Here is a 56022-nt window from a genome sequence, read left to right on the forward strand (position 1 = left end):
CGACGGACCCGCGCTGCTCGTCGGCGGGCGGCGGCGGGCCGATCTGGCCCATCCGGTGCTGAGCCTGGTGGAGGACGGCGACGACGGGCCGCTGCGCGCCTGGCTCGGCGAGGTGGGGGTCCGTCCGGAGAAGCCTGTCCGGCTGGTGTAGGCGCGTTCGGCGCGCGCATCGTGCGCACAGCGCCCCTACACCAACCGGATACCGATCCTATGTCCAGTCTTGTCGCGCGTTCGGTGTCTGTTCCGGCAAATTCGCGACTATCGGTGACGGAGTGGGTGCGTAATGTGATGTGCTTGGACCGGTCGCTGTTACCCGGCCCAGGAGTTCCGGCCCACCGGCCCGGACCGCCAGACCGACCCCGCAGCCCGGCCCACAAGGCCGGATCTCGGCGGTGCGGTGTGCGAGGCAGCGAGGCGAGGCGCCGCCGGGTACGCAGGGAGGGGAGCAGTTGTGGGGACGGACCAGATCCGGCGCTGGGAGTCGGGCGCGCTCGCACACGGGGTGACGGATCCTTTCGGCCAGGGTCCGCTGCCCTGGCTGCGCGACAGTGAGAACTACTTCGACGACACCGGCCGGGTGGTCCCGTGGTACGTGGACGACGTCCATCTCTCCGGGGCCGTCGAACGGGCGGCCGGGCGGTCCGGCGCGAAGGGCCAGACCAGGATCCCCGGCCCCCGCACCGCCGACGATGTCCACCGGCAGATCAAGGGCTTCACCTCCACCTCGGCGGCGGCTCCCGGCGAGGCCATCGACTTCCGGATCACGGTGGACCCGCCCCAGCAGTTCAGTGTGGACATCTACCGCATCGGCTATTACGACGGCGCAGGCGCGCTGAAGACCACCACCAGCCCCCGGCTGTCCGGGATCGTCCAGCCGCCCCCGCTCACCGCCGACCGCACCGTCTCCTGCCACCACTGGTGGCTGTCCTGGCGGCTCCAGATCCCCTCGTACTGGAAGCTGGGCGCGTATGTCGCGGTGCTGACCACCGTGGACGGCTACCGCAGCCACATCCCGTTCACCGTCCGCGACTCCCGCCCCGCCGACCTCCTCCTCGTCCTCCCGGACTTCACCTGGCAGGCGTACAACCTCTACCCCGAGGACGGCCGGACCGGCGCCAGCCTCTACCACGCCTGGGACGAGGGGGGAAAGCTGCTGGGCGAGTCGGAGGCGGCCACCACGGTCTCCTTCGACCGGCCGTACGCGGGCGCGGGGCTGCCCCTCCACGTGGGGCACGCCTATGACTTCATCCGCTGGGCCGAGCGCTACGGCTACGACCTGGCCTACGCCGAGACACGCGATCTGCACGCGGGCAGCGTCGACCCCACCCGCTACCGGGGCCTGGTCTTCCCCGGCCATGACGAGTACTGGTCGGCGCCCATGCGCCGCACCGTGGAGTCCGCCCGTGACAGCGGCACCTCACTGGTCTTCCTCTCCGCCAACACCATGTACTGGCAGGTCGAGCTCGCCCCCGCGCCCTCCGGCCCGGACCGGCTGCTGACCTGCCACAAGCGCCGCGGCCCCGGCCGCTCGGCGCTCTGGCGGGAGACCGCGCCCGAACAGCAGCTGATCGGCATCCAGTACGCGGGCCGGGTGCCCGAGCCCAGCCCGCTGATCGTGCGCAACGCCGGCCACTGGCTGTGGGAGGCCACCGGCGCGGAGGAGGGCGATGAGCTGCCCGGCCTGGTCGCGGGCGAGGCCGACCGCTACTTCCCGCGCACCGCCCTCCCCGAGCACATCCGCCGCATCCTGCTGGCCCACTCCCCGTACCAGGACACGGAGGGGGCCATCCGCCACCAGGAGACGTCGATCTACCGGGCCCCGAGCGGCGCTCTGGTCTTCGCGTCGGGGACGTTCGCATGGTCGCCCGGACTGGATCGTCCGGGCCATACGGATGAGCGGATTCAGCGGGCCACGGCGAATCTGCTGGATCGGATCTGCAAGCGGGGGTGAGCCGGTGCCCGGCGGGTGGGCCTTTCCCCTCCCCGCCCCTTCCCGAACCATGGGCTCCGCCCCTGGACCCCGGGGATCGACGAGTCGGCTGTCGCCGCCATGAACGCCCGTTCCGGCGGGCTGATCGCGGTCGGCACACCGACGCGGCGGATGGCCGGGCGGACACCCGCACGCATCCGGGTCGCCCGGCCGGGGTCTGGGGCGGAGCCTCAGTTTCGGGAAGGGGCGGGGAGGGGAACAGCCCGCCGCAGGCGGCACGGTCGGGCACCACCTACGCCACCGGGGCCAGAGACGGCGGCTTCCGGATGCCGAAGCTATGGCGTAGCGCCGACAAGGCCGCCAGGTAGCCGCACATCCCATGGACCCCCGGCCCCGGCGGCGTCGCCGACGAGCACAGGAAGAGTCCGGGCAGCGGGGTGCGGTACGGATCGAGCCGGGGCACCGGCCGGGCCAGGCTCTGCCAGATCGTCATCGCGCCCGAGCCGATGTCCCCGCCCACATCGTTGGGGTCGTACGCCTCCAGATCCCGCCCGGACATGCCGCGCGCCGCGAGCACCGTGTCGCCGAAGCCGGGGGCGTAGGTCTCGATCCGGGAGCGGATCAGCTCCACCGGGTCGGTGTCGTCGCCGTTCGGCATATGGGCGTAGGCCCACACCGGGCGTCTGCCCGGCCGGGCCCGCCCGGGGTCGGTGACGGCCGGGTCGACCAGCAGGACGAACGGCTCCCGGCTGCGGATCCCGCGCGCCGTCAGGGTCTCCTCCCGGGCCAGCTCGGCGTGGCCACCGCCCAGGTGCACGGTTCCGGCGCGGCCCACGGCGGGGTCGGCCCAGGGGATCGGCTCGCCGACCAGGAAGTCGGCCTTGGCGGCGGCCGGGCCGTAGCGGAACCGCCGCAGCGCCCGGACATAGCGGGCGGGCAGCGCGCTTCCGGCGATGTTCAGCAGCCCCGGGACACCGGTGTCGAGCAGCACCGCACGGGCGCCGCCGGCCAGCTCGCCGAGGTCGTCGATCCGGCGCCCGGTGTGAAAGGTGCCGCCGTGCGCGGTGATGTCGTCCGCCATGGCCTCGGCGATCCGGGCGCTTCCGCCGCGCGGCAGCGGCCAGCCGGGGCCGTGCGCGAGGTGGCCGAGGAGTGCCGCCACCGCGCCCCCCGACAGGCTGGGCAGTGCGCCCACGGAATGCGCGGCGACCCCGGTGAGCAGGGCGGGCGCCGCCTCGCCGGTGAAGCGGGCGGCGCCGAGCCGGGTGCCGTGGACGAGCGTCCGGGTGGCCAGCAGCAGCGGTGCCACCGGATCGCGGGGGAGCGCACGCTGCCCGGAGAGGACGAAGTCGACCACGCCCTCGCTGTGCCGCAGCAGCGGCGCCATCAGCCGCCGCCAGCGCTCCCCGTCCGGGCCGAGCCGGGCGCAGGTGGCCGCCAGATCGCGGTGGGCGAGCGCGGCACGGCCGCCGTCCAGCGGATGGGCGTAGGAGACCTCGGGCGTCAGCAGTTCCACTCCGCGCGCGGCCAGGCCGAACTCGCGGAAGAATCGGGAGACGGGTGCCATGGGGTGGACCGCGGAGCAGATGTCGTGGGCGATGTCCCCGTCGAAGAGCGGCTGGGTGCGCAGCCCGCCGCCGATCGCGTCGGCGGCCTCGTACACCTCCACCCGCAGCCCGGCGCGGGCCAGGGTGACGGCGGCCGCGAGCCCGTTGGGGCCGCTGCCCACGATCGCCGCGTCGGCCATACAGAACACCTCCCCTCCGGGACCCCGGCACCTGTGGTGCGTTGTGCCCCGCCGCACGAGTTCCTCGTACGACGTGTTCGAACCGCGCGGGCCGCGGAACCCGGAGTGCCGAACCCCGCGGCCCACGCCCCGCCGCAGGTCGGCGCCCCTTCGTGCGGCAGAATCGAGGAGGGCTGGGACACATGGACAAAAACACCAGGAGGAAGCGTGTCCGGATTCGTCGAGAAGCCCGAACCGGTCGAGGTTCCGGGCCTTCAGCACCTGCACACCGGCAAGGTGCGCGACCTCTACCAGAACGAGCGCGGTGAGCTCGTCATGGTCGCCAGCGACCGGATCTCCGCCTACGACTGGGTCCTGCCGACCGAGATCCCCGAGAAGGGCAAGATCCTCACCCAGCTCTCCCTCTGGTGGTTCGATCTGCTCGCCGACCTCGTCCCCAACCACGTCCTGTCCACCGACCTGCCCCCCGGCGCCCCCGCCGACTGGGAGGGCCGGACCCTGGTGTGCCGGTCGCTGCGGATGGTCCCGGTCGAATGTGTGGCCCGCGGCTATCTGACCGGCTCCGGCCTGGCCGAGTACCGCGAGACCAGCACGGTGTGCGGAATCGCCCTCCCCGACGGGCTGACGGACGGCTCCGAGCTGCCCACGCCGATCTTCACCCCGGCCACCAAGGCCGAGGTCGGCGAGCACGACGAGAACGTGGCGTACGAGAAGGTGGCCCACCGCATCGGCGCCGAGCCCGCCGCCCAGCTGCGCCAGGCCACCCTCGCCATCTACAACCGCGCCCGGGAGATCGCCCGCGCCCGGGGCATCATCCTCGCCGACACCAAGTTCGAGTTCGGCTACGCGGAGGCGACCCTGGGCGCGGAGGGCGCCGAGCCGGTGCTCGCCGACGAGGTGCTGACCCCGGACTCCTCCCGCTTCTGGCCCGTCGACCAGTGGCGGCCCGGCCGCGCGCAGCCGTCCTTCGACAAGCAGTACGTGCGCGACTGGCTGACCTCCCCGGCCTCCGGCTGGGACCGCACCGGCGAGCAGCCGCCGCCCCCGCTCCCGGCGGAGGTCGTGGAGCGGACGCGGGCGAAGTACGCGGAGGCGTACGAGCTGCTGACCGGCACCAGCTGGCAGTAGCAGGCCGGGAACGACCAAGGGCCCCGGCCGAATGGCCGGGGCCCTTGGGTCCACCGAGCGGACGACGAGGCTCGAACTCGCGACCTCAACCTTGGCAAGGTTGCGCTCTACCAACTGAGCTACGTCCGCATGCGCCGGACTATTCCGGTTCGACGCGCCTCTACTATAACCAAACCCTCGACCGGCGAACTACCACCCCGGTGTCGAGGCAGCTCAGGGCGGCGGTGGAGCCGCTCAGAACCAGCCGTGCTCCCGGGCGATCCGCGCCGCCGCGTGCCGGTTCTCCGCCCCCAGCTTCGCCGCCGCGGCCGACAGATAGTTCCGGACCGTCCCCTGGGAGAGCCGGGCGCGCCGGGCGATCTCCGCGATGGAGGCGCCGTCCGCCGCCAGCTCCAGCAGCTCCGCCTCCCGCGCGGTCAGCGGGGACTCCCCGGCGCTGATCGCGTCGGCGGCCAGACCGGGGTCGACATAGCGGGACCCGCCGTGCACGGTACGGATGATCTCCGCCAGCCGCCGCGCCGATGTGGTCTTCGGCACAAAGCCGCGCACCCCCGCCTCCAGGGCCCGCTTGAGGTGCCCCGGCCGGCCGTGGCTGGTCACGATCATCGACCGGCAGCCGGGCAGCTCCGACCGGAGCGCGGCGGCCACCGACACCCCGTCCGCCTCCGGCATCTGGAGGTCCAGCACCGCCACATCGGGCCGGTGCGCCCGCGCCATCGCCAGCGCCTCGGGTCCGGACGCCGCCTCCGCGACCACCAGCAGATCGTCCTCTAGCGCCAGCAGGGCGGCCACGGCGCCGCGGATCAGATGCTCGTCGTCGGCCAGCAGCACCCGGATCACCGCGGTGTCATTCACACGCCCCTCCCAGCGGGACCTCTCCCGGCGCGCCCCTCCGGGCGAACGCCCTTCCAGCGGGCCCCTCCCGGCAAGAGCCCTCCCGGAGAAGGCCCAGCGGACCACTTTTCCCGGGACCACGGAATCCGGCGCACTGTCACTTTCCCTCGACGGCAGTGCGGTTCGCCCCTGCCCACGGCCGGGCCGCGGATTCCGGAGCCGAAAACGCCTGAGGCGCCGGTCGATTCGACCGGCGCCTCAGAACTGGAGCGGACGACGAGATTCGAACTCGCGACCCTCACCTTGGCAAGGTGATGCTCTACCAACTGAGCCACGTCCGCATGCCTCCGACCGGCTTTCACCGATCGGCGCGTGCATCACTCTACCTGATCCTCTTCGAGAAGATCCCGATAGGCGATGAGAGCGGGTGACAGGGATCGCACACTGCGCCTCCCCCTTGGAAAGGGGGCGCTCTACTACTGAGCTACACCCGCATGGTGTCTTCCTCGGGGTTTCGGCCTTTCGGCCTCGCCCCTCGGCGTGACCCAGACTTTAGCGGAACACCCGGGGTGGTGTGCAACTCGGCTGAACAGGCCACTCAGGCCGACTCGTTGAAGGCTTCGTAGACCTTCTTGGGGATCCGGCCGCGCGGAGGCACCTCCATGCCGTGCGACCGGGCCCAGGCGCGCACCGCGGCCGGGTCCGGGGCGACGGCGGTGTGGCGGTACGTCTTGCCCGAGCGGGCCCGCTTGCGGCCGGCGTCCACGTACGGTGCGAGAGCGTCGCGCAGTTTCGACGCATTGGCAGAGTTGAGGTCGATCTCGTACAACTTGCCGTCGAGTCCGAACGTGACCGTCTCTTCCGCTTCGCCTCCCTCGAGGTCGTCGGAGATCGTGACTACTACGCGCTGCGCCACGGATATCGGTCCTTTCGGGCTGCATCGTTGCGTTGACGTGCAAAGATGTCAGCTGTCCAGTTGTGCGAACAATGCTTTTTCATTTGTACAGCGACTGGCATTGCATTGTGAACCCCAGTAATTCCATCCGCGTGTCACGCCGCGATCGGGACCATGCGTTTTTCCATGACCATTCCCCGTCGGTTGCCGCCGACGATGCTTAAACGTGACCGAACCCTTGCATATCTACTCGCGTAGATTTTGGGCCGGGGTAGGCTTGGGCACCGCCTTACGCACCAGCACCACACCACCGGGAGTGCCAGTGGCACGCGTCGTAGTCGACGTCATGCTCAAGCCGGAGATCCTCGACCCCCAGGGCCAGGCGGTGCAGCGAGCACTGCCGCGCCTCGGTTTCGAGGGCATCACCGACGTCCGTCAGGGCAAGCGCTTTGAACTCGAGGTGGAGGGCCCGGTCGACGACGCCGCCCTCGCCCGTATCCACCAGATCGCCGAGACCTTTCTGGCGAACACCGTGATCGAGGACTTCTCCGTGAAGGTCGAGGCCGGCGAGGGTGCCGGCGCCACCGCCGTGAAGGCGGAGTCGTGACCGCACGCATCGGAGTCATCACCTTCCCCGGCACGCTCGACGACCGCGACACCCAGCGCGCGGTCCGCACCGCCGGGCTCGAGGCCGTACCGCTGTGGCACCGCGACAAGGACCTCAAGCAGGTCGACGCGGTGATCCTGCCGGGCGGCTTCTCCTATGGCGACTATCTGCGGGCCGGCGCGATCTCCCGGTTCTCCCCGGTAATGGAGTCGGTGATCGACCAGGCGAAGGCCGGTATGCCGGTGCTTGGCATCTGCAATGGCTTCCAGGTGCTCACCGAGACCCATCTCCTCCCCGGTGCGATGCTGCGCAACAACCACCTGCACTTCATCTGCCGCGATCAGAAGTTGCGAGTGGAAAATGTGGAGACCGCCTGGACCCGCTCATACGAGCAGGGCCAGGAGATCAACATCCCGCTGAAGAACATCGACGGCCGCTATGTCGCCGACGAGCGCGTCCTGGATGAACTCGAAGCCGAGGGCCGCGTCGTCTTCCGCTATCGGGAGCTCAACCCCAACGGCTCGCTCCGCGACATCGCCGGTATCCGCAATGCGGAAGGCAATGTCGTCGGCCTCATGCCCCACCCCGAGCACGCCGTCGAACCGCTGATCGGCACCGGTCGCACCGACGGCCTCGGATTCTTCACCTCGATCCTCAAGAGGCTGGTCAGCGCATGACCCTGGACACCACCAAGCACGCGGCGCAGACCCCGGACACCGAGCAGCCCTGGGCCGAGCTCGGTCTCAAGCAGGACGAGTACGAGCGCGTCCGCGCCATCCTGGGCCGCCGCCCCACCGGCGCCGAGCTCGCGATGTACTCCGTCATGTGGTCCGAGCACTGCTCGTACAAGTCGAGCAAGGTCCATCTGCGGCAGTTCGGCGAGAAGGCCCCCGAGAACGACGCCCTGCTCGTCGGCATCGGCGAGAACGCGGGCGTGGTCGACGTCGGCCAGGGCTACGCGGTCACCTTCAAGGTCGAGTCGCACAACCACCCCTCGTACGTCGAGCCCTACCAGGGCGCGGCCACCGGCGTCGGCGGCATCGTCCGCGACATCCTCGCCATGGGCGCCCGCCCGGTGGCCGTGATGGACCCGCTGCGCTTCGGCGCCGCCGACCACCCCGACACCAAGCGGGTGCTGCCCGGTGTGGTCGCGGGCATCGGCGGCTACGGCAACTGCCTGGGCCTGCCCAACATCGGCGGCGAGGTCGTCTTCGACCCCTGCTACCAGGGAAACCCACTGGTCAACGCCCTGTGCGTGGGTGTGATGAAGCATGAGGACATTCACCTCGCCAAGGCGTCGGGCGCCGGCAACAAGGTGATCCTCTACGGCGCCCGCACCGGTGGCGACGGCATCGGCGGCGTCTCCGTGCTGGCCTCGGAGACCTTCGACGATTCGAAGCCCACCAAGCGCCCCGCCGTCCAGGTCGGCGACCCCTTCCAGGAGAAGCTGCTCATCGAGTGCACCCTGGAGGTCTTCAAGGAGGACCTGGTCGAGGGCATTCAGGACCTCGGCGGCGCGGGCCTGTCCTGCGCCACCAGCGAGCTCGCCAGCGCCGGCTCCGGCGGTATGCGGGTCGAGCTCGACACCGTGCCGCTGCGCGACTCCTCGCTCTCCCCCGAGGAGATCCTGATGAGCGAGTCGCAGGAGCGCATGTGCGCGATCGTGAAGCCCGAGAAGGTCGACCGCTTCCTGGAGATCTGCGAGAAGTGGGACGTCATCGCCACCGTCATCGGTGAGGTCACCGACGGCGAGCGGCTGGAGATCTACTGGCACGGCGAGCAGATCGTGGACGTCCCGCCGCGCACCGTCGCCCACGAGGGCCCGGTCTACGAGCGCCCCTACGCCCGCCCCGAGTGGCAGGACGCGCTCCAGGCCGACGACGCGGGCAAGCTGCCGCGCCCGGCCACGGCCGAGGAGCTGCGCGAGCAGATCCTGAAGGTGATCGCCTCCCCGAACCAGGCGTCCAAGTCCTGGATCACCGACCAGTACGACCGCTTCGTCCAGGGCAATACGGTCCTCGCCCAGCCCGAGGACTCCGGCATGGTCCGCGTGGACGAGGAGACCGGCCTGGGCGTGGCCGTCGCCACGGACGGCAACGGCCGCTACGCCAAGCTGGACCCGTACGCGGGGGCGCAGCTCGCGCTCGCCGAGTCGTACCGCAATGTGGCCGCGTCCGGCGCCAAGCCGCTGGCCATCTCCAACTGCCTCAACTTCGGCTCGCCGGAGGACCCCGCGGTCATGTGGCAGTTCGCGGAGGCCACCCGCGGGCTCGCGGACGGCTGTCTGACCCTGGGCACCCCGGTCACCGGCGGCAATGTGTCGCTGTACAACCAGACCGGCGAGGTGGCCATCCACCCGACGCCGGTCGTCGCCGTCCTCGGTGTGATCGACGATGTGGCCCGCCGCACTCCGATCGCCTTCGCGGAGGAGGGTCAGCTGCTCTATCTGCTGGGCGACACCGCGGCGGAGCTGGGCGGCTCGGCCTGGTCCCAGGTGATCCACGGCCACCTGGGCGGACTGCCGCCGAAGGTGGACCTGGAGCGGGAGCGGCTGCTCGCCGAGATCCTGATCTCGGCCTCGCGCGACGGCATGGTGGACGCGGCCCACGACCTGTCCGACGGCGGTCTGATCCAGGCGCTCGCCGAGTCGTGTCTGCGCGGTGGCAAGGGCGCCCGGATCGTCGTCCCCGACGGTCTGGACCCGTTCGTCCTGCTGTTCTCCGAGTCCGCGGGCCGGGCGGTCGTCGCCGTACCGCGCAGCGAGGAGGTCCGCTTCAACGACATGTGCGGGGCGCGGGGGCTTCCGGCGGCCCGGATCGGCGTGGTCGACGGTGACGCGATCGAGGTCCAGGGGCAGTTCTCCATCCCGCTGGCCGAGCTGAGCGAGTCGTACGAGGCGACGATCCCGGGCCTGCTGGCCTGAGGACTTCCGGCCATGACGTACGGCCCGCTCCCTGACGGCAGGGAGCGGGCCGTACGGTCCGTTCGGGCCTGGTGCGCGGGGCTCAGGTGCCCCAGAAGGCGTCGAAGGCGTCGATGTCCTCGACACATTCGTCGATGTCGGTGATCTTTCCGCCGACGATGGTGAAGAAATTCCCGGTCTTCATGTCGATGCCGCGGTTGCCGCGCTCCGCGCGCAGGCGGTGGACGGCCATCGCATGCCCGCGCCCGTCGCACATCACCCTCTCCAGATCGACCCGCATCGTGCCGGCCGTCTCCTCGAACATCGTGCGGTACAGGTCCAGACAGGCGTCCCGGCCCTTGTGGTGGCCGGACATCGCGTTGTCACCCGGCACATGGTGGACGGCGTCCGCCGTCATCATTGTCGACACCGTCTCGAGATCGCCCTGTGAGAAGGCCGTGCAGCCGCGGCGCACCAGGGCGCTGTCGGGGTGCTCGCCCATGGCATTTCACACCTTCCATGCCGATTTCCATGCCGATGGAAAACCCTTCCTCCTTCCATCCTGCCCCTGTCCTCGGCCTTCTCTAAGGGGTCCTAAGCTCTTCGCCATGCCGCCCCGTGCCCGTGCCCGCAGCTATGACCCCGCCAAGACCAGGACCGCCGTGATCGCGCAGCTGAGGCAGGTGCGGAAGGCGACCGAGGGGCTGGACGAGACCGCACTGGACGCCCCCAGCCGGCTCGGCGAGTGGACGGTCCGGGAGCTGATCGCGCATCTGGCGATGGCCGTGACGTCCGTGGTCCGCCTGCTGGAGCGGCCGGCGCCGCCCGCGCGGGAGGTCACCACCACCGGCTGGGTCACCGCGGTGGCCGCGCACTCCGGGGCGATCGAGGGGGATACCCGCGCCCTCGCGGCGGGCGCGGACCCGGCTGAACTGCTGGAACGCGCCGAGGCCCGGTTCGTGGAGACGGCCTCCGCTGCGCCCGCCGACCGGCTGCTGGCCACCCGCGTGGGGGCGATGCGGCTCGACGACTACCTCGTCACCCGCTGCGTGGAGCTCGTGGTGCACGCCGACGATCTGACGGCCGCCACCCGCGTCCCGGTCCGGCACGACCGCCAGGCGCTGGCCACCGCGACCCGGGTGCTGGCCGACGCCCTCGCGGCCAAGGCGCCCGGCGGCTCGGTCGAGGTCCGCGTCCCGCCGTTCGCCGTGGTCCAGTGTGTCGAGGGCCCCCGGCACACCCGCGGCACCCCGCCGAATGTGGTCGAAACCGACCCGCTGACCTGGATCCGCCTCGCCACGGGCCGTCTGGTCTGGGCCGAGGCCCTGGAGTCGGCGCGGCTGACCGCGAGCGGCGACCGCGCCGATCTCTCCGCCCATCTGCCGGTGCTCGGCTGACCGCCACGAGATGTGATCCTTGCCTCGGCCATGGATCCGTGCCCCCGGCCGTGGGCAGGTCGGACAAGGGTCCAGGGGGTTCCTCGGCCGCGCGGGGAATGTGACTTACGCCCTCCTGGCGGGTCCCTCGTTCGGCGGCACCGCTGAACTGGCCTAGACTCGATGACGTGCCACGTGGTGACGGACGACTCAGCCACGACCTGCTCCCCGGTGAGAAGGGCCCCCAGGACGCTTGCGGCGTCTTCGGAGTCTGGGCACCGGGGGAAGAGGTCGCCAAACTCACCTATTTCGGGCTGTACGCACTGCAACACCGCGGACAGGAGTCCGCGGGTATCGCGGTGAGCAACGGCTCCCAGATTCTCGTCTTCAAGGACATGGGCCTGGTTTCCCAGGTCTTCGACGAGACCTCCCTCGGCTCCCTCACGGGCCATATCGCGGTCGGTCATGCCCGCTACTCCACCACCGGAGCCTCGGTGTGGGAGAACGCGCAGCCGACCTTCCGGGCCACCGCCCATGGCTCGATCGCGCTCGGCCACAACGGGAACCTGGTCAACACCGCCGAAATGGCGGAGCTGGTCGCGGCCCTGCCCCGCGACGGCGGCCGGGCCACCCAGGTCGCGGCGACCAATGACACCGACCTCGTCACCGCCCTGCTCGCGGGCCAGGTGGACGAGGACGGCAAGCCGCTGACCGTCGAGCAGGCGGCCCCCCTGGTGCTGCCCAAGGTCAAGGGTGCTTTCAGCCTCGTCTTCATGGATGAGCACACGCTCTACGCGGCGCGCGACCCCCAGGGCATCCGCCCGCTGGTCCTCGGCCGCCTCGAGCGCGGCTGGGTGGTGGCCTCCGAGACCGCCGCCCTGGACATCGTGGGCGCGTCCTTCATCCGTGAGATCGAGCCCGGCGAGATGGTCGCCATCGATGAGAACGGGCTGCGCGCCACCACCTTCGCCGAGGCCCGGCCCAAGGGCTGTGTCTTCGAGTACGTGTACCTCGCCCGCCCCGACACCGATATCGCGGGCCGGAACGTGTACCTCTCGCGGGTGGAGATGGGCCGCCGGCTGGCCAAGGAGGCCCCGGCCGATGCCGACCTGGTCATAGCGACACCGGAGTCCGGCACCCCCGCCGCCGTCGGCTACGCCGAGGCCAGCGGCATTCCGTACGGCTCCGGGCTGGTCAAGAACAGCTATGTGGGCCGGACCTTCATCCAGCCCTCGCAGACCATCCGCCAGCTCGGCATCCGGCTCAAGCTGAACCCCCTCAAGGAGGTCATCCGGGGCAAGCGCCTGGTGGTCGTCGACGACTCGATCGTCCGCGGCAACACCCAGCGCGCCCTGGTGCGGATGCTCCGCGAGGCAGGGGCCGCCGAGGTCCACATCCGGATCTCCTCCCCGCCGATCAAGTGGCCGTGCTTCTTCGGTATAGATTTCGCCACCCGCGCCGAGCTGATCGCCAACGGTCTCTCGGTCGAGGAGATCGGCAAGTCGCTGGGCGCCGACTCGCTGGCGTACATCTCCACCGACGGCATGATCGAGGCGACCACGATCGCCAAGCCGAATCTGTGCCGTGCCTGCTTCGACGGTGAGTACCCGATGGAGCTGCCGGATCCGGAGCTGCTGGGCAAGCACCTCCTGGAGACCGAAACACAGGCCCCGAGCAGCGCTGACGCCGACGGTGTGACGACGCTGACCGCTGGTGTCGGCGGCGCCGACGCCCTGCGCCGCCCCTGAGCGCCCGCCTGTCATCCCCCGATACGAAAGATCTCAACGTCATGTCCATGTCCGAGTCCGGGCCCGGGGCCACGTCCACCTACGCCGCCGCGGGCGTCGACATCGAGGCGGGCGACCGCGCGGTCGAGCTGATGAAGGAGTGGGTCAAGAAGGCGAGCAGGCCCGAGGTCGTGGGTGGCCTCGGCGGTTTCGCCGGGCTCTTCGACGCCTCCGCGCTGGCCCGCTACCGGCGTCCGCTGCTCGCCTCCGCCACCGACGGGGTCGGCACCAAGGTGGACATCGCCCGGCGGATGGGCGTGTACGACACCATCGGCCGCGACCTGGTCGGCATGGTCGTGGACGACCTGGTGGTGTGTGGCGCCGAGCCGCTGTTCATGACCGACTACATCTGCGTCGGCAAGGTCTACCCCGAGCGCGTCGCCGCCATCGTCAAGGGCATCGCCGAGGGCTGCACGCTGGCGGGCTGTGCCCTGGTGGGCGGCGAGACCGCCGAGCACCCGGGGCTGCTGGGCGCCGATGACTTCGATGTCGCCGGGGCCGGTACGGGCGTGGTCGAGGCCGATCAGGTGCTGGGCGCGGATCGTATCCGAACGGGTGATGCGGTGATCGCCATGGCATCGTCCGGACTTCACTCGAACGGGTACTCACTCGTCCGCCATGTGCTCTTCGACCGGGCCGGCTGGGCGCTGGACCGCGAGGTGCCGGAGCTCGGCCGGACGCTGGGGGAGGAGCTGCTCGAGCCCACCCGGATCTACTCGCTGGACTGTCTGGCCCTCACCCGCACCACCGAGGTGCACGCCTTCTCGCACATCACCGGCGGCGGGCTCGCCAACAACCTCGCACGGGTCATCCCGGAGGGGCTGCGCGCGGTGGTGGACCGCTCGACCTGGACCCCCGGCGCGATCTTCCAGCTGGTCGGCGAGGCCGGCTCGGTCGAGCGCCTGGAGCTGGAGAAGACCCTCAACATGGGCGTCGGCATGATGGCGGTGGTCCCGGCCGACTCCGTGGATGTGGCGCTCACCACGCTCGCCGACCGGGGCGTCGAAGCCTGGGTCGGCGGTGAGATCACCGAGCGCACGGCCGGGGACACGGAGGCGGTGACGCTGACCGGTGACCATGCGGGCTGAGCCGACCGCACAGCGTGTGCGAGCAGCACAGAAGCCGGTCCGAGGCGGCTGCCCCGGACCGGTGAAGGTGTGCGGCGATGAGCCGAGCGGCTGGAACGGGTGGTTCAGGCCCGGCGACGCTGCGGGGACGGATCGGACTGGTCGTCGTCCTCGTCCTCATCGTCGTTGTACAGATCCGCGTACTGTGCGTACGGGTCGTCGTCCAGCTCATCGTCCTCGAACCGCTCACCATTCGGCGGCTGGTTCGTTGGCGATGCGCCCAGCTCCTCGGCCAGGCGTGAGAGATCCGTCCCACCGCTGTTGTACTTCAGCTGGCGGGCGACCTTCGTCTGCTTGGCCTTGGCCCGGCCGCGCCCCATGGCTCGACCCCCTCAACGACGGGGCTCGACGGCCCCAGAGTCTTGACACGCGTTCACGTTCATAAATCGGAGCGGGCTCTCAGGAGAGAGACCGCGGTCCGTAGGGCTTCAACGGTACCTGCTTCTGTGGCCATACGGTACGTCGCCCACACGACGTGCCACGAGGCAGAACCCGCGAGGAGCCCGTTCCTCGCTGGTCAGCTGCGATTTTAACGTGTCTTGTGCGCCGACCCGCCGACAGGCCGTGAGGGATCTCTCGCCGATGGCCTCCAAGGGGCTCTCACGTCCCCCGTTCGGCGGCCTCGGACAAGGACCCGCACAGCCTGTCCGCGTGGTCTCACAGCGCCTCTCAGACGCTTCCGGCGGCCCTGTGGCGCCGGCGGGCCATGACGGTGGCATCTGCCACGGTCATGGCTCAGGCGTCGTGGCCCTCTGCCATCCGGTGCTCGGCCAGCCGGTCGGCGGCCGCGGCGGGCGGAATGCCATCGGTCCGTGCCCGATCGAATATGGCCAAAGTCGTATCGAAGATCTTGGCCGCCTTCGCCTTGGCCCGATCGAAATCGAAACCGTGCAGTTCATCCGCCACCTGGATGACGCCACCGGCGTTCACCACGTAGTCCGGCGCGTAGAGGATCCCGCGCCCGGCCAGGTCCTTCTCGACGCCCGGGTGGGCCAGCTGGTTGTTGGCCGCGCCGCACACGATCTTCGCGGTCAGGACGGGCACCGTGGCGTCGTCCAGGGCGCCGCCGAGCGCGCAGGGGGCGTAGACGTCCAGGTCGGCGCGGACCAGCGCGTCGGTGTCCCGGACCGCCTGGACGCGGGGGTGGCGGGCCAGCACACGGTCCACCGACTCGCTCCGCACATCCGTGACCACGACCTCGGCGCCGTCCTCCAGCAGATGGTCGACCAGATGGTGGCCGACCTTGCCGACACCGGCGATGCCGACCCGGCGGCCGCGCAGCGTGGGCGCGCCCCAGGACGCCTGGGCGCTCGCCCGCATCCCCTGGAAGACGCCGAACGCGGTCAGCACCGAGGAGTCCCCGGCGCCGCCGTTCTCGGGCGAGCGGCCGGTGGTCCAGGGGCACTCACGGGCGACGACGTCCATGTCGGACACATAGGTGCCCACATCGCAGGCGGTGACGTAGCGGCCGCCCAGAGAGGCCACGAAGCGGCCGTAGGCGAGCAGCAGCTTTTCGGTCTTGATCTCCTCGGGGTCGCCGAGGATCACGGCCTTGCCGCCACCGTGGTCGAGCCCGGCGAGCGCGTTCTTGTACGACATGCCGCGGGCGAGGTTGAGGGCGTCGAGGAGCGCCGCTTCTTCGGGGTGCTCCTCGGAGGCGTAGGGATGGAAGCGGGTGCCGCCGAGGGCCGGGCCCAGGGCGGTCGAGTGGATCGCGATGATCGCCTTCAGGCCGCTCTCCCGGTCCTGGCAGAGCAGCACCTGCTCATGTCCGCCGAGGTCGGACCGGAAGAGCGTCGAAAGCGGTGAGAGAGGGTTCGGCACGCGACTCTCCGTCGGACCGTCGGCACTGACGGTGTGACGTACGTCGGTCACGGTGGTGACTCCCATAGGTCGGAGTAGACGCCCTCCTTGCTGGTGGGGAGGGCCGTGGGCAAGAGGGTAAGCCCTGGGGCCCTGGGGGATCGGCCATGTCCCCGACGAGTCCGGATGCCGGGCATGGGACGATGCCGTCAGGTGGGGGTAAGGGAGCCCCTGGCGGTGGTCTCAGCCTTGAGGGAGCGCGTGTGACCTTGGCGTCTTCGGTGATTGTCCCGTACGCGGCGTATCTCCGGGTCTATGAGCCACTGGCAGCGTTTCCGGAGCCGGAGCGATCGCACTGGGCGCGGTATGCCAAGCGCGACGACCTGCCGGGTGCGCAGGACGAGCTGCGCCGCTCGCTCGCGGACCTCCTGCCCGTCCCTCCGGTGGCGGTTCCGGTGCACGAGAGCGCGGACGCCTTCGTGGCGCTCGTGGACGGCGTCACATGCGTCTGCCCGTGGCGGACCCGGCTGAGGGGCTGGCTGGCCCTGGAGGAGCTGCCGGAGCGCCTTCCCGGGCCGCTTCTGGATGCGGCCCTGCCCCCGGTGGTGCGCCGGCAGGCGGTGGCGGACTTCGAGCGGTGGCTGGAGCGCAACCCCGACGCCCGGCCGTGGATCCGCTCGGCCACCTGGCATGTGCCGGTCCGCTGGTTCGTGCTCTTCGGCGACGAGGAGCGCGAATTCACCAAGGGTGACGAGAGTCTCATCCTCCGCTACCGCACTCCGATGGTCCAGGCCAGGCGCCGGGTGGCGCGTGGCCTTAAGGTGCTCAAGGAGGCTCTCGGCGAGGGGCCGCTGATCGACGGGCTCGTGGACGTCGGCCGGTGGCTCGAGGAGTTCCACCCCCGGTCGCTGGTCGAGCTGGACTACGGCGGTCTGGTGCACACGTTGCCGGCCGGACAGCTGGAGGACGACCACTCGGCCGCGGATGTGGCGGAGGGCCTCGCGGCCCTGCGCGACGGCGACGGGGAGCGGGCGGGGGGCGCGTACGAGCGGCTGACCGACCGCTGGAGCGTGGTCCGCGGGCGGCAGAACGCGAGCTGAGCCCGGCCGGACCGGGCGCCCGGGAGGGCGGTCGAGCGGTTGTCCGGTACAGAGGGGACGTAGGTCCCGATCCGGGCCATTGCCTCAATCGTGACCTAAAGCACTGACTTCGGGCCTTGCGGTAATCGCCCACCCTCGTGTCAAAATAGGACAAGGAGTCCGGGAGGGGCTCCTTCCGCCCAACTATGGGCGGATTCATCGGTATTGCACTCCTTGATGGATCTGGTTACCCCTGATCCTGTTGTGACTGATCGTCACGGCCGTGTGACTGTCCGCTATGGCATGGTCCATCGGCTTCCGTCGAGGTTGGACACCTGAGAGGGCAATTCCATCGGTTTGGCCGACGGGGCTGGACAGATGGTGTAGTTGTAGTGCCGAGGACAAGCCGTTCGTCCTATAACCGACTCGGCCCGCGTCCGCCATTTCGGGCAACGTGGGTCAAGGTGCAGAATTTAGAGGAAAGAACCGTGATGGTTCGGTTCTCCCGAGGAGGCCGCTCATGACCGCTCGCACCCCTGATGCCGAGCCGCTGCTGACCCCGGCTGAGGTTGCCACGATGTTCCGCGTGGACCCGAAGACGGTCACTCGCTGGGCGAAGGCAGGCAAGCTCACGTCGATCCGCACGCTGGGAGGGCATCGGCGCTACCGCGAAGCGGAGGTCCGTGCACTTCTTGCGGGCATCCCCCAGCAGCGCAGCGAGGGCTGAACAACCGCATAACCGGGCGTTTTCGGGCCCCCCAGCCCGGCTTTCGCCCGTATAGCTCCACCACGACGGGTGCCTGCCCCAACAGGCCCGCCACCGCTCGACATGGGTGCGTCGTTGATCGCGCTGGACTCCGCCGGGTCCGGCGCGATCTTTTTATGCCCTGGCAGCGGCCCTTCGGGGCGTGTCGCCAGGGCTCTCAAGTGCCCCTGGAAGGGCAATCGTTCGGGCTCTCCGGCATGGTCCGAGGGGGTTTCGGGGAGGCTCCCGGGGGTCTCTCAGGGGCCTCGCGGGAGGCCCGGACAGAGGGTGCAATTGCATATATTAAATTGACCCATGGTGAGTGGCGTGTAAGTTCCCTCACCCCGGAAACCCATTCGGTGACTCCCGTCACACTCCTCAACTCTTGCCTTATGTCCAGTTGTTGCGATAAGGGGCAACTGCGGTAAGGGGTTACCGAGTTGGCGGTGGCGCGGCCGCCGTCGCTCCCTCATGACCTGCCCTGTCGCCGGCCCCGTCACTCGTCTCGTCGGCCACCGAGGGCTCCATCGCCAGCCGCAGCAGACGATGGCAGACCGGACAGTGCCGGGTGAAGTGGCGGTAGCCGGTGGCGGCCGCCAGATGGGCGCGCAGCAGCGCCCTGGTCTCATGCTTCGCGGACGTCGTCATACGCCGCACCTCCCGCGCACCCCCACGCACACCTTTTAGTTTGGGTACCTCCGGGTGTGGTGCGCCGTCAAGACGCCAAAGGCCCGGATCCATGAACGGATCCGGGCCTTCCGGTTAAGCGGTCCTGACGGGATTTGAACCCGCGGCCTCCACCTTGACAGGGTGGCGAGCACTCCAAACTGCTCCACAGGACCAACACTGACGCCAGTGGCTTCGCCGCCCGGCGCCGCGCGGTGTTGCGCTGCGATGCAGACTCTACAGCAGGTCAGGGGGTGCGGTCGAACTCGCGCCCGGCGGGGCTCCGGCGGCCCGCCGGAGCCCCTGGGACACCCTTACGGCGCCGCCGCGTCGATGGCCTTGACGATGCGCTTGTCGGACACCGGATAGGCCGTGCCGAGGGCGTGCGCGAAGTAGCTGACCCGCAGCTCCTCGATCATCCAGCGGATCTCCAGCGCCTCCTGGGGCACCGGGCGCCCGGGCCGGAACTGCTCCAGCAGCCAGGCGTACTCGTCCCGCATCTCCCGCACCTTCGCCATCCGGGCGCGGTCCCGGTCGGCGTTGCCCGGAAGCTGCTGGAGCCGCCGGTCCACGGCCACCAGATAACGCATGAGGTCCGGCAGCCGCCGTACGCCGTGGGCGGTCACGAAACCCGGTGTGATGAGCTCCGAGAGCTGCTCCCGGATGTCCGTGAGGGACGGCAGCAGCACCGGGCTGCTGGTGGCCTTGAGCCGCCGCTCGCACGACTGCCAGGCGGCCAGCACCTCCTGGACCTTGCGGACCGTGTCCAGCGTGGCGTCCATGATGTCGGTGCGCACGGCGTCGAAGAGCTTGCGGAACGACTCCTCGTCCCAGGCCGGGCCGCCACGGGTCGCGATCAGCCGGTCGGCCGCCGCGGACACGCAGTCGTCGAAGAGCGCCTGCACACTGCCGTGCGGGCTGCTGGAGAGCGCCAGTTTGGCCTGGTTGGAGAGCTTGCCCTGGACGAACTTGGCAGGGTTGGAGGGCAGCTGGAGCAGGATCAGCCGGCGCGTCCCGCGCCACATGGCCTCCCGCTGCTCGGCCTCGGTGTCGAAGAGCCGTACGGCCACCGAAGCGCCCTCGTCGACCAGCGCCGGATACGCCTTGACCGGCTGGCCGCCGCGGCGCGTCTCGAAGGTGCGCGGCAGCGTGCCGACCGTCCACCGGGTCAGCCCGCCGCGCTGTTCGATCCCCACGGCCTCCTTGGAGGACTCGAACGCCTTGGAGATCGCGGCCCGCGTCTTCGGCCGCAGCCGCAGCTTCAGCGCCTCCAGGTCCTTGTCCTCGGCCAGCTTGCGGCGCCGCTCGTCCACCACCCGGAAGGTGATCTTCAGATGGTCGGGGACCTTCGCCAGGTCCCAGTCCTCCGGCTCGATCCGTACGCCCACCATCCGGTGGAGCTCGCGCTCCAGCGCCGCCGTCAGCGGCCCCTGGAGGGGGACAGCGCTTTCCAGGAAGCGCTTGGCGTAGTTGGGCGCCGGGACGTAGTGCCGGCGGACCGGTTTGGGCAGCGAGCGGATCAGCTCGGTGACCAGATCCTCGCGCAGCCCCGGAATCTGCCAGTCGAATCCGTCCGCGGTGACCTGATTCAGCACCTGGAGCGGGATGTGGACGGTCACACCGTCCGCGTCCGCCCCCGGCTCGAACTGGTAGGTCACCCGGAACTTGAGCTTCCCCTGGCGCCAGGAGTCCGGATAGGCGTCCTTGGTGACGTCCTGCGCCCGCTCGTTGATGAGCATCGACTTCTCGAAGTTGAGAAGTTCCGGCTCTTCGCGTCGCTTGTGCTTCCACCAGGAGTCGAAGTGGGCACCGGACACCACATGCTCGGGGATCCGCTGGTCGTAGAAGTCGAAGAGCGTCTCGTCGTCCACGAGGATGTCGCGGCGCCGGGCCCGGTGCTCCAGCTCCTCGACCTCGCCCAGCAGCTTGCGGTTGTCGAGGAAGAACTGGTGGTGGGTGCGCCAGTCGCCCTCCACCAGGGCGTTGCGGATGAACAGATCGCGGCTGGTCTCGGGGTCGATCCGGCCGTAGTTGACCTTCCGCTGGGCGACGATCGGCACCCCGTAGAGCGTGACCCGCTCAAACGCCATCACCGCGGCCTGCTTCTGCTCCCAGTGCGGTTCGCTGTAGGTGCGTTTGACCAGGTGCTGGGCGAGCGGCTCGATCCACTCCGGCTCGATCTTCGCGTTGACCCGCGCCCACAGCCGGGAGGTCTCCACCAGCTCCGCCGACATCACCCAGTGCGGCGGCTTCTTGAACAGCGCCGAGCCGGGGAAGACCGCGAACTTGGCGCTCCGAGCGCCCACGTACTCGTTCTTGGCTGTGTTCTTCCCACCCTCCCGCCCGGCGTTCCGCCCGGCGTCCTTCCCACTGTCCTTCCCGCCCTCCACCCCGGTGCTCCTGAGGCCGATGTGCGACAGCAGCCCGGCCAGCAGCGACTGATGGACGCGATCGGGCGCCGCGTCCTGCTCGGACATATGGATGTCCATGGTCTTGGCGACCGTGCGCAGCTGGCTGTAGATGTCCTGCCATTCGCGTATGCGCAGGTAGTTGAGGTACTCATGGCGGCACATCCGGCGGAAGGCCGAGGAGGACAGCTCCTTCTGCCGCTCCCGGACGTACTTCCACAGATTGAGGAAGGCCAGGAAGTCGCTGGACTCGTCCTTGAAGCGGGCGTGCTGCTGATCCGCCTGCTGCTGCTTGTCCGAGGGGCGCTCGCGCGGGTCCTGGATGGACAGCGCCGCCGCGATCACCATGACCTCACGGACGCAGCCGTTGCGGTCCGCCTCCAGCACCATCCGGGCCAGCCGCGGGTCCACCGGAAGCTGGGCCAGCTTCCGGCCGACCTGGGTGAGCCGCTTGCGCGGGTCCTTCTGCTTGCCGTCCAGGGCGTGCAGCTCCTCCAGGAGCTGGATGCCGTCCTTGATGTTGCGGCGGTCCGGCGGGTCGATGAAGGGGAACTTCTCGATGTCGCCGAGGCCGGCCGCGGTCATCTGGAGGATGACGGAGGCCAGGTTGGTCCGCAGGATCTCGGCGTCGGTGAACTCCGGGCGGGTGAGGAAGTCGTCCTCGGAGTACAGCCGGATGCAGATGCCGTCGCTGGTACGGCCGCAGCGGCCCTTGCGCTGATTGGCGCTGGCCTGCGAGATCGGCTCGATGGGCAGCCGCTGGACCTTGGTGCGATGGCTGTAGCGGGAGATCCGGGCGGTGCCCGGGTCGATCACATAGCGGATACCGGGGACGGTCAGCGAGGTCTCGGCGACGTTCGTCGCCAGCACGATCCGGCGGCCGGTGTGTCTTTGGAAGACCCGGTGCTGCTCGGCGTGCGACAGCCGGGCGTACAGCGGAAGCACCTCGGTGACCGGGAGCTTCTTCTTGTTCAGCGCGTCGGCGGTGTCGCGGATCTCCCGCTCGCCGGAGAGGAAGACCAGGATGTCGCCGGGTCCCTCGGCCTGGAGCTCGTCGACCGCGTCGCAGATCGCGGTGATCTGGTCGCGGTCGCTGTCCTCGCCGCCCTCTTCCAGCAGCGGGCGGTAGCGCACCTCGACCGGATACGTACGCCCGCTGACCTCGACGATCGGCGCGTCGCCGAAATGGCGGGAGAAGCGCTCGGGGTCGATGGTGGCGGAGGTGATCACGACCTTGAGGTCGGGGCGGCGGGGCAGCAGCTGGGCCAGATAGCCGAGCAGGAAGTCGATGTTGAGGCTGCGCTCATGGGCCTCGTCGATGATGATCGTGTCGTACTGGCGCAGCTCGCGGTCGGTCTGGATCTCGGCGAGCAGAATGCCGTCGGTCATCAGCTTGACGTGGGTGTCCTGGCTCACCTGGTCGGTGAAGCGGACCTTCCAGCCGACGGACTCGCCCAGCGGCGACCGCAGCTCCTCGGCGATGCGCTCGGCCACGGTGCGGGCCGCGATACGGCGCGGCTGCGTATGGCCGATAAGGCCCTTGACGCCGCGCCCCAGCTCCATACAGATCTTCGGAATCTGGGTGGTCTTCCCGGAGCCGGTCTCACCCGCGACGATCACCACCTGGTGATCCCGGACGGCCTCGAGGATCGCGTCCCTCTTCTGGCTGACCGGCAGCTCTTCCGGATAGGTGACGGCCGGTACGGCGGCGCGGCGGTCCGCGACCCGCAGCTCGGCACGCGTGATCTCCTCGGCGACCTCGCCGAGCACGGCCGCTCGGGCCTCGGGTTTACGGATCCGGCGCGCACCGTCGAGTCGGCGCCCCAGCCGCTGCTGGTCGCGCAGCATCAGCTCGGGCAGCCGCTCCAGCAGGGCGGGCAGGGCGGGGGCAGGCGTGGTGGACATACGGATCCCAGGATCTCACCTCCGGAAAACGGCTGGCGAACCATTTCCGTCCGCGCCGCGTCGAGCGATATATGCGATATGTATGGGTTCATCGCCTTAGCGTGACCTCATGGCCGATGACCGGGCGCAGCGCCCAGACCCCGAGCGCCGATCACCGCGATCGGTGTGGACGTCCCTCACATCGGCATGGACGTCCATCACATCCGTGTGGATGTCCTTCAAGCGGTCCCCCTACTTCCCCGCCACCGTCATCGTGCTGATCATCTCCGCGGGTGCGGGGCTCTTCGCGGGCTCGTACACCTACGCCTTCGCGAACCCCACCCCCCGGAACATCCCCGCCGCCGTCGTGGTCACCGAGCATGGCGACGCCCCGATGAAGCGGTTCCTCGCCGGGATGGAGCAGGCCCTGAACGCCTCCCTCCGGGTGCACCCCTACCCCAACTATGCGAAGGCCCGCTGGTCCCTGGAGGAGCAGCGGGTCTTCACGGTCCTGGAGAGGCACGGCCGCGGCGTCCAGATGGACGTCGCGAGCGCGGCCGGGGCCACCGTCGCCCAGTTGCTCGGCCAGACCGCCGCCAAGGTCGGCCGGGTCACCGGAGTGCCGGTCACGGTCAGGGACGTGAAACCGCTACAGCCCGGCGATCCGCGCGGCCTCGCGGTCTTCTACATCTCCCTGGCCGCCACGATCATCGGCTTCCTCGGCGCCATCCAGCTCAGCGTGAACGCCTCCACGCTCAACCCGGCCGAGCGGGTCGCCTTCATGGTCGCGTACGCCCTGCTCGGCGCGTTCACGATCGCGGTGATCGTCGACGAGGGGCTGGGCGCGCTGACGCTTCCCTTCCCGGAGTCCTGGGGGATCCTGGCGCTGACGATGTTCACCTCGGGGCTGGTGTTCTCCATGTTCAACGTCCTCTTCGGGCGATGGGCGCTCATCCCCACCTGGGGCCTGCTGGTGTTGCTGGGCAACCCGTCCTCCGGAGGCGCCGTCTCCTGGCCCCTGCTCCCCTCGCTCCTCGGCACCATCGGCCGCTGGCTCCCGCCGGGTGCCTCGGTCAACGCCCAGCACACTGCGATCTACTTCCACGCCCACCAGCACGCCTTTCCCTTCCTGGTGCTGGTGTGCTGGTGCCTGGTGTCCGCGGTGGTCTTCTGGACCTGGCGCCACCGCCACCCGGGCGGACGACCGCCGAGGGCGACGCCGACACGGTGCTGACGGGGAGATATACGAAAAAAGTCCCTCCCCTGATGATCAGGGGAGGGACTCTCTTACAGAGCGCCGAGCAGGCCTTGCACCTACATCCCTCGTTTGGAGACGAGTATCTTTCCTTAGACGACCGACGCATCAACTCCCGCCCTCCGAGGCGGCGTTGCGAGATCAACTATAGCCCATCCGGGGGATCACAGCCGCCACAGCGGGGCGTCGTAGTGCTCCGGCTGAGTCCCGATCAGCAGGGCCCGCAGATCCGCGCGTTGGACTCCGCTCAGCCCGAGGGCCTCGGTGAGCCGGCGGAACGTGGTGTGGCTGACCCCGCGGGCGCGGGCCTCCTCCGCGAAGCGGGCGACCCCGGCGAGTACGGCCCTGGGCCGGAACGGCCCCTCGGGCGCCGCCCCGAGCCGCGCGGCCTTCTCCCGCTCGTAGTCGATCTCCGAGCATCCGCAGATGTCGCGGCAGTGCCGCTCCGCCTCGGCGAGGCCGGTCGTGTCGGCGACGGCCTGGGCGAGCCGGTTCCGGCGGAAGGCGGCGTCGAGATCCGCCTGATGGACCACGGGTGCGTCGTCCGTCAGGGGAATGGTGAGCCCCGCGTCCCGTACCTCGCACAGCCCGCGCACCCCCCGCGCCGTGGCGGTGAGCATCCCGGTGGCCTCCGACGGATGCCACTCCATGACGGGGCCGATGGGTGCGACGTCCTCGGCGGTCAGCGTATGGACCACCGCCGCCAGCCGTTCGCGCAGCACCGCCACCGGAATCTCCCCGTCCAGCCCAGGACCGGCGACCAGCAGCCGAATCTCCGCGTTCACCTGCGCACAGGCGGCGAGTGAGAGCGCGTCCCCGAGCGGACTTCGCAGCGTCGGTTCATCCCCTCGCGCGAGGATGTCGCCGCCCACGTCCAGCAGGTCGATCGATGCCGGGGCCAGGTGCTCGATCAGCTCCTCCAGCTGCCGGACCATGCCCGCCACACCGTGGTGGGGGTCGAGCAGGGCGAAGGTGTGCGGCAGCTCGGCGGCCAGCCGGGGCAGCGTGGACCCGGCCGGCGCCACCGGTCTCGCGTCCTCGGGCACGGCGTACACGCTCGGCGTCAGCGCCCGCAGCCCGGTGAAGTCGGCCGCTCGCCGGGGGCCGGGGACGGGGTCGACGAGCAGCCGGTCCCAGGCGTAGGTCAGGACCACCGCCCGGTCGTCCGCCGTCCCGTCCCCGTACAGGGCCCGGTCGATCACCGTGGCGGCAACGGCGTCCCCGCCACCTCCGCCCGCCACGATCAGCCGCGTCATCCGCCCAGCGTACGGCGCGAACGGCCGATACCGTCGGACGGGAGGCCGCCGTCGGCGCGCGGTGAGCCCTCCGCGAGGAACCGGCTCGCCGGGCCTTCCGCGAGGGACCGGCTCGCCGGGAGGGACGGGCCCGTCAGACGGCCTGGGACTCCACCTCGGCTTCCTCCGGAGCCTCGCGTTCCTCCCGGACGCGCGGGTTGGCCTCGGGAGCGGCCGCCACGGCGATCACGGTGACGATGCCCATACCGATCATGAACAGCGCGCCCGGCCAGGACGCGCCCGCCCAGGCGAGCAGCGCGGTGGCGACGATGGGCGAGAACCCGCCGACGATCATCGACGCGAGCTCATGCCCCAGGGTGAGCCCGCTATAGGCCACCCGGCTGGCGAAGAGCTCGGTGAAGAACGCCGGCTGGGTGCCGATCATCGCCCCGTGGCCGATCACGACGGCCACGAAGAGCGCCACGAAGATCAGCACCGGATCGCGCGAGTCGAACATCGCGCTTCGAACGGGATCAAGACCTGCGGCTCGGGTGTGTTGGGGGATTGTTGGCCGCTGGCTCTCGTGGGGGGAATGCCGACGTTCCGCTCACCGAGACGTGACCCCGAAGAAGCACCTGCCCGCCGGGCAAGAAGGTCATCGGAAGGTCACCCACGTCGGTGGCGTTGCCACCTCGCCGCCGCCGACCGCAGGCGCGCTGTCCAGTCGTCCGGGGAGTCCCCCGCGATTTCAGCCCACAGCGCTGCGTTCGCGTCGACGAAGAGATCCACGGCTGAGGGGGGCGCTGTGGCCCAGGCGGGGACGCCTTGCCCAATCTCTTCGGCTTGGGCTGGGCTGTGCCCGGAGGCGATGAGCCAGATGATCCAGTAGGCGGGGTCGAGCCAGGCGGCTCCTCGGGTGGCCCAGCCCCAGTCGACGAGGCGGGCGCGGCCACCGGTGATGAGGACGTTGTGGTTGTTCCAGTCGGTGTGGAGCAGGGCATCGCCCGCGAACGCTTTCGCGTCGGCCGGGTGGGCGACGTACCTGGACAGGCGCTGTTCCGCTTGGCGGAGATCGAGGTTGGGGCAGGGCATCTCGTCGAGCCTGCGTAGAGCTTGGACGACTTTCGGGATGTCCGGCGAGCCGGGGGAGTAGTCGGCGTGACGGCCGTCGAGTAGTTCGAAGCCGAGGATGTTCCAACCTTCGACGACGAGGTGGAAGAGCACGCGGGGAGCCAAGGGTATGACATACGGGTTGATATCCGCCTCGCGCCGTTGGGTCCAAACCCAACGGTGCTCGCTCTTCAGTCCCTTGAGAAAAACGGTCCCTCCGGTGGTGTGAACGCGTGCCGAAAGAGCGCTGTTCTTGCCGGCGGTAACCGCCTCGGCCTCAAGAACCGTGCCTGTCTCGGCTTCAATCGCGCTACGGACCGAGAGGGGAAGGTCGTCGAAGGCGACGGGGGTCAAGGCCATGGAGGAAAGGCTTTCAGACGGGACGTGCGCAAGGGGCCTTCCGGCGCATGAACACGTCGGAAGGCCCCGCCACGAGTGATCAGTTGTAGGGGTTGTCGTCGCCGCAGCCAGGAGTGGCGGCCCGGGCGAAGGTCTCGACGTCGTCGAGGATCACGATGTCCTCTTTGATGTCAGCATCTCTGGGGCGGTGCGGCGTGATCTCGACCATCACCGTTGTCATGGTTCAGCTTCCTTTCGCGGTGTGTTGGCAGTAGATGTGCAGTGGTGCCTTCGCCTCCTGGTAGACCTTGGCCAGCGGCCTGCATACCCGGCAGGTGCCGGAGAGCCGGCAGCCGGAGCAGCCACCGGTGCGAAGCATCAGGGAATCGGCGACACCGCCCAGGCGGCTGAGGCCCTCGACTCCTTCGGCCAGCAAAGGAATCGCGTTGTCGCGGCCGACCTTGCAGATGGACGCCATGCCGTGTGGGTCGACGTGGAAGAAGGTGTGGCCGGCGTTGCATCCGCGGAATGGTTCACGGTCGGTGAGGTAGTCCGGTGCCTGGGAGGCGAGCGTCTCGGCGCCGCCGTAGATGGTCGGGGACATACGGGTGTACTCCCGGTACGGCAGGCCGCACTGGTCCGCGAAGGCGCGCATCCGGTCGCTCTCGTGGGCGTTGTGCCGGGTAATGATCAGCGCCAGATCGAGCGGCAGCCCGGCCTCATGGGCGGCGTTCAGGCCCTTCATGAACATCCGGTACGCACCCTTGCGGCGGGTGAGCCCGTCGTAAGACTCCTCCGTGGCGCCGTAGAGGCTGAGCGTGATCCGGTTCGGGCGGCGCTCCGTGAGCAAGCTGAGGTTCTTCGGGGTGGCGAGGCGGGAGCCGTTGGTGAGGATCTCGACCATCATGCCCAGCTCGTGCGCCCGCTGGTACGTCTCGGGGAACAGCTTGTCGATCATTGGCTCGCCGCCGGTGAGCTGGAGCCACAGCACGCCGGCGTCGTGGATGATCCGCAGCAGTCGTTCGCGCTCGGACCACTCGAGCCCCGAGAACCGCTTGAGACCTAGGTAGCAATGCTCGCAGTCGTAGTTGCAGCCCAGGTTCAACTCGTACGACGCCCGTCCGTAACCGTACGGCGAGGGGGAGCGGACGAGGACGGTGTCGCGGATGCTGTGGTCGTGGAGATCCACGTGCCAGGCATTCCATGCCACATCCACCAGCCAACCGGGTGATTCAGCACCGGAGGCTACGGCCGTCTCCAACTCCCGGTATGCGGTGGCCGGGAGCCGGGCGGCCTTGGTGCTGCCGGGGCGTACGAGGAGATGATGATCGAGGAACGGCGCGGCGATCAGCTTATGCACGGGTTTCCTCCTCCGGGGTGACCAGGGACAGGCGGGCCCAGACGGTCTTGCCGATGGGGTTGCGGGCGCGGTGTCCCATTTCCTTGGCAAGCGCGGAGACGAGTTGGAGACCTCGACCGTGCTCGTCCTCATCGCTGGTCTCCAAGAGGCGGGGCAACCGACGGCTGAGGGGGTCGGAGACCTCGACCAGGCACGTGGCACCTTCGCCGCTCAAACGGACTTCGAAGCGGTGACCGTGCCTGTGGCCGTGCCGCACGGCATTGGCTGCCAGCTCGCTACAGACCAGGACCGTACGGTCGATGTCTTCTCGTCCGTAGCCCCAGCTCAGCAGGGTTTTGTTGACCAGGCTCCGGACGAGACGGACGCACCTGGGCGTGGAGGTGAACTGCATCGCCCAGCGCTGGGCCATGGTCTGTTGCTGGTTGTCGTTGGTCATCGGGAGCATCGCGTCCCCTCGTCGCGGGTGGTTCCAGAGGGCCAGCTCATCGCAACGGGTGTCACTGAAACAGGTCATGGTGATTACCCAACGTGGGTAAAATCATCAGCGCTTGACCGCCCGGACAGCACACTGCCGTGGGACGAGGGAGAGGGGCACACGTGCCCGCACCGCAGCCTCATCGGGTGTTGCCACCAGCCTTGTTGGCCAGCCCTGAGTGGCAGGACGCATGCAAGAAACGCGACTTCACCCGCATCTTCCAACTGGTCAAGATCAAGGCAGGGATCTACCCCTCGCGTATCGCCACCCTTTGTGGCATGACGCCCAGCAGGGTCGGCGAGATCATGGCTGGACGTCGTGGTCTGGCCCATATCGACGTGCTGGAGAGAGTCGCCGATGGACTGCGCATTCCCGGTGGCATGCTGGGCCTCGCACACCGGCCCTGGGAGATCCCTGGGCCGGCCCCGAAGGGCGAGCGGAGCCTGGTATCCGCGCCACGGCTTGCGCAGGGGGCAACGGATACCGGTCCTGCCTCCGGGAAGACCCTGGACCACCTACTGCCACTGGCCGATTCACAGGTCACCCGCTCCACGCTCACCGCGCTGCGCTCCTCAGTGGAGGACTACTGGCGTCGGGACGATGAGCATGGTGGCGCGCCGCTACGGCCTGCCGTCGTCGGAAACCTCACCTACGTCACACAGGTGATGCGACATGCCGGGGAGGCCCTGAGCCGAGACCTTCGATCCCTCGCCGCGGAGCTGGCCCGGCTAGCGGGCTGGGCGTACTTCGACGCCTGTCAGTACAGCACGGCACGCATCTACTTCAGCCAAGCCCTCGGCCTCTCGCGGGGGCAGGAAGATCGCCTCTTCATGGCCAATGTGCTCTCCTGCATGAGCCTTCAGGCCACCTATGACGGCAATCCAGCGGAGGCCATGGCTCTCGCCTGCAAGGCTCAGGACGTCGCCCGAGCGGTCGGCGACCAGCCTCTGGTGATGTCCATGCTGCATATGCGCGAAGCGTTCGCCCATGCCACTCTTCGCGACGCTTCCGCCTGCCATCAGGCCATCGACCGTTCCCGCGACTCCTTCGAACGCGCACGCGGCCGGACGGACGAAGCGCCCTCCTGGGTGCGCTATTTCGACGAGACCAAGCTCATCATCGACACCGGAATCGCCCTGGCCCGTCTCGGCGAGGCACCGCGAGCCGAACCTCTCATCGCGGAGGGGCTGCGTCGGGAAGCGTCCGCACAGCAGCGCGGACGGGCCCTCCACGCCTTCTGGCTGGCCAGCACCCAGCTCGAGCAGGGCAAGCTCGGCGACGCGTGTCACAGCGCCGAACTCGCACTCGATCTGAGCGCCGTGATCGACTCACCTCGGGTCGCTGGGCATATCCACGAATTCCACCGGCGTCTGGCTCCGTATGCCCGCGAGGCTCCGGTGATCAGGTTCGAGCAGCGGATGCGAGACGTACTTGGCTAGTCGGCGTTCTTGGCCGCTTCGTCCAGCAGCAGATACAGCAGGCCGACCAGACTGCCGCTACTGACGATCTCACGGCGGTCGATCATCCCGCGGATATCCGAGAGGGGGATCCACTCGATCCGGTCCGATTCGTTCAGCTCGGTCGGCGGCCCGGCGTAGACGGCCCCACCAGCGCGGAAGACATGGTGCTCGGAGTCGGTGATCCCGTTCGCGGGCTGTGCGTACACCAGGGGCTTCATCGCCTCGACCCGCCAGCCGGTCTCCTCCTCGACCTCGCGAGCGGCGGCCTCCTCCGGGGTTTCGCCGGGTTCGATGAGGCCCATGGGGAGCTCCCAGCCCCAGGCATCGGTGATGAACCGATGGCGCCACATCATCAGGACGCGCTTGTGGTCATCGACCACGGCGGCAACGGCGAGATGCCGCATGCGCACGACATGGTGTTCCCAGCGGCGGCCGTCGGGCTGCTGTACGTCGACGAGCCACAGGTTGACCCAAGGGTTGCTGTAGATCTGCCGTTCGCCGTGGACGGTCCACCGCATGAGCCCACTCCCCTTCGCCGACGCGATGCCCAGCATGTCACTGCCTGGGCCCGCGCTCTCACGGTGTGTGCCAGAGCACGCGATACATCGCTGCTGGGCTAACGAAGAAGCCCCCTCCGGATGACCTTCCGTTCTAGTGGTCGTCGCAACACCCCGGCTCAAGGGGTTCGATGGACTTCAAGATTCGGCAGAACCGGGGACCTTCCGCTTTTCAGGCCGAGTAAGGCTGCTGCCGGTGCCGGTTTCGCCTGGCTACACGGTCCGCTGACGTCCGCTGCTGCCGTCGCCGTACGCGGCCGTTGGCGTCACGGCTGGCGTCACGCGACCTCTTCGCCCCGAACTCGCGTGTTTCCTCAGGCGACACGGTTCCACGACGTTTGACCCGGATGCGGCACCCGAGGCACCGCTCGTGCTCGTGGATCAGCGAACATGCCAAATGCGCCCGCTCGGACGTGATTTACGGGATCATAAGGTTAGTAGTCATCAGTCTTTAGTGGGGGATCTGTGTACAAAGAGGTCGAGTCTGCCGGAGGTAACTCCTTCTTCCTGGTCGAAGTCACACCCCTGGCGGTCGAGAACTTCGATGAGTCGAAGCTGCTCCGAGGCGCTGGACGGCCGGCTCAACAGACGCTCAGTGGGCTTCGGGACGTGGGCGAGGCGATCGTGCAGACCTGTGAAGACGTATCCGCAGCCATCCATGATCGGTTCCGAGACTCGCAACCAAGCGAGTTGGAGGTCACGTTTGGGGTATCTCTGTCTGGAGAGGCGGGGGTGCCACTAGTGGGAAAGGTTAAGGCTGACTCCACCTTTGAGGTCCGCGCTAGGTGGACGCCGTCAACGTAGGACGATGAATCTAGAGCTAGGGTGGTAAGTCGGACCTCATCGAGTGACGTCTGCGAACCACCAGGGGCATCCCCCCTGGTTGTTGCTGTGCCCTCTTGGTAACCTTCCCGCCATGGGTGCGTCAGCGTGGCAGGGCAAGGCAGGCCTCAGTCCGACTGAGAGGGCACTGCTTGAGTTGATGGATGCTGGTCTCAGGGCGGACACCCAGGCTGTTCGTGAGCAGTGTCGACGTCTCATGCGGCGTCCGCCCGAGGACGCGCAGCATGCTGTGACCCTGCGCGCGGAGCTGAGGGCTCTGCTTACAGCTTCGCAGGGGCAGAATCCGCTCCGAGGAGTCGACGTAGCGCAAGGTGCCAGGGCAGTGGCTCCGGAGGCAATGCACCTTCCGCGAGATCCTGAGACCAACCAAGTGCTGCTGCGTGTGACGGAAACTGCCGCGAGTCACGGTCCCGTCTTGGATGAAGCCACGCGACAACGTGTGGATGCTCTCATTGCGGAACGCCCAGTGCGTGAGGCGTTGGTGGACGTTGGGCTTCAGCCCTCGCGTAGCGTACTCCTTAGCGGACCGCCTGGCGTTGGCAAGACTCTCATCGCATCTCATATCGCCAGCCAGATGAAACAGACGCTATTGGTCGTCGACTTGGCTTCGGTGATGTCCAGCTACCTAGGACGTACTGGGCGAAACCTTCGATCCATCCTTGATTACGCTGCGCAGAATGAATGCGTGCTGTTCATCGATGAATTTGATGCCTTGGCGAAGCGTCGCGAGGATGATTCGGATGTTGGTGAACTCAAGAGGCTGGTCAATGTTCTACTGCTGGAACTTGACCGTTGGCCAGCCGGTAGTTTTCTGATTGCCGCTACGAATCATAAGGAACTATTGGATTCGGCGATCTCTCGGCGCTTTGATGTACTGATAGAGCTCCCTCTTCCGGCAATCGACGAGAGGAAGCTTCTGATCTCATCTCTGCCCACGATTGTTTCCACTGAAGTGTCCGCTGACACATGTGGCCTGGTGGCCCTAGCGACGGACGGCCTTTCGCATTCAGACATCGTGCGGTTGTGCAACGGCATAGCCCGAGAATCGATTGTACGAGACGGTGACCTATCTTCCCTTGAGGAAGGCCTTGTGCGCTTCGCTGTTTCAAAACTACGCGCGCTGGCTGGTGAGGATGCCCAAGTCCGAGAGCATGTGGCGGTGGCGGCCAGCGTGCACCTAGGGCTTTCGAATCGGAAAATCGCGAGCATCCTCGGTGTGAGTCATCCGACTATCAGTAGGGCAATTTTAGCGTTCCAGGAACGTAAACAGTAGTAATTTGCCTGGGGGGGCGGGGAAGTGAATAAAGGGTCTGGCGGGCGCATCCTCGTAGGAGGAGAGCACATGTCGGAGATGATTGACCGGGCGGGTGGAGGCGGAAGCAAGTATCATCCGTACACATTGGCGGATTCGCAAAGAATCCTCGGCCCGCAGGCCCAGATGCTGCGTAACACTGCGCGTGCCCTAGATGAAAAATTACGCGCGAACCATGTGGTTTTTGAAGCAAAGCTCCTGCCGAATTATCTGGCGAATAGCTATTTTCCTGAAAAATTGGTCAAACTGCTTGGGCTCACTGCCCTAGGGTCCCGTCCTGCGACCGGCGATTTGGTGCTGCGTAGTCGAACGGAATTAGATGTTCCGACTAAGTCCCTAATCATTGCTGGTGATAATGATAGCCTTGAGCGTCTGACTCATATTCTCTCAGGGGACACCCTGGATCGCCGAGAAAAGGGGGCCGCAGAAGATCTCAGGAGATTTTCTGATATTCATCTCCCTCGGGTGACTGAGATCGTAAAGGAGTCGGCAGGCGTCGTTTCGGAACCTGCCGAGGAACGTGAGGCATTCGAGGCGGTTCTGCATCCGGACCCTGATCTTCCCGGGATTTCACGACGGCCTCTATCAGGTGAAATTTTTGGGAAATTTGAACGGTACATTCGAAGCCTCGGGGGCGAAGTCGTCAGTGACAGGCGTGACGTAGTAGGTGGACTGACATTTGTGCCAGTCCTTCTTCCATCAGGAAAAGCGAAAGAAGCTGCGGCTTTCAATCCGTTGCGCTCAATACGGAAGATGCCGCGCATCCGTCCCGTGCCAGCCATTCCGCTTCGATCGGCCCCTGGAGTTTCGAAGCCTGCGCCGCCGCCCGCTGAGTCTGACGCTCCTGAGGTTCTCATATTTGATGCCGGCGTTGACGTTAGCAGCGACTTCTTTGCAGGTTCTGTTAGCCAAATAGAACTCACTGAAAAGTCGGCTTTCCCTGGGTGCATAGAACACGGCAGCGCTGTAACGGGCGCTGTTCTGTACGGGAATGTTGAGGCGGGAAGCCGTCTGCAGTCTCCACAGGTGCGTGCCACTCACTTCCGTTGCATTCCCGGGCACGACAGTGACGGGGTCGAGCTTTACTGGCTTCTGGATCAAATTCAAAAGCGAGTGGCGGACAGCGACGCAATGATCGTTAACCTCAGCCTTGGGCCCGAGGTTCCAGTGGATGACGGCGAGCCGCATCGTTGGACGGCTGTGTTGGATGCGTTGGCGTATGAAAAAGACATTCTCTTCGTTGTTGCTGCCGGGAATAATGGGGAGGAGGCTAATAAAGGGGAAAACCGAGTTCAGGTGCCCGCTGATATGGCTAACGGCCTTAGCGTAGGCGCTTGTGACCGCCCGCACCCGGAAATTATGTGGTCAAGGTCGTCGTATAGTGCGATTGGTCCTGGCCGCCCAGGTGCGACGGTTCAGCCGACAGTACTGGCCTATGGTGGGGATGCTGATCGCCCCTTTGCGCGAATGATGGGCGATGGGCGTCTTTCCTACGATTGGGGTACCAGTTATGCTGCGCCGCTTGCAGCGCATGGTCTGGCTAAGCTCAGCACACAGCTAGGAGACCGTTGTAGTGCCTCCGCCCTGCGGGCCTTCGCGATTCATTTTGCGGAGCCACATGCCGATTCAAATAATGTGTTGGAATCGGGGCACGGACGACTTCCGGCGGATTTTTCGAACGCGCTCGCTTGTTCTGACCGGCAGGTGACCGTACTTTATCAAGCCGCAATTGATCGAGATCAAATACTTGGGTTCACTCTGCCAGTTCCTGGAGGAATTGACAGGGGGAAGGTGAAGATGAAATGGACGCTTTCCTATGCTTCGCCTACCGATCCCACAGAGGCTGTGGAGTACACCGAGTCGGGCCTGGAATTTACACTTCGCCCTCACTCGGAGATCTACAGCTTTCGCGATCCTGAAAATCCGAGGCGTACAGTTAAGGTCAACATTCAAGAGGATGAGGATCGCGTGGCAGCCCTTCTCGAAGAGGGTTGGAAAATGAGCCAGCAGCCAAGTACTCGCTCTCAGAAGGTGGGTCCAAAAGCATCGGAATCTAGTCGTCGTCGAGGTGGCAAGTGGGAGACCGTAATGCAGGGGCAGGATTGCCTAAGGGCAAGGAGTCTCCATCTGCCGAGACTTGATATTGAGTTCCTCACGCGTGAAGGAGGGGTGCTGACGAGGGATTCTCCTCCTGTGGACTTTTCCCTAGTTGTGACCGTTGAGTCGCTTTCTGGACTTCCGGTGTATGATCTGGCAAAAGCCGATTTTCCTGTACTTTCAGAGTTGCCAATTCCCGTTCCGATACGGCTTCGGACGTAGGTCGGTGGAGCGGGTTTGGGCGGTGGCCTGCCCGGTCTGGGGTCGGGCATGGTCAGGGGGCCGTACGCTGGTTGGCAACTCGGGCAGGCTTTGGACCTGCCCGCAATTAGCACGAGTGGCCCCCTGGCCTTGCCCGACGCGGGACCCGGACCGGGGAGGTGCCTAAAGCCGTGGAGCCGACCCCCAGCCACGACGTACCTCTTCTCCTCAGCCAAGGTGCTTGCTGCTGGCGCGCGGCCTGGCGGTCGGGCTGGAGCGGGGCGGAGACAGGAGCGGCGGCCCGCGCCGCCGGGCCGCGCGCGCCGCGCTTGCGCGGCGACTTGAACCCGTAGAGAAGGTTGTAACTCAGTAGCTGTTGGCCTGGTGGCGGGCGATCTTGTGTGTGGTGGGGCATGTGAACTGTTCGGCGCATGCTGGAAGGCGTTGGGCTTCGCGGTGGGCGAGGGGTAGGAAGGTGACCGGGCGGAGGATCCATTCGATGTGGGTGTCTTACTGGGTGAGGGCGAACGTGGCTGCTTCCCTGCTCCTGAGGGCGTCTTCGGCTTCCTTGTAGCCGTGGGCGACCCAGTCCCATGCCTCGTGGGCTGTTTCGCGGTCGAGTGCTGTGGCGATGGTTCGCACGGTGACGCGGATCCATCGGGTGGCCTCGCTGGGGCTGTCGGTTTCGATGGAGGCGAGCAGGACCGAGCGGGGTCCTGTGGCTGGTGAACGCGTCCAGCATTCGCACCAGTAGCCGGGTCGTAGCAGGGGCCTCAGCATGTGGTGGCTCCTGCCTGCTCGGGTGCTACGAGTTGGGCGGTGACGGTGCGGCCGTGCTGGCTGCCGGTGATGTCCAGGCGGCGGGCGAGTGCCATGACGATGGTTAATCCGCGGCCGTGGGTGTCGTCTGCGTCGGCCTCCGTAGGGCTGACTTCTTCGGGGTGGCCTCCCTCGTCGGTGACGGAGATCGCGACGGTGCGGGGTGAGAGGGACAGCGTGAGCTGGAAGGTGCCGTAGGGGCTGCCGCTGGCGGTGTGGGTGAGGGCGTTGCTGCCGAGTTCGCTCACGATCAATTCGGCGTCGTCGGCGCGGGGGTGGTTGCTGAGGATGTCGCGGGTCCAGCGGCGGGCTCGGGTGACTTCTTCTCGGGATCCTGGGCACATCATGGTCCAGTCGATTCACGCCGTGCTGCGGAACGCCCTGGAGCACGCCGTCCGCGAGGAGCTGATCATGCGGAACGTCGCGAAGCTCGTGAAGACCCCGGCGCCCTCCTACCGGACCGGCAAGGGGCTCTCACCGGCTCAGGCCAAGCTGGTGCTCAAGGAACTCCGAGATCACCGCCTGCACGCCCTCTACGTCCTGGCACTGCTCCTCGGCATGCGGCGCGGTGCGCTGCTGGGCCTGCGCTGGTCGGCGGTGGACCTGGAGCGCGGCACCCTCACCGTGCTGACCAACCTCCAGCGCGTCGGGGGGAGAGCTGCGGCTCGTCCTGCCCAAGACGCGGTCCTCCGAGCGCACCATCCCCCTCCCGCCCCTCGCCGTCTCCGCCCTCCGCGCCCACCAGGAGCGTCAGGCGCAGGAGCGGGCGGCGGCTGGCATGGCCTGGCAGGAGAACGGGCTGGTCTTCCTGTCCCGGATCGGGACGCTGTACGAGCCGGACAACCTGCGCCGGAGCTGGGACCCGGTGCGGAAGCGGCTCGGCCTGGACCTTCGCTTCCATGATCTCCGCCACACCTGCATCACGCTGCTGCTGAATCTTGGTGTGCCGGTGCACGTCGTCCAGCAGATCGCCGGACACAGCGATCACGGGGTGACCATGCAGGTCTACGCCCACGCCTCGCTCGATGAGCAGCGGAAGGCGCTCGGCCGCCTGGAGGACCGGTTGGCGTAGATCCGGTGATTCGGCGCCGTTGGCGTCAGCCGTAGGCGTCACAGGCAACGAAGAAGCCCCCTCCGGACGGACTGGGAGGGGGCTTTGCCCTGGTGAGGGCTGCGGTGGCTGGGGCCGGGGTCGAACCGGCGACCTTCCGCTTTTCAGGCGGACGCTCGTACCAACTGAGCTACCCAGCCGCAGCGGTCCTGACGGGATTTGAACCCGCGGCCTCCACCTTGACAGGGTGGCGAGCACTCCAAACTGCTCCACAGGACCTTGCGTGTACGAGCACGAGTCTCGCACATGTGGGGTGCGCTCCCAACGGGATTTCCCTCGTGGATTCGCACTCCTCGCGACCTTCGAACCGGGGCCTTGATTTTTCTCCGCCGCGTCGTTGTCGCTGGATCAGCGTATCAGACCTCCGACCGGGTTCTGACCGCTCAGCGGGCGGGGTGGCCCCGGTCGGAGGTGTGCCGGTTTTCGCCGGGGTCAGGGGCGGCCGCCGCGTTCCAGGGGGATCCGTTCGCCCGCCTCGATCGCCACCGGGAGGCGGTTCTCGGTGGGTGGCAGGGGGCAGGTCGCGAGGTCGGTGTAGGCGCAGGGGAGGTTGGTGGCGCGGTTGAAGTCGAGGGTGACCCGGCCGGTGTCGTCGGGGGCGTCGATCTGGACGGAGCGGTTGGCGGCGTACGTGGTCACGCCCGAGGTCGCGTCGGTGAGGAGGACCATCAGGCTGCCGGGCCGCTTGCCGTTGAAGGCGGTGAGCCGGTACGTCTCGCCGGCCACTTCGAACTCGACCTGGCCGGGCGCGTCGTAGACATGCTCCAGTCCCTCCACCGCGGCGCCCACGGTGATCGCGCGCGGCTCGTCGAAGGGGAGGTAGCGGCCGGCGCGGACCCAGCGGGGGTCGGGGGCATAGGCAGGGGTGTGGGTGAAGGCGGTGCGGAGGGGGTTGCCGGGGTGGCGGGGGCGGACGATGTCATGGCCGCCGCGCTTGGCGATCTCGATCACCGCGTCGCCGTACCCCGCGTACACGCTGTCCCGTTCGGCGATGGTCCCGAAGGCGTACCGGCCGTGCACCGCCGTGCCGTCCACCGTCAGCTCCTCGCCGTCGGCCAGCTCGACCACCACCCCCTCCGGGCCGCTGGACCAGGCGCCGGGGGCGTCCTCGAAGCGGGTCGGCTCGGGGCTCAGCCAGCGCAGGCTGGTGATCGCGAGAAAGCCGTGGGGGTCGGCGAGTGCCTGCTCATGTGTGCGGTGCCACCGCTCCCACTCTTCGGCGAAGCTCACCCGGTCGACGTCCTGGACGGTCATCTGCGCTCCCTCGTGTGGGGACTGCGGCGGGTCTGCCGTCCATCTACAACCGCGCCGGGGAGGGAGTCATTCCGCAAATGCGAGGAGGTGGTGCGCGCAAAAAAAGTCACCGGCAGGTGCGTTTTGACCTGCGGTGACTGAGAAAGGTGGTGCCCCCAACGGGATTCGAACCCGTGCTACCGCCTTGAAAGGGCGGCGTCCTGGGCCACTAGACGATGAGGGCCGATGGCCCACCTGGGCGCCTTGCGGCGCTTTCGGGGACGCGAGAAGCATATGGGATGCCGGTGACGTTCGCCAAAACGGTTTACGGAGTGGTGGGTGTCGGCGTGGCCCCCGGGCGGTTCTCGGCCGGCAGATGACGGCTGACCTCGGCCTTCGCGAGGCCCAGACCGCCCAGATCGATCTCGTCCCACGCCTGGAGCCGTCGCGTGTCCCGGTCCAGGTAGAGAACCGACGCCTGCACCGTGTCCGGTGTGCCGTCGTCCACCGCGCGCAGTCCGCTGCCGCCCGTCGACCCCTCCGTCATCAGCCGGGTGCCGCCGGGGAGCACCTCCGTACGGCGGTGGTGCACATGGCCGGTGAGGGCGAGCGGCACGGTGCCGTCGGTCTCCCGGGCGGCGATCGGGTTGTGGGCGAGGGCGATGTCGACCGGGGTGCCGGCGGCCTTGCCGTCCCGGATCGCCTCGGCCAGCAGCCGTCCGGCGCTGTGCTCGGCCGCGTCACCGGCGGCCGCGGCGGAGCGGTCGGGGGTGAACTGCGGATCGCCGATGCCCGCGATCCGCAGCCCGGCGACATTGATCACCTCGCCGTTGTCCACCACATGCGCCCCCTTGCGTTTGGCGAGGTAGCGCTGGGTCGAGGCCGAGTCGTGGTTGCCGCGCACCCAGACATAGGGGGCGCCGAGGTCGGAGACGGGGTCGAGGAAGCCGTTCTCGGCGGAGGTGCCGTGGTCCATCGTGTCGCCCGTGTCGATGATCACGTTGACCTTGTACTGCCGTACCAGCGACTCCACGATGTGCCATGCGGCCGGATTGAGATGGACGTCCGAGATGTGCAGCACCCGCATGGTGGTCGGATCGGGCTGGTACGCGGGGAGTGTCGAGGTCGCCTCGTAGAGCTGGGTGACATTGGTCACCAGCCGGGCCAACTCCCGCTGATAGACGTCGAAGTCGGTCACGATGCTGCGCGCGTTGCCGACCACCGAGGGGGCGCTGGAGAGCAGCCCGGAGTAGCGCGGCTCCAGGACGGACTTCGGGTTCCAGGTCGCGTAGACGGCGCTCCCGGAGGCGGCCAGCAGAGTGAGCGCGAGCCCCCCGGCGGTCAGCGCCCGGCGCGGGCGGCGGTAGACCGCCAGGCCCAGCGCGGTGGCGCCGAAGACGACGGCGACGCAGGAGCGGACCGCGAGGCCGAGGGTGCCGCGGGTGACATCGCTCGCGACCTCGTCCTGGAGCCCGGAGAGCCGCTCGGGATGGTCGACGAGGGCCTGGGACCGTATGGGGTCGAGCCGGTCCACATCCACGTCCAGGCGGAGCGGGGCGTGGTGGCTGTTCAGCTCGAGCGCGCCCAGCGGGGCCACGTTGATCTTGGTGCCGCCGGTGAGGGACGGCCGCAGCGCCATCCGGGTGTCCATGGGACCTACGGAGATATGGACGCTGCCGACCACCAGCAGTCCGATCCAGGCACCGAGGACGGTCACGGCGGCCAGCCCGGAGGCGCGGACGAGGGGCCGGGCGCGCGCGGCGGGGTCGAGCGCCGTGGGATCGAACGCCGGTGGTTTGGGGGAGGGGCGGGGAGAGGGCTTCCGCGAGGGGCGGCGGAAGCGGTGGATGCGGCGATGGGGGAGGACGACCGCGGTACGTGCACGCTGAGCGGTGGCACGGAGCAGCCGGAGCGGTTCGCGGGCCATTGGTCGCGTATGCCCGTCCGCGCGGGGGCGTATGCCTGGGCCAGGTGGGGTGGGGTCGGGGGTGGGGTTGGCCGTGCTGGGCTGTGGTGCGTCTGGTGCCCGGTCTGGTGCCTGGTCTGGTGCCTCGTCGGCGTTCGGCGCGGATACGTTGGCGCGGACCGCTCCCTTCCGGGCCCGGCTGCCCGACAATGGCCTCGTGCTGGAGATGACGCGCGAGGAGTTCGAGGAACTGGTCGCCGAGGCGCTGGACCGGATTCCGCCGGAGCTGACACGGCTCATGGACAACGTCGCCGTGTTCGTGGAGGACGAGCCGCCGGCGGACGATCCCGAGCTGCTCGGGCTGTACGAGGGGACGCCGCTCACCGACCGGGGTGAGTGGTACGCGGGCGTCCTGCCGGACCGGATCACGGTCTACCGGGGTCCGACGCTGCGGATGAGCGAGACGCGGGAGGACGTCGTCCAGGAGACCGAGGTGACCGTGGTCCATGAGATCGCGCACCACTTCGGGATCGACGACGCCCGGCTGCACGCGCTCGGCTACGGCTGATCGGGGCGTTGGGCTGGGGCGCTGGCCAGGGCGCTGGACAGGGTGCTGATCGGTGTTGATCGGGGGTTACGGCCGACTCCGGCGCGCTGCTGATACCCGGCCTTCCGTCGCCGCCGACACCGCCCTCCGGCCGTCCTATCTACGACCGACGCCGGATGCGCGGTCTACGCGAGGGGCCGGGTCCGTGCCATAGGCGTGTCCTGGACGGGGCGGGGCCAGTTGGGCAGGGCGTCACATCCCCGCTGTCTGGAGGTGTCCCGCGCATGCCCGGATCCCCCGTGCCCGGATCCCCCGCTTCTCGCACCGCCGCCCGTTCCCCCCGTTCCCCCCGTACCCCCCTTTCCTCTCGGATCTCCCGGATCTCCCGGCGTGTGCCCCGTGCCGCGGCGCGAGGCGTGGCGGTCGCGGCGCTGGTGGCCGCCGCGATGGCGCTGGGCGGCTGCATGAGCATCTCCGGCGACCCCGAACGGCCGGACAAACACCGCGGCTCCCACCAGAAGGGCGGGGCGGCGGACGCGGACGGCGCCGTGGTGCGGTCGGACGGCCGGGGGCGTGCGTACACGGACTCCGACCGGGACGAGAAGGACGGGAAGGGGAAGAAGGGCGAGAAGGGGAAGAAGGGGGACGGCGAGGAGCGGTCGGCCTCGGCCTCCGCGACCGACCCCGAGGCCGAGCCCTCGGACCCGCCCGGTAAGCACGGGGACCCGCACCATCGCCCGGACCCCTCCGCTCCGCCCCAGCCGGGCGGCGACGCCCCGTCCGACCCGCCGCCCGCGCCCCGGACGTCGAGCCCGCCGCCGAGCGCGCCGGACCCGAAGCCGACCGACGCCCCGCCCCCGAGCGCGCCCGCCTCCCCGTCGGACCAGCCCGCGGGCTAGCCCCCGTACCCATACGGTTCAGGAGGCCCATAGGGCCCGCGGAACCCGGCGGGTCCAGCGGACGGGGCCCAAGGCCCTAGTGCCGCCGTCCAGCGCGGACGGAGTGAATTTGCTCTTGAGGGGTGAGGGTGCGTATGGTGGTAGATCGTTTGATCCCATTTGCCCGGCGCCTCGTAGAAGTGCGCCGCGAGGCGCGTTCCTTGCCATCCCGTGGCTGACCGCATAGAGGCGGTCGATTGCGACACCACACGGAGTTTGGGCGCGTGCCGAGACTCCGGAAGGTTTCGCATTTCGCATGTCCGTTTCCACTGACCACGCCGTCATGCCCGCCCTCGACGAGCCGAGTGAGCCGAGCGAGCCGACTGCCCCGGCCGCCACCGCCGCCCCGGCCGAGCCGAGCGAGCGCAACGAGCAGGCCGCACAGCCCGAGCAGACCGCGCAGGCCGAGCAGCAGCAGGCCGCACAGCACGAGCAGCCCGAGCAGACCGAGCAGCATCAGCAGGCCACGCAGCCCGAGCAGCCCGCGCAGGCCGAGCAGAACGAACAGGCGCAGGCCGCGCCGTCATCCGAGCAGGCCGCCACGGAAACCCCCGAGACCCCTAAGGCGCCCGACATCACATTCGCCGACCTCGGCCTCCCCGAGCAGATCGTCCGCAAGCTGGCGCAGAACGGCGTCACCACGCCGTTCCCGATCCAGGCCGCGACCATCCCCGACGCGCTCGCCGGGCGCGACATCCTCGGCCGTGGCCGCACCGGCTCCGGCAAGACCCTCTCGTTCGGCCTTCCGCTGCTGACCACGCTGGCCGGCGGCCACACCGAGAAGAAGCGCCCCCGCGGGCTCATCCTCACCCCGACCCGCGAGCTCGCGATGCAGGTGAGCGACGCGCTCCAGCCGTACGGCGATGTCCTCGGCCTCAAGCTCAAGGTCGTCTGCGGCGGCACCTCGATGGGTAATCAGATCTACGCGCTGGAGCGCGGTGTCGACATCCTCGTCGCCACTCCGGGCCGACTGCGCGACATCATCGAGCGCGGTGCCGCGTCCCTGGACAAGGTGCAGATCGCGGTCCTCGACGAGGCCGACCAGATGGCCGACATGGGCTTCCTGCCCGAGGTCACCGAGATCCTCGACCTGGTGCCGCAGGGCGGGCAGCGGCTGCTGTTCTCCGCGACGCTCGAGAACGAGATCGACACCCTGGTCAAGCGGTATCTGGTCAAGCCGGTCACCCACGAGGTGGACCCGTCCGCGGGCGCCGTCTCGACCATGACCCACCATGTGCTCGTCGTGAAGCCGAAGGACAAGGCGCCGGTCACCGCCGCCATCGCGGCGCGCAAGGGCCGCACCATCATCTTCGTACGGACCCAGCTGGGCGCCGACCGCGTCGCGGAGCAGCTGTGCGACGCGGGCGTACGCGCCGACGCGCTGCACGGCGGCATGACACAGGGCGCCCGCACCCGCACCCTGGCCGACTTCAAGGACGGGTACGTCAATGTGCTCGTCGCCACGGACGTCGCCGCCCGCGGTATCCACGTCGACGGCATCGACCTGGTGCTGAACGTGGACCCGGCCGGCGACCACAAGGACTATCTGCACCGCTCCGGCCGTACGGCGCGGGCGGGTCAGAGCGGCACCGTCGTCTCGCTGGCCCTGCCGCACCAGCGCCGCCAGATCTTCCGGCTGATGGAGGACGCGGGCGTCGACGCCTCCCGCCACATCGTCGGTGGCGGCGGAGCCTTCGACGAGGACGTGGCCCAGATCACGGGCGCGCGTTCGCTCACCGAGGTGCAGGCGGAGGCGGCCTCGAACGCCGCCAAGCAGGCCGAGCGCGAGGCGCAGGAGCTCACCCGGCAGCTGGAGCGGGCGCAGCGGCGCGCGGTCGAGCTCCGCGAGGAGGCCGACCGGCTGACCGCGCGGGCGGCGCGCGAGCGCGGCGAGACCGTGGCTCCGGCGGAGCCTGCGGCCGCGGCCGGGACCGAGGTGGTGGCCGAGGCCGCCGCCGGTGTGACGCTGCCGGCGCAGCGCACGGCGGAGCCCGAGACCGTGCCCGCGGTGAAGGCCGCGGAGGCCGCCGAGGGCGCGCTGAACGACGAGGGGCCGCGCCGCTCCTCGTACGACCGTCGGGACAACGACCGTGGCGGCCGTCCGTACGAGCGTCGCGACGACCGCGGTTTCAACCGGGACCGCCGTGACGACCGCCGCGATGACCGCCCGTTCAACCGCGACCGTCGGGACAACGACCGGGGTGGCCGGTCCTTCGACCGCCGGGACGGCGACCGCGACCGCGGCTTCAACCGGGACCGGCGCGATGACCGTCGCGACGACCGTGGCTTCAACCGCGACCGCCGGGACGGTGACCGCGACCGCGGTTTCAACCGGGACCGCCGTGACGACCGCCGTGACGATCGCCGCGACGACCGGCCGTTCAACCGCGACCGCAAGGACGACCGTGGTGGCTTCGGCCGGCGGGACGACCGTGGCGGCCGTCCGTATGAGCGCCGTGACGACCGTGGCTTCAACCGCGACCGCCGGGACAACGACCGTGGCGGCCGTTCCTTCGAGCGCCGCGACCACAACCACCGTGGCGGGGACCGCCCGTTCAACCGGGACCGTCGCGACGAGCGTCCCGCCCGCCGTGACGACCACCGGGGCGGCGCCACCGGCGGCCGTCCGTACGAGCGCTCCCACGGCTCGCACGACCGGTCCTTCGACCGCCGCGCCGACAAGCCGCGCTGGAAGCGCAACGGCTGATCCGGCCGTGTGACGAGGGCCGTGCAACACCGCGTTGTTGCACGGCCTTTCGCTCCCGGAGGGTATTGGCTCGGGTGTTGGCCCCCGGCCGAGCTATGCTGCGGGGGTGCGGGTCATTAGCTCAATTGGCAGAGCAGTGGACTTTTAATCCATTGGTTCAGGGTTCGAGCCCCTGATGACCCACAACGGAAACCGCAGGCACCATCGGTGACCTGCGGTTTCCTCGTTTCTGAGGGCCTTGCCGCACCGCCTTCCACGCCCCCGGACCGGTGTCTTCACACCTCCGTCGTACAGAAGATCGAGTCTCACTCGACCGGCGCTTGAGCGGATGCCGAACGGTACTCGACCCCAGAGCCTGAACCTGCTGCGTCTGACCCGCTGCTCGGAAACGCGTAAGGAGACTCCTCGTGCGACTCGCGACAACGATCCGGGGGTTGATCCCCGTCATGGCGCTGGCGGTATCGGCATGGGCGGTCTCCGCTCCGGCGTCCGCCGAGGGAAAGGGGGACGCGGGAGAGAAAGGCGAGAAGGCGGCCCCGGTGCCCTGTGGGGACACAGCGGCGCTGATCGCCGCGGTGAGTGAGGCCAACAGCTCACCCACGGGCGGGTCCGTCGCCCTGACCACGGGGTGTGTGTACACGCTGGGCGCCGCGGCGTTCACCGGTGCCAACGGCGCCGACGGACTGCCGCTCATCACTCGTGACGTGACGATCAGCGGGACCCAAGCGACCATCAGGCGCAGCGCCTCCGCGGCGGATTTCCGGATCGCGGAGGTCGCGCCCGGCGGAAGCCTCACCCTCAACGGCGTGACCTTCTCCGGCGGCCGGGCGACCTCGGGGTCGGGCACCGATGGCGGCGGCATTCTCGACCAGGGCACCCTGAGGCTGATCCAGTCCACGGTCACGGGCAACACCGCGAGCAACGTCGGCGGTGGTATCGAGGTCGCCTCGGGCGGCTCGGCGGTACTTTCGGGTACGGATGTGACCCAGAATTCCGCGGGCGACGGCGGTGGCATTCACATCGGTACGTCGGCCACTCTCAGCGCCTCGGGCGGCAATATTTCCGACAATACCGCGGACAGCTCGGGCGGCGGCGTCAGCAACTTCGGAACGACGCTGCTTGGCGCCGTCTCGGTATTGCGGAACAAGACCAACAACTTCGAGGGCGGCGGCATCGCCACCGCGATCGGAGATTTCACGATCAACGGCAGCCAGGTGGGCGAGAACACCGCGGGGAGTTTCGGTGGCGGTATCGCCAATATGGGCAGCACACTGCGGGTGCAGTCCACCACCGTGTCGGGGAATACCGCCACGTTGAACGGCGGTGGTGTGTTCCAGCACGCGGGCACCACACAAATGATCGGTGACACCGTCACCGGCAATACGGCCAATGGCGGCCAGGGCGGCGGGATCTTCACCGACGGCGGCACGATCACGCTCGCCGCGACCACGGTCTCTGGGAACAACCCGAACCAGTGCGTGCCGGCCCTCGCGGGATGCTGAACCGCGTTGGACCGCGTTTGGACTGCGTTGGATCGCGTTGGATCGCGTTGGATCGCGTTGGATCGCGTTGGGCCGCGTTGGACCGCGCTGAAAGGCGCTGAACCGCGCCACTGAACGATCCGGCTGAACGCCGGGGCGCCCCCGGAGAACGTGATTCCGGGGGCGCCACATGCTCGACCGCGAGGTCGACCGTCAGTGCTTGCAGTCCTTCTTCTTGGCCTTGACCTTGACCTTGTGGTGCGGCTTCGCCTTGGCCTTGTGGTGCTTCTTGGCCTTGTGCGGGTCCTTGGCCTTCGGCTTGGCCTTGTGCGAGTGCTTCTTGGCCTTGTGCTCTTCCTTGGCCTTCTGCTGCTTCTTCGGCGGGTCCTTGTGCACGACGACGACCGGGTCCGGCTCGTCGATGGCGATGTTCGCGCAGTTGGAGCCGATGTTGGTGTCGCCGGTCGGGGCCGCGGCACCGGTGATGAGCGTCGTGCCGGTGGCCGTGTCGCAGTCGTTGGCCTGGATGACCGAGCCGCCCACGTTGCTGGCGAAGTTGACGCAGTCCGAGCCGAGGTCGATGTCGCCGGTGGGGGCGGCGCCGCCGGTGTTGGTGGTGGTGCCGACGGCGGTGTCACAGAGGTTTCGCTGAGCCCCGCTGGACTGCGGGAAGAGGCCATGAGCACTCGCGCTACCGGCCGCGCCGACCACCATTGTGCCCGCGGCCGCCGCGGCCATGAGAGCTGCCTTCTTGCCGATTTGCATTTTTCTGGTGCCTCCATATCGGGTTCTCCGCGAATATTCCGCAGACACTCCATAAACGAGATTTCCACAGAACGGGATCCGGGAGTACCGGAAGCATCACCCATCCGCCACAGTAAAGGTATATTCAGCCGGTGCGGAAGTCGGTGGAGTTCTTTGCGTCAAGTCGTGTGACGTCCGGGAAAACGAAAAAAATGAACGCGGCCCCGGGGAAACGTCCCCAAGGCCGCGTTCAAGTCGAGCGGATTTTTCCGGAGCTCGGTGACGAGTCCCGGGGATTGCGGTGTTTCAGGACCGCTGACGGTTTCCCTGGCCACCACTCTTGCCGCTCTTCGGGTCGGCCGCCTTCTTCTTCCCCTGAGTTCCGTTCTGGGGATCGGAGCCGGCTGTGTTGACGCAGTTGGTCTCGTTGGTGACATCGGAGCCGGGGCCGACGGTGATCGGGCCCAGCACGGAAGTGGTGCGACAGTTGTTGCTCTGCTTCGTCACTTCACCCGACTCGCTGACGTTGACGCAGTTGGTCCCGTTCTTGATTTCGGATCCGGGAGCCAGCGCGACGGTGATCGGGCCGACGATGGAGTGGGTACGGCAGCGGTTCTCCTGCTCCGTCACACCCGACTCGGCGGTGTTGACACAGTCGGTCTGATTGCTGATCTCGGTCGGGCCGGCCGCCACGGTGACTTCGCCGATGACGGAACTGGTCGTGCAGTGATTGCTCTGCTTCCCGCCGCCGGCGCCGGTCGAGCGGCCGGGACCGGGACCGCTGGCGTCGGCTCCGCCCGCACCGCCGATGAGCAGCGCACCCACGGCCGCCACAAGAAGCGCCGATCTTTTGCGCATGTGCATATAGAGCCTCCAATCGGGCTTTCGGCGCGGCGCGCTCATCGCCATCACCGAAAGCCTTTTTCATGGCAGCGGCCCTGGAAGGGAGGCTTCCAGGGCCGCGATTCCCAACGGGGGGATGCCTCATGGTGTTACCGCGGGCGGGAACACCATGAAAGGGTCAGCGACTCAGTGACGGTTGACGTCTTCGTCGTCAACGGCGATGTTCGCGCACTTGGAGCCGATGGTGGTGTCGCCGGTCGGGGCGGCGCCGCCGGTGATGAGCGTGACGCCGGTGGCCGTGTCGCAGTCGTTGGCCTGGACGACCGAGCCGCTGCTGTTGGTGAAGTTGACACATTCCGAACCGATGTTGATGTCGCCGGTGGGGGCGGCGCCGGCGGTGTTGGTGGTGGCACCGGTGGACGTGTCACACTTGTTCAGCTGCACGATGAAGTCATCGTTGTTGTTGGCCAGGGCACCGCCCGCGCCACCGATGACCAGAGCGCCGGCGGCCGCGGTCAGGAGAATCGCCTTCTTGCCGATGTTCACTTAATTCCTCCGTCTGGGTTGCTCCGCGAATTCACGGACGCATGACACAACGAAGCTCATCAGTTAAGGCTTCGGGCCGCCAGTCAGCTTCACCCGTCCGGCATAGTGCGGCTCTTCCGGTGCGTGTTCTCCGAGAATCCCGCTAAGGGGGACCAATGCAAGGACCATTTGGCCCAGCAGACACCGGAATCCCTTTTACGGAATGCGGGGAAGTGGGCGTCGGGGAGGCGGGATGCGGCGGCGAGGCAGCGCGGGATGCGACGGGGATGCGGCTCGGGACGCGGTGCGGAGGTGCGGAGGCGGGGCGGAGGCGGGGCGGAAGCGGGGCGGGCGTGGGGTCGAGGTGGGGTGGCGACGGCGCGGAGGTACGGGAGCGGGCCCGCGGGCGCCCGACGGCCGTACGGCGCCCGCACGGTGGCGGGGTGGTGACGGTCGTCTCGCTTTCAACCATCGGACTTGTTCGACCGGTCGGACGAGTGATACATCCAGGCTCTACGACGCAGGAGTGAGTGAGGCACAGTCACACCGACAGCTTTGCCGAACCGCCAGCGCGGCGCGTGTTCGCGCCGCTACGCTAAGTACGCGAAGTGGTCGCCCGGGGGGCGCGGCGAATCAAAGCCGGGAGGCGGGAGGAGAGACATGGGGCACTCACGAGGGGACGCGACGCCGTCCGAGCTGATGGACGGGCTGCTGGCCCGTGCTCAGAACGGCTTCGATATCAGCGAGTCGGTGCTGGCCCAGGCGCGGAGCGCCCTGATGCACCAGTCCGAGTTGCGGTCCTGCCGACAGTGCAACGAGCGGTGCGGCCAGCTGGGGTACAGCACCTATCGGCATGTCTTCCTGCTCCCCGACGGCAGCAGCCTGCTGCTGTGGGAACTGGAACACAACACGGGCGAGGGCAATCGCCCGCTGTACGAGCTCTACGCGGACGAGGACGCCCTGATGCTGGCCGAGCGCCGCGTCCATGAGCGCCTCGGCGGCGCCCGCTGGGAGGAGCTCGACGGGTTACCGCTCTGGCTCCCGGACCAGCTGCTGCACACGGCCGAGCCCGTGGAGACCTCCCGTGCCTATGTGGCCGACAATTCGGCCGACCATGCCCGCCGCGTCCTGCGCCGCGCGGAGAACTCCGACCGCCCAGGCGAGGAGACCGAGCGGCTGCTGGCGACCGCGTTCGCCCATGACATCGCCCTCGCGCCCAAGCCCCGTCGCCGCTCCGGCGGTCCCGACGCCACCTGGTGCCGCTTCTACGAGCACGCCTTCCTGCTCGCCGGAGGGGACGAGATCGTGCTGTGGGAGCTGGAGCACAACCTCACCCGGGACGGACGGCTGGTGTGCGAGGTGTACCTCGACGAGGTCTCGGCGGAGCTGGCGGCGGACCGCCGCGCCCGCGCGCTCGGCGTCGACCTCTGACGCACCCTTAGCGCGTTCGCCGCGCCCGTAAGGGGGCCATCAAGGCGCGAGGCCCAGGAACGCCTCCGTTACGGCAGCACGTATCCCCATCCCATCCCCAGCATCGCCGGGACCGTTCACGCCGCCCGTCCGCAGCGCCTGTCCACAGCGCCTGTCCGCAGCACACCCGCTTGGCCGACACCGACTCGCCTGGCGGCCCGTCAGCCGGAAGCCTGGTGACGACGGTGACGGCAGCGGCGGCAGTGACGGCAGCGGCAGTAGCGATGGCAGTGGCAGCGGCGACGGCAGTGGCGGCAGCGGCAGTGGCGACAGCGACGGCGGCGGGACGCGGACCAGGGAAGCGAGAGAAGCCGGTGCGGGTGCGTGGGAGCAGGGCTCGTACGGGCGCCCGTACGGAGTCGCGTACGCAATGGCGTACGGCCTGGCCCCGACTGAGCCGCCCGCGCGCCCGCCGCCCGACCCGCCTTCGTACGCTCATCGACACCGCCACCGCGTCCGGTGCCGCTGACGACGCGTCCACCGGGCCCACCGCGGTGCGGTCTCCGATGGCCGATGAGGGCGGCAAGGGGCCGCCGGGTCGCCGGTTGGCCCGGTGGGCCCCGTCACTCCTCATCCTCTGTGGCATCGGCTTCGACCTGGCCGCGCCGCCCGGTTACACCGCCTCGCCCTTCTTCGCCGCCGCCCCCTTGGTCGCCGCGGCGCTCTTACCGTTGCGCCAGACCATCGTCACGGCCGTCGTCGGCATGTTCGCCACCTGTCTGCTGGCGGAGTTGCACGGTGCGGGGGACCCGACCCAGGCGGCCACCGAGATCGGCACGGTCGCGACCGTGACCGTGCTGGCGTTGGTGATCAACCGTGTCGTACGCCGCAGCTACCACCGGCTCGCCTCGGCGCGCGGTGTCGCGGAGGCGGCCCAGCGCGCCGTTCTGCCCGCGCCACCCGCCCGTCTCGCCGGGCTGGAGATCGCCGCGCGTTACGTACCGGCGGAGAAGTACGCGGCGATCGGCGGTGATCTGTACGCGGTCCAGGACACCCCGCACGGTGTACGGCTGACCGTCGGGGACGTACGAGGCAAGGGACTGCAAGCCGTGGAGGTCGTCGCGATCCTCCTCGGCTGCTTCCGGGAGGCGGCGGAGCAGGAGACGACCCTGGAGGCGCTCGTGGGCCGGCTGGAGCGGGCGCTACAGCGCGAGGGCGCCCGGCGGGCCGACCTGGAGGTGTTCGAGGGGTTCACGACGGCAGTGGTGGCCGAGATTCCGCGTGGCGACTCCACCCTGCGGCTGATCAACCGCGGTCATCCGCCACCGCTGCTCCTGGAGGAGGACGGCGCGGTGCGCGCCCTGGAGCCGGAGGTGTCGGCGCTGCCGGTGGGGATGGGGGAGTTGGGCGGCTGGCCGGACCGGGTGATGGAGCTGGGGTTCGAGGAGGGGGAGACGCTGCTGCTGTTCACGGACGGGGTGACGGAGGCCCGGGACCGCGGCGGCGTTTTCTACGACCCGGAGAAGCGGCTGCGCGGCCGCCGCTTCTCCGGTCCGCAGGAGCTGCTGGACGCGTTGGTGGCCGATGTCGAGCACCATACGGGCGGCGGGACACCGGACGACATGGCGCTGCTGGCGGTCCGCCGAACCCGGGCCCGCGGGAACGGACACGAGAACGGATGCGGGAACGGGTACGGGAACGGGTACGGGAACAGGCGTGAGAACGGGCGCGAGAACAGACGTGGCGACCGACGCGAGAACGGACGTGGCAACCGGCGCGACAACGAGCGCGACAACGGCAGCAGGAACGGGCACGACGGCGACCGTACGAGGGACAACGCCCCCGCCCCCCGCCCGTAGCCGACCTGGGCCATACACCGTCCGTAACCGACTGAGACCCCTCCGCATAACAATTGATGCACGATCGCCCGGCCTGCGGTTATGCACCCCCTCACACTGCCCGCCGACTCGCCCCCATCTGTCCGCTCTTGGGCGCTAAGTTCATGCCAAAGGTGCGCGGATTCCTCGGAACAGCTTGGAATCACATCGCGCTCTCTATTAACGTTCGATAACGCAGCGCGGTCGTCACAACCGTCGCAAGGACGGCACCGTGCGCCGTCGCCGAATCCCGTACGCACAGCGGCAGTACCGCACCAACAGCAGCACCAAGGGAACCGGGGAACCAACACCTTGGGGTGAATCGGGTCGAACCTGACCCGTAGGAGACCTTCCTGCTCCGAACCCGTCAGCTAACCCGGTAGGCGAGAGGGAAGGAAAGGAGTGCGCCTCCGTGGCGTCCAACAGGTCTGTCCTGGACGAAGCCCCGTATCGCACACGGGGCGGCGGTTTGGGGACCGCCACCGCCTACGGCCCCGGCTTCGACGCCGGCGGCGGGATGAGTTCCGGGGACGGCCGCTTCGCCCCCGACGATTTCTACGCGGACGAGGGCGCCGCCGAGGGCCCGGGTGCCGGATTCGACTCCGAGACCTGGGAGGAGTGGAACCCCACCGAGGAGTCCATCGCTCCCGTACGCGGCCGGCACCGCGTGGCCAAGCAGCGCGGCGGGACCATGGCGCGCAGCGGCGCCGTCCTCGGGGTCGGTGTGATCGCGGCGGTCGGCGCGGGCGGTATGGCCAGCGCCAAGGACCGTCCCGCACTGCCCATATCCATGCCGGACCTCGGACATGTCGCCGATCAGGTCAAGGCCAGCCTGCCCGCCGCCAAGGACCTGCCCGGCATCGGCTCCTGGGCGTCGGACGACAGCGGCGGCTCGCAGACCGCCGCCGCGCCCCTCTCCCAGGCCGGTCTGACCAACGAGGACGAGCAGCGCGGCACCACCGACGCGGGCGAGGCGCTCCGCGCCCGCATCCTCCAGCAGGCCGAGAACCAGCAGAACGCGGCGGACGAGGACAGCCGCACCGCCGCGGCGCAGGCCGCCGCCAAGGCCGCCGCGGACAAGGCCGCCGACCAGGCCGCGGAGGCGGCCGCGAAGCGGAAGGCCAAGGCCGAGGCCGCCGCCGCGGCGAAGCGGGCCGCCGAGCAGCGGGCGAAGGAGGCGGCCGAGAAGAAGGCCGCGGCCGAGCGCCAGGCCAGACTCGCCGCCGCGTATACCCTCCCCGTCGGCTCGTACACCCTGACCGCCAGCTTCGGCCAGGCGGGCGACATATGGTCGGCCGACCACACCGGCCAGGACTTCGCCGCCCCGACCGGCACCCCGGTCAAGGCGGTGCACGGCGGCACCATCACCCAGGCGGGCTGGGCCGGTTCGTACGGTTACCGCATCGTGCTGACCCTCGACGACGGCACCGAGCTCTGGTTCTGCCACCTGTCCTCGATGGTCGTCACCTCGGGCAAGGTGTCGACGGGCGACGTCATCGCCCGCGTCGGCGCCACCGGCAATGTGACCGGCCCGCACCTCCACCTCGAGGTCCGGCCCGGCGGCGGCTCGCCGATCGACCCGATGCCCTGGCTGCGCCAGCACGGGATGACCCCCTGATACTCCGGCGGCTCTGGCGCTCTCTCCCCCCTTGACGCCAGGGCCGCCGGTTTTTTACGGACCACCGGCGCCGCTCCCCGGGAACTCCCCGGGAACTCCCCGGGAACGGCGGGCCGGAACAACACACGTACGCCGGCGGTTGTAAAAACGTATGGCTGACAACACTGACACCGCTGACATCACAAGGAAGATCGGCGGCCTGTCCGTCTTCCCGCTCTCCCTCGGTGGGAACGTCTTCGGCTGGACCGCGAACGAAGCCGAGTCCTTCAGGGTCCTCGACGCCTACGCGGCGGCCGGCGGCAATTTCATCGACACCGCCGATGTCTACTCCGCCTGGGTACCGGGCAACCAGGGCGGCGAGTCCGAGACCATCCTCGGCAACTGGTTCGCCTCCCGCGGCAACCGCTCCGACATCGTCCTCGCCACCAGGGTGGGCGGTGGCTCCCCGGAGCCGCGCGGCCTGACCTCGTCCGCCATCAAATCGGGCGTGGAGGAATCCCTCCAGCGGCTGCGCACCGACTACATCGATCTCTACTACACCCACTACGACGATCCGTCGGTGCCGGTGGAGGAGATCATCACCACCCTGGACGAACTGGTCAGGGAGGGCAAGGTCCGCGAGATCGCCGCGTCCAACGTGGCCGCGGACCGCCTGGAGGCGCTGCTGACCTTCTCCACCCGGGAGAACCTGGCCCGCTACGTCGCCCTCCAGCCGCACTACAACCTGGTCTCGCGCGACACCTTCGAGGGCGACTTGGCCGATGTCGCCACCCGCCACGGCCTGGCGACCGCCCCGTACTACGCCCTGGCCTCCGGCTTCCTCACCGGCAAATACCGCCCGGGCACGGCGGTCGACAGCCCCCGCTCCACGGGCGCGGCCAAGCACCTGGAGACGGAGCGCGGCCAGAAGGTCCTCGCCGCACTGGACGACGTCGCCGCCAACCACGGCACAGAGCCCGCCACGGTCGCCCTGGCCTGGCTCCTCGCCCGCCCGACGGTCGTGGCCCCCATCGCCAGCGCCCGCACCGTGGACCAGCTCCCACCCCTGCTGGCCTCGGTGAACCTCAAGCTCACCCAGCCGGAACTGGACCTGCTGACGTCGGCGTCGGACTGAGCCGCGACCGGCCGGGCGGGCCGAACGACAGCCAAAAGGCCAATGGACACCGGGCGGGCACCAAGCACAAACGACTGCCCCGCCCGGTTGACGCCTACGCCGGCATCCGCCCTACGACCGATGCCTACGCCGGCATCCGCCCTATGACCGGCCCCTACCGCCGATCGGCAAGGGCCCAGGACGCGAGGGCCACGCCGCCGGCGACGGCGAAAACGGACGGCCAGGCCCCGATCTTCTTGGCGAGCGGGTGGGACCCGGCGAAGGCGGCCACATAGGCCGCACTGAGCGCGGCCGCCGTCCCGTTCCCGGCCTTCTCCCGCCACCCCCGAGCGGCCACCGCCCCCGCAGCCGCGAGAGCAACCCCACCCAAGGGCCGCCTCCTGGTCCACCGAGCCACCCCATACCCCCCAACCAACCCACCCGCAGCCACAACCCCCACCGGCACTCCAGCCATCCCGATACCTCCCACTCCGAAGGATCTCCTCACCCCGACCCTACGCAGCAGGCACCAGGAACGATGGCCGGCCCGTCAGCCTTCCTCCACGAGGCCGGCATTCAAGGCCCGCGTCCAGAGACGGTCCTGCCATTCATTGGCGTCCGGCGCGGGCTTGACGGTGAGGACGGGGTTCGGGCCCGTCTCGATGAGGTGCAGCAGCGTCCAGGCGACGCCATGGCAATCGTCCGGCCCAAAGCACTCGGCCAAAGCCCTGGCCTCCTGGGCCGTGACCGGTCTGGAGATTGCGTCAAGCTGCTCGACGCGCCTGTCGATCTCTTCTCCACTCGCCCCCACATCGGGAAGCGGCCCATCGGCAACGAATGCCAGCACCTCGGTTCTCATCCCCGAATGGTTGTCCGCAGTCACTACCCCAAGCAAGGCGCCTGGCAGAGCAGACAGGCCGACGCACGGACAACACACTCAGGCCCGACGACGGCGACCCTCAGCCCAACTGCCCATCCCGCACAGCCATCACGAAGTTCGCCCACGCGCGGTGCGAGACCCCGATCACAGGCCCTCCTGGATCCTTGGAGTCCCGCACAGCGGACGATCCCGGCCGGAAAGCGACCTCGACGCATTCGGTGTTGCCGGCACCGCTGTAGGAGGACTTGAACCAGACGCTGTCTCTCTTGGATATGAAGGATTCGCGCATCAGATCTCCTCGCGGACGCGTTCGATGAGGGCGGAGGACGAGGCCATGTCCAGCGCCTGAGCGCGAAGGTAGTCGAACGCGACCCGATAGCGCTCCAGTTCCTCGTCCTTCTCCATGAAGAGCGAGCCGACGTGGATGTCGACGTACACGACGTCCAGCGAGGGCTCGGCACCCCCGAGGATCACGAAGCTCCCCATGGCCGCTGAGTGCGCGCCCTTGGCGAACGGCAGCATCTGAAGCGTGATGTCAGGAGACTCATTGGCGCGCAGTAGGTGATCCAGCTGCTCCCGCATCACTTCACGCGAACCGACCACGCGCCGGATCACGGACTCGTCGAGGATGGCCCACAGATGCGGTGGCTTCGGACGGCTCAGGATCTCCTGCCGCTTCATCCGAAGGTCGACCAGCCGCTCGATCTCTTCCGCGGACAGGCGCATCTCCGAGGCATGCTGCACCGCTTCCGTATAGCCGCGAACCTGCAGAAGCCCCGGCACATACAGACAGGCGAAGTGATCCTCTCGAACCGCCTCGTCCTCCAACGTGAAGAGCAGGTTCATGCTCTCCGGCAGGGAATCCGCGAAGGAGGTCCACCACCCCTCACGCTTCGCGTCCTTGGCGAGGCCGACCACGGCCTTCCGCTCCGGTTCACTCGCTTCGTACTCACGGCACAGCGCGTCCACGATGGGCCACTTCACGGGCCCTTCCTGTGTCTCGTACCGGCTGACAGTCGCCTTCGAGACCCCGACGAGCCGACCTGCCTCCTCCAGCGTCATTCCCTTACGGGCCCGGAACTTGCGCATCATGACGCCGAGCTGTCGTCGACGAGTAGTTGCCCGCGC

General features: G+C 68.7%; 52 protein-coding genes, 8 tRNA genes and 1 riboswitch (2 of these 61 only partly in view). Of the genes, 26 read left to right on the forward strand and 34 right to left on the reverse strand.

Going from position 1 to position 56022, the window contains the following annotated elements; all coding sequences use genetic code 11:
- Positions 1-151 carry the end of a hypothetical protein gene (locus AB0E24_RS13945; RefSeq protein WP_359376898.1) on the forward strand. Its footprint begins 1769 nt before the window's first position, so the window shows 151 of its 1920 coding nt (coding positions 1770-1920); the start codon falls outside the window, past its left edge; it ends in the stop codon at positions 149-151.
- 300 nt (positions 152-451) lie between these two features.
- The gene (locus tag AB0E24_RS13950) at positions 452-1951 is read left to right on the forward strand and encodes a N,N-dimethylformamidase beta subunit family domain-containing protein (protein ID WP_359376901.1); all 1500 of its coding nucleotides are present in this window, start codon (positions 452-454) and stop codon (positions 1949-1951) included.
- A 271-nt stretch (positions 1952-2222) separates the two neighbouring features.
- On the opposite strand, the gene AB0E24_RS13955 is transcribed toward AB0E24_RS13950, so the two are convergent.
- A complete protein-coding gene (locus AB0E24_RS13955; protein WP_359376904.1) occupies positions 2223-3677 on the reverse strand; it encodes a phytoene desaturase family protein in 1455 nt (484 codons plus the stop codon).
- A 207-nt stretch (positions 3678-3884) separates the two neighbouring features.
- On the opposite strand from AB0E24_RS13955, the gene AB0E24_RS13960 reads away from it, so the two are divergent.
- Positions 3885-4805, forward strand: coding sequence for a phosphoribosylaminoimidazolesuccinocarboxamide synthase (locus tag AB0E24_RS13960; RefSeq protein WP_069872782.1), 921 nt, complete (start codon positions 3885-3887; stop codon positions 4803-4805).
- 56 nt (positions 4806-4861) lie between these two features.
- On the opposite strand, the gene AB0E24_RS13965 is transcribed toward AB0E24_RS13960, so the two are convergent.
- The 5 genes from AB0E24_RS13965 to AB0E24_RS13985 form a co-directional block, all read right to left on the reverse strand.
- Positions 4862-4934, reverse strand: a tRNA-Gly gene (locus AB0E24_RS13965).
- A 105-nt stretch (positions 4935-5039) separates the two neighbouring features.
- Positions 5040-5645: a response regulator transcription factor gene (locus AB0E24_RS13970; protein WP_069872891.1), complete on the reverse strand. Its 606-nt coding sequence runs from the start codon at positions 5643-5645 to the stop codon at positions 5040-5042.
- Positions 5646-5904: 259 nt separating this feature from the next.
- Positions 5905-5980, reverse strand: a tRNA-Gly gene (locus AB0E24_RS13975).
- Between the two features lie 81 nt (positions 5981-6061).
- A tRNA-Gly gene (locus AB0E24_RS13980) sits at positions 6062-6133 on the reverse strand.
- Positions 6134-6237: 104 nt separating this feature from the next.
- Positions 6238-6555, reverse strand: a complete 318-nt coding sequence (locus AB0E24_RS13985) for a histone-like nucleoid-structuring protein Lsr2 (protein ID WP_069872784.1) — start codon at positions 6553-6555, stop codon at positions 6238-6240.
- Between the two features lie 301 nt (positions 6556-6856).
- Between AB0E24_RS13985 and purS the strand changes: the two genes are divergently transcribed.
- From purS to purL, 3 genes are read left to right on the forward strand one after another with little or no spacing between them, the layout of a single operon-like run.
- A complete protein-coding gene (gene purS, locus AB0E24_RS13990) occupies positions 6857-7141 on the forward strand; it encodes a phosphoribosylformylglycinamidine synthase subunit PurS (protein ID WP_069872786.1) in 285 nt (94 codons plus the stop codon).
- Positions 7138-7818, forward strand: coding sequence for a phosphoribosylformylglycinamidine synthase subunit PurQ (purQ, locus tag AB0E24_RS13995; RefSeq protein ID WP_069872788.1), 681 nt, complete (start codon positions 7138-7140; stop codon positions 7816-7818). The genes purS and purQ overlap by 4 nt, the downstream gene beginning before the upstream one ends.
- Positions 7815-10064, forward strand: coding sequence for a phosphoribosylformylglycinamidine synthase subunit PurL (gene purL / locus AB0E24_RS14000; RefSeq protein ID WP_069872791.1), 2250 nt, complete (start codon positions 7815-7817; stop codon positions 10062-10064). Before purQ ends, purL begins: the two co-directional genes overlap by 4 nt.
- A gap of 82 nt (positions 10065-10146) precedes the next feature.
- Here the strand turns inward: purL and AB0E24_RS14005 are convergent, their stop codons facing one another.
- Complete coding sequence (locus AB0E24_RS14005) at positions 10147-10545, reverse strand: nuclear transport factor 2 family protein (RefSeq protein WP_359376911.1); 399 nt, start codon at positions 10543-10545, stop codon at positions 10147-10149.
- A 106-nt stretch (positions 10546-10651) separates the two neighbouring features.
- Here AB0E24_RS14005 and AB0E24_RS14010 point away from each other — a divergent pair, with 106 nt between their 5' ends.
- The 3 genes from AB0E24_RS14010 to purM all read left to right on the forward strand — a co-directional run bounded on the left by AB0E24_RS14010 (position 10652) and on the right by purM (position 14294).
- Entirely contained in the window at positions 10652-11440 is a 789-nt protein-coding gene (locus tag AB0E24_RS14010) for a sterol carrier family protein (RefSeq protein WP_359376914.1), read from the forward strand.
- A gap of 167 nt (positions 11441-11607) precedes the next feature.
- A complete protein-coding gene (gene purF, locus AB0E24_RS14015; protein ID WP_069872799.1) occupies positions 11608-13167 on the forward strand; it encodes an amidophosphoribosyltransferase in 1560 nt (519 codons plus the stop codon).
- 47 nt (positions 13168-13214) lie between these two features.
- Positions 13215-14294, forward strand: a complete 1080-nt coding sequence (gene purM / locus AB0E24_RS14020; RefSeq protein WP_069872893.1) for a phosphoribosylformylglycinamidine cyclo-ligase — start codon at positions 13215-13217, stop codon at positions 14292-14294.
- Between the two features lie 104 nt (positions 14295-14398).
- Here purM and AB0E24_RS14025 read toward each other — a convergent pair whose 3' ends face one another.
- Both AB0E24_RS14025 and AB0E24_RS14030 read right to left on the reverse strand, forming a co-directional pair.
- Positions 14399-14653 (reverse strand): DUF3073 domain-containing protein, encoded by a 255-nt coding sequence (locus tag AB0E24_RS14025; protein ID WP_069872802.1) that lies wholly within the window; start codon positions 14651-14653, stop codon positions 14399-14401.
- Between the two features lie 415 nt (positions 14654-15068).
- Positions 15069-16223: a Leu/Phe/Val dehydrogenase gene (locus AB0E24_RS14030; protein ID WP_069872804.1), complete on the reverse strand. Its 1155-nt coding sequence runs from the start codon at positions 16221-16223 to the stop codon at positions 15069-15071.
- A gap of 176 nt (positions 16224-16399) precedes the next feature.
- Between AB0E24_RS14030 and AB0E24_RS14035 the strand changes: the two genes are divergently transcribed.
- Positions 16400-17236: a DUF8083 family protein gene (locus AB0E24_RS14035; protein WP_069872806.1), complete on the forward strand. Its 837-nt coding sequence runs from the start codon at positions 16400-16402 to the stop codon at positions 17234-17236.
- Positions 17237-17735: 499 nt separating this feature from the next.
- The gene (gene bldC, locus AB0E24_RS14040; protein ID WP_020869672.1) at positions 17736-17942 is read left to right on the forward strand and encodes a developmental transcriptional regulator BldC; all 207 of its coding nucleotides are present in this window, start codon (positions 17736-17738) and stop codon (positions 17940-17942) included.
- A 450-nt stretch (positions 17943-18392) separates the two neighbouring features.
- Here the strand turns inward: bldC and AB0E24_RS14045 are convergent, their stop codons facing one another.
- The 3 genes from AB0E24_RS14045 to hrpA all read right to left on the reverse strand — a co-directional run bounded on the left by AB0E24_RS14045 (position 18393) and on the right by hrpA (position 22939).
- Positions 18393-18608 carry a DUF6274 family protein gene (locus AB0E24_RS14045; protein ID WP_079258423.1) on the reverse strand — a complete coding sequence of 72 codons (216 nt, stop codon included), beginning with the start codon at positions 18606-18608 and terminating at the stop codon, positions 18393-18395.
- 119 nt (positions 18609-18727) lie between these two features.
- A tRNA-Asp gene (locus tag AB0E24_RS14050) sits at positions 18728-18802 on the reverse strand.
- A gap of 138 nt (positions 18803-18940) precedes the next feature.
- Positions 18941-22939, reverse strand: coding sequence for an ATP-dependent RNA helicase HrpA (gene hrpA / locus AB0E24_RS14055; RefSeq protein WP_093702008.1), 3999 nt, complete (start codon positions 22937-22939; stop codon positions 18941-18943).
- A 211-nt stretch (positions 22940-23150) separates the two neighbouring features.
- Here hrpA and AB0E24_RS14060 point away from each other — a divergent pair, with 211 nt between their 5' ends.
- Positions 23151-24152 carry an ABC-2 transporter permease gene (locus AB0E24_RS14060; RefSeq protein WP_251773721.1) on the forward strand — a complete coding sequence of 334 codons (1002 nt, stop codon included), beginning with the start codon at positions 23151-23153 and terminating at the stop codon, positions 24150-24152.
- A gap of 185 nt (positions 24153-24337) precedes the next feature.
- On the opposite strand, the gene AB0E24_RS14065 is transcribed toward AB0E24_RS14060, so the two are convergent.
- From AB0E24_RS14065 to AB0E24_RS14090, 6 genes are all read right to left on the reverse strand, one after another.
- Entirely contained in the window at positions 24338-25429 is a 1092-nt protein-coding gene (locus AB0E24_RS14065) for a DUF1152 domain-containing protein (protein ID WP_102935302.1), read from the reverse strand.
- Positions 25430-25562: 133 nt separating this feature from the next.
- Positions 25563-25925 (reverse strand): MFS transporter, encoded by a 363-nt coding sequence (locus AB0E24_RS14070; RefSeq protein ID WP_359376926.1) that lies wholly within the window; start codon positions 25923-25925, stop codon positions 25563-25565.
- Positions 25926-26074: 149 nt separating this feature from the next.
- Entirely contained in the window at positions 26075-26878 is an 804-nt protein-coding gene (locus AB0E24_RS14075) for a protein kinase family protein (protein WP_079258428.1), read from the reverse strand.
- Positions 26879-26957: 79 nt separating this feature from the next.
- Positions 26958-27098, reverse strand: coding sequence for a hypothetical protein (locus AB0E24_RS14080; protein WP_167746846.1), 141 nt, complete (start codon positions 27096-27098; stop codon positions 26958-26960).
- Positions 27099-27101: 3 nt separating this feature from the next.
- Complete coding sequence (locus tag AB0E24_RS14085; protein WP_099014438.1) at positions 27102-28217, reverse strand: radical SAM protein; 1116 nt, start codon at positions 28215-28217, stop codon at positions 27102-27104.
- Positions 28210-28731, reverse strand: coding sequence for an ATP-binding protein (locus AB0E24_RS14090; RefSeq protein ID WP_254645715.1), 522 nt, complete (start codon positions 28729-28731; stop codon positions 28210-28212). Before AB0E24_RS14090 ends, AB0E24_RS14085 begins: the two co-directional genes overlap by 8 nt.
- An 83-nt stretch (positions 28732-28814) precedes the next feature.
- On the opposite strand from AB0E24_RS14090, the gene AB0E24_RS14095 reads away from it, so the two are divergent.
- Complete coding sequence (locus tag AB0E24_RS14095) at positions 28815-30131, forward strand: NsdA family TPR-like regulatory protein (protein WP_359376932.1); 1317 nt, start codon at positions 28815-28817, stop codon at positions 30129-30131.
- Here the strand turns inward: AB0E24_RS14095 and AB0E24_RS14100 are convergent.
- Positions 30128-30670, reverse strand: a complete 543-nt coding sequence (locus AB0E24_RS14100; RefSeq protein ID WP_232638923.1) for an NUDIX hydrolase — start codon at positions 30668-30670, stop codon at positions 30128-30130. The genes AB0E24_RS14095 and AB0E24_RS14100 overlap by 4 nt on opposite strands.
- 504 nt (positions 30671-31174) lie before the next feature.
- Here AB0E24_RS14100 and AB0E24_RS14105 point away from each other — a divergent pair.
- The 3 genes from AB0E24_RS14105 to AB0E24_RS14115 all read left to right on the forward strand — a co-directional run bounded on the left by AB0E24_RS14105 (position 31175) and on the right by AB0E24_RS14115 (position 35183).
- Entirely contained in the window at positions 31175-31513 is a 339-nt protein-coding gene (locus AB0E24_RS14105) for a CU044_2847 family protein (RefSeq protein ID WP_359376935.1), read from the forward strand.
- Between the two features lie 454 nt (positions 31514-31967).
- Positions 31968-32825: an AAA family ATPase gene (locus AB0E24_RS14110; RefSeq protein ID WP_359376938.1), complete on the forward strand. Its 858-nt coding sequence runs from the start codon at positions 31968-31970 to the stop codon at positions 32823-32825.
- A gap of 69 nt (positions 32826-32894) precedes the next feature.
- Complete coding sequence (locus tag AB0E24_RS14115) at positions 32895-35183, forward strand: S8 family peptidase (protein WP_359376941.1); 2289 nt, start codon at positions 32895-32897, stop codon at positions 35181-35183.
- Positions 35184-35672: 489 nt separating this feature from the next.
- On the opposite strand, the gene AB0E24_RS14120 is transcribed toward AB0E24_RS14115, so the two are convergent.
- The 3 genes from AB0E24_RS14120 to AB0E24_RS14130 all read right to left on the reverse strand — a co-directional run bounded on the left by AB0E24_RS14120 (position 35673) and on the right by AB0E24_RS14130 (position 36659).
- Positions 35673-35942 carry a hypothetical protein gene (locus AB0E24_RS14120; protein ID WP_359376944.1) on the reverse strand — a complete coding sequence of 90 codons (270 nt, stop codon included), beginning with the start codon at positions 35940-35942 and terminating at the stop codon, positions 35673-35675.
- The gene (locus AB0E24_RS14125; RefSeq protein ID WP_359376946.1) at positions 35936-36328 is read right to left on the reverse strand and encodes an ATP-binding protein; all 393 of its coding nucleotides are present in this window, start codon (positions 36326-36328) and stop codon (positions 35936-35938) included. The genes AB0E24_RS14120 and AB0E24_RS14125 overlap by 7 nt, the downstream gene beginning before the upstream one ends.
- A 127-nt stretch (positions 36329-36455) precedes the next feature.
- A complete protein-coding gene (locus tag AB0E24_RS14130; protein WP_359376949.1) occupies positions 36456-36659 on the reverse strand; it encodes a hypothetical protein in 204 nt (67 codons plus the stop codon).
- A gap of 22 nt (positions 36660-36681) precedes the next feature.
- On the opposite strand from AB0E24_RS14130, the gene AB0E24_RS14135 reads away from it, so the two are divergent.
- A complete protein-coding gene (locus tag AB0E24_RS14135) occupies positions 36682-37053 on the forward strand; it encodes a tyrosine-type recombinase/integrase (protein WP_359377051.1) in 372 nt (123 codons plus the stop codon).
- Between the two features lie 105 nt (positions 37054-37158).
- On the opposite strand, the gene AB0E24_RS14140 is transcribed toward AB0E24_RS14135, so the two are convergent.
- The 5 genes from AB0E24_RS14140 to AB0E24_RS14160 all read right to left on the reverse strand — a co-directional run bounded on the left by AB0E24_RS14140 (position 37159) and on the right by AB0E24_RS14160 (position 40252).
- A tRNA-Phe gene (locus AB0E24_RS14140) sits at positions 37159-37232 on the reverse strand.
- Positions 37233-37236: 4 nt separating this feature from the next.
- A tRNA-Asp gene (locus tag AB0E24_RS14145) sits at positions 37237-37311 on the reverse strand.
- Positions 37312-37524: 213 nt separating this feature from the next.
- Positions 37525-38346, reverse strand: a complete 822-nt coding sequence (locus tag AB0E24_RS14150) for a DUF1684 domain-containing protein (RefSeq protein WP_283885439.1) — start codon at positions 38344-38346, stop codon at positions 37525-37527.
- A 147-nt stretch (positions 38347-38493) separates the two neighbouring features.
- Positions 38494-38569: transfer RNA gene (locus AB0E24_RS14155), tRNA-Glu, on the reverse strand.
- An 81-nt stretch (positions 38570-38650) separates the two neighbouring features.
- Positions 38651-40252 (reverse strand): metallophosphoesterase family protein, encoded by a 1602-nt coding sequence (locus AB0E24_RS14160; protein ID WP_359376952.1) that lies wholly within the window; start codon positions 40250-40252, stop codon positions 38651-38653.
- Between the two features lie 196 nt (positions 40253-40448).
- Here AB0E24_RS14160 and AB0E24_RS14165 point away from each other — a divergent pair, with 196 nt between their 5' ends.
- The 5 genes from AB0E24_RS14165 to AB0E24_RS14185 all read left to right on the forward strand — a co-directional run bounded on the left by AB0E24_RS14165 (position 40449) and on the right by AB0E24_RS14185 (position 45925).
- A complete protein-coding gene (locus AB0E24_RS14165; RefSeq protein WP_180990685.1) occupies positions 40449-40799 on the forward strand; it encodes a metallopeptidase family protein in 351 nt (116 codons plus the stop codon).
- A 371-nt stretch (positions 40800-41170) separates the two neighbouring features.
- Positions 41171-41677 (forward strand): hypothetical protein, encoded by a 507-nt coding sequence (locus AB0E24_RS14170; protein WP_359376956.1) that lies wholly within the window; start codon positions 41171-41173, stop codon positions 41675-41677.
- A gap of 295 nt (positions 41678-41972) precedes the next feature.
- A complete protein-coding gene (locus AB0E24_RS14175; RefSeq protein WP_359376959.1) occupies positions 41973-44423 on the forward strand; it encodes a DEAD/DEAH box helicase in 2451 nt (816 codons plus the stop codon).
- A gap of 110 nt (positions 44424-44533) precedes the next feature.
- A tRNA-Lys gene (locus tag AB0E24_RS14180) sits at positions 44534-44606 on the forward strand.
- 449 nt (positions 44607-45055) lie between these two features.
- Complete coding sequence (locus AB0E24_RS14185) at positions 45056-45925, forward strand: right-handed parallel beta-helix repeat-containing protein (protein WP_359376962.1); 870 nt, start codon at positions 45056-45058, stop codon at positions 45923-45925.
- A 192-nt stretch (positions 45926-46117) separates the two neighbouring features.
- Here AB0E24_RS14185 and AB0E24_RS14190 read toward each other — a convergent pair whose 3' ends face one another.
- From AB0E24_RS14190 to AB0E24_RS14200, 3 genes are all read right to left on the reverse strand, one after another.
- Positions 46118-46669 (reverse strand): hypothetical protein, encoded by a 552-nt coding sequence (locus tag AB0E24_RS14190; protein ID WP_069872839.1) that lies wholly within the window; start codon positions 46667-46669, stop codon positions 46118-46120.
- Between the two features lie 285 nt (positions 46670-46954).
- Complete coding sequence (locus tag AB0E24_RS14195; RefSeq protein WP_232564629.1) at positions 46955-47506, reverse strand: hypothetical protein; 552 nt, start codon at positions 47504-47506, stop codon at positions 46955-46957.
- A gap of 171 nt (positions 47507-47677) precedes the next feature.
- Positions 47678-48037: a hypothetical protein gene (locus AB0E24_RS14200; protein ID WP_069872843.1), complete on the reverse strand. Its 360-nt coding sequence runs from the start codon at positions 48035-48037 to the stop codon at positions 47678-47680.
- Between the two features lie 639 nt (positions 48038-48676).
- On the opposite strand from AB0E24_RS14200, the gene AB0E24_RS14205 reads away from it, so the two are divergent.
- The 4 genes from AB0E24_RS14205 to AB0E24_RS14220 all read left to right on the forward strand — a co-directional run bounded on the left by AB0E24_RS14205 (position 48677) and on the right by AB0E24_RS14220 (position 54035).
- On the forward strand, positions 48677-49447 hold the full coding sequence (locus AB0E24_RS14205; protein ID WP_069872846.1) for a DUF6227 family protein: 771 nt from the start codon (positions 48677-48679) through the stop codon (positions 49445-49447).
- A gap of 359 nt (positions 49448-49806) precedes the next feature.
- Complete coding sequence (locus AB0E24_RS14210; RefSeq protein ID WP_359376967.1) at positions 49807-51285, forward strand: PP2C family protein-serine/threonine phosphatase; 1479 nt, start codon at positions 49807-49809, stop codon at positions 51283-51285.
- Positions 51286-51566: 281 nt separating this feature from the next.
- A riboswitch (cyclic di-AMP (ydaO/yuaA leader) is annotated at positions 51567-51704 on the forward strand.
- A gap of 11 nt (positions 51705-51715) precedes the next feature.
- A complete protein-coding gene (locus AB0E24_RS14215) occupies positions 51716-52921 on the forward strand; it encodes a M23 family metallopeptidase (protein WP_099014449.1) in 1206 nt (401 codons plus the stop codon).
- A gap of 151 nt (positions 52922-53072) precedes the next feature.
- Positions 53073-54035, forward strand: a complete 963-nt coding sequence (locus AB0E24_RS14220) for an aldo/keto reductase (RefSeq protein ID WP_359376971.1) — start codon at positions 53073-53075, stop codon at positions 54033-54035.
- Between the two features lie 154 nt (positions 54036-54189).
- On the opposite strand, the gene AB0E24_RS14225 is transcribed toward AB0E24_RS14220, so the two are convergent.
- From AB0E24_RS14225 to AB0E24_RS14240, 4 genes are all read right to left on the reverse strand, one after another.
- Positions 54190-54489, reverse strand: coding sequence for a hypothetical protein (locus AB0E24_RS14225; RefSeq protein ID WP_283885420.1), 300 nt, complete (start codon positions 54487-54489; stop codon positions 54190-54192).
- A gap of 75 nt (positions 54490-54564) precedes the next feature.
- Positions 54565-54873 carry a hypothetical protein gene (locus AB0E24_RS14230; RefSeq protein ID WP_217490205.1) on the reverse strand — a complete coding sequence of 103 codons (309 nt, stop codon included), beginning with the start codon at positions 54871-54873 and terminating at the stop codon, positions 54565-54567.
- Positions 54874-54973: 100 nt separating this feature from the next.
- On the reverse strand, positions 54974-55183 hold the full coding sequence (locus AB0E24_RS14235; protein WP_174886416.1) for a DUF397 domain-containing protein: 210 nt from the start codon (positions 55181-55183) through the stop codon (positions 54974-54976).
- A protein-coding gene (locus AB0E24_RS14240; protein ID WP_174886415.1) for a helix-turn-helix domain-containing protein crosses the window boundary here: on the reverse strand, positions 55183-56022 show its 3' portion. The gene runs 6 nt beyond the window's last position; the window shows 840 of its 846 coding nt (coding positions 7-846); the start codon falls outside the window, past its right edge; its stop codon occupies positions 55183-55185. The genes AB0E24_RS14235 and AB0E24_RS14240 overlap by 1 nt, the downstream gene beginning before the upstream one ends.

The organism is Streptomyces malaysiensis subsp. malaysiensis (assembly GCF_040653035.1).
Taxonomy (GTDB): domain Bacteria; phylum Actinomycetota; class Actinomycetes; order Streptomycetales; family Streptomycetaceae; genus Streptomyces; species Streptomyces malaysiensis.

What these genes read in the sequence shown, in the direction of transcription:
- AB0E24_RS13955 (WP_359376904.1), bottom strand. Translation starts at nt 3,677, where the DNA reads ATGGCCGACGCGGCGATCGTGGGCAGCGGCCCCAACGGGCTCGCGGCC.
- purL (WP_069872791.1), top strand. Translation starts at nt 7,815, where the DNA reads ATGACCCTGGACACCACCAAGCACGCGGCGCAGACCCCGGACACCGAG.
- AB0E24_RS14005 (WP_359376911.1), bottom strand. Translation starts at nt 10,545, where the DNA reads ATGGGCGAGCACCCCGACAGCGCCCTGGTGCGCCGCGGCTGCACGGCC.
- AB0E24_RS14010 (WP_359376914.1), top strand. Translation starts at nt 10,652, where the DNA reads ATGCCGCCCCGTGCCCGTGCCCGCAGCTATGACCCCGCCAAGACCAGG.
- purM (WP_069872893.1), top strand. Translation starts at nt 13,215, where the DNA reads ATGTCCGAGTCCGGGCCCGGGGCCACGTCCACCTACGCCGCCGCGGGC.
- AB0E24_RS14025 (WP_069872802.1), bottom strand. Translation starts at nt 14,653, where the DNA reads ATGGGGCGCGGCCGGGCCAAGGCCAAGCAGACGAAGGTCGCCCGCCAG.
- AB0E24_RS14030 (WP_069872804.1), bottom strand. Translation starts at nt 16,223, where the DNA reads ATGGGAGTCACCACCGTGACCGACGTACGTCACACCGTCAGTGCCGAC.
- bldC (WP_020869672.1), top strand. Translation starts at nt 17,736, where the DNA reads ATGACCGCTCGCACCCCTGATGCCGAGCCGCTGCTGACCCCGGCTGAG.
- AB0E24_RS14045 (WP_079258423.1), bottom strand. Translation starts at nt 18,608, where the DNA reads ATGACGACGTCCGCGAAGCATGAGACCAGGGCGCTGCTGCGCGCCCAT.
- hrpA (WP_093702008.1), bottom strand. Translation starts at nt 22,939, where the DNA reads ATGTCCACCACGCCTGCCCCCGCCCTGCCCGCCCTGCTGGAGCGGCTG.
- AB0E24_RS14060 (WP_251773721.1), top strand. Translation starts at nt 23,151, where the DNA reads ATGTCCTTCAAGCGGTCCCCCTACTTCCCCGCCACCGTCATCGTGCTG.
- AB0E24_RS14065 (WP_102935302.1), bottom strand. Translation starts at nt 25,429, where the DNA reads ATGACGCGGCTGATCGTGGCGGGCGGAGGTGGCGGGGACGCCGTTGCC.
- AB0E24_RS14070 (WP_359376926.1), bottom strand. Translation starts at nt 25,925, where the DNA reads ATGTTCGACTCGCGCGATCCGGTGCTGATCTTCGTGGCGCTCTTCGTG.
- AB0E24_RS14075 (WP_079258428.1), bottom strand. Translation starts at nt 26,878, where the DNA reads ATGGCCTTGACCCCCGTCGCCTTCGACGACCTTCCCCTCTCGGTCCGT.
- AB0E24_RS14080 (WP_167746846.1), bottom strand. Translation starts at nt 27,098, where the DNA reads ATGACAACGGTGATGGTCGAGATCACGCCGCACCGCCCCAGAGATGCT.
- AB0E24_RS14090 (WP_254645715.1), bottom strand. Translation starts at nt 28,731, where the DNA reads ATGACCTGTTTCAGTGACACCCGTTGCGATGAGCTGGCCCTCTGGAAC.
- AB0E24_RS14100 (WP_232638923.1), bottom strand. Translation starts at nt 30,670, where the DNA reads ATGCGGTGGACCGTCCACGGCGAACGGCAGATCTACAGCAACCCTTGG.
- AB0E24_RS14115 (WP_359376941.1), top strand. Translation starts at nt 32,895, where the DNA reads ATGTCGGAGATGATTGACCGGGCGGGTGGAGGCGGAAGCAAGTATCAT.
- AB0E24_RS14120 (WP_359376944.1), bottom strand. Translation starts at nt 35,942, where the DNA reads ATGCTGAGGCCCCTGCTACGACCCGGCTACTGGTGCGAATGCTGGACG.
- AB0E24_RS14125 (WP_359376946.1), bottom strand. Translation starts at nt 36,328, where the DNA reads ATGATGTGCCCAGGATCCCGAGAAGAAGTCACCCGAGCCCGCCGCTGG.
- AB0E24_RS14150 (WP_283885439.1), bottom strand. Translation starts at nt 38,346, where the DNA reads ATGACCGTCCAGGACGTCGACCGGGTGAGCTTCGCCGAAGAGTGGGAG.
- AB0E24_RS14160 (WP_359376952.1), bottom strand. Translation starts at nt 40,252, where the DNA reads ATGGCCCGCGAACCGCTCCGGCTGCTCCGTGCCACCGCTCAGCGTGCA.
- AB0E24_RS14175 (WP_359376959.1), top strand. Translation starts at nt 41,973, where the DNA reads ATGTCCGTTTCCACTGACCACGCCGTCATGCCCGCCCTCGACGAGCCG.
- AB0E24_RS14190 (WP_069872839.1), bottom strand. Translation starts at nt 46,669, where the DNA reads ATGCAAATCGGCAAGAAGGCAGCTCTCATGGCCGCGGCGGCCGCGGGC.
- AB0E24_RS14195 (WP_232564629.1), bottom strand. Translation starts at nt 47,506, where the DNA reads ATGCGCAAAAGATCGGCGCTTCTTGTGGCGGCCGTGGGTGCGCTGCTC.
- AB0E24_RS14205 (WP_069872846.1), top strand. Translation starts at nt 48,677, where the DNA reads ATGGGGCACTCACGAGGGGACGCGACGCCGTCCGAGCTGATGGACGGG.
- AB0E24_RS14220 (WP_359376971.1), top strand. Translation starts at nt 53,073, where the DNA reads ATGGCTGACAACACTGACACCGCTGACATCACAAGGAAGATCGGCGGC.
- AB0E24_RS14225 (WP_283885420.1), bottom strand. Translation starts at nt 54,489, where the DNA reads ATGGCTGGAGTGCCGGTGGGGGTTGTGGCTGCGGGTGGGTTGGTTGGG.
- AB0E24_RS14230 (WP_217490205.1), bottom strand. Translation starts at nt 54,873, where the DNA reads ATGAGAACCGAGGTGCTGGCATTCGTTGCCGATGGGCCGCTTCCCGAT.
- AB0E24_RS14235 (WP_174886416.1), bottom strand. Translation starts at nt 55,183, where the DNA reads ATGCGCGAATCCTTCATATCCAAGAGAGACAGCGTCTGGTTCAAGTCC.